51 protein-coding genes and 1 tRNA gene (2 of these 52 cut by a window edge) are annotated in these 57,671 nt (G+C 48.6%); 28 read left to right on the forward strand and 24 right to left on the reverse strand.

Annotation, left to right across the window (positions count from 1 at the left end; translation table 11 throughout):
- Together IEV19_RS03685 and IEV19_RS03690 are read left to right on the forward strand one after the other, a co-directional pair.
- On the forward strand, positions 1–1,261 hold the 3' portion of the coding sequence (locus tag IEV19_RS03685) for a M14 family metallopeptidase (RefSeq protein WP_188369343.1). It extends 1,256 nt beyond the left edge of the window; only the last 1,261 of its 2,517 coding nucleotides appear in the window; its start codon lies off the left edge, out of view; its stop codon occupies positions 1,259–1,261.
- Positions 1,262–1,266: 5 nt separating this feature from the next.
- Positions 1,267–2,829 carry an amidohydrolase family protein gene (locus IEV19_RS03690; protein ID WP_188369344.1) on the forward strand — a complete coding sequence of 521 codons (1,563 nt, stop codon included), beginning with the start codon at positions 1,267–1,269 and terminating at the stop codon, positions 2,827–2,829.
- A gap of 21 nt (positions 2,830–2,850) precedes the next feature.
- On the opposite strand, the gene IEV19_RS03695 is transcribed toward IEV19_RS03690, so the two are convergent.
- Positions 2,851–3,105, reverse strand: coding sequence for a hypothetical protein (locus tag IEV19_RS03695; RefSeq protein WP_188369345.1), 255 nt, complete (start codon positions 3,103–3,105; stop codon positions 2,851–2,853).
- Between the two features lie 480 nt (positions 3,106–3,585).
- Between IEV19_RS03695 and IEV19_RS03700 the strand changes: the two genes are divergently transcribed.
- From IEV19_RS03700 to IEV19_RS03715, 4 genes are all read left to right on the forward strand, one after another.
- The gene (locus tag IEV19_RS03700; protein WP_229732469.1) at positions 3,586–4,899 is read left to right on the forward strand and encodes a carboxypeptidase-like regulatory domain-containing protein; all 1,314 of its coding nucleotides are present in this window, start codon (positions 3,586–3,588) and stop codon (positions 4,897–4,899) included.
- Between the two features lie 707 nt (positions 4,900–5,606).
- A complete protein-coding gene (locus tag IEV19_RS03705) occupies positions 5,607–7,829 on the forward strand; it encodes an NADP-dependent isocitrate dehydrogenase (RefSeq protein ID WP_188369346.1) in 2,223 nt (740 codons plus the stop codon).
- A 78-nt stretch (positions 7,830–7,907) separates the two neighbouring features.
- On the forward strand, positions 7,908–10,316 hold the full coding sequence (locus IEV19_RS03710; protein WP_188369347.1) for a TonB-dependent receptor: 2,409 nt from the start codon (positions 7,908–7,910) through the stop codon (positions 10,314–10,316).
- 8 nt (positions 10,317–10,324) lie between these two features.
- Positions 10,325–11,218 (forward strand): DUF4249 family protein, encoded by an 894-nt coding sequence (locus tag IEV19_RS03715; protein WP_188369348.1) that lies wholly within the window; start codon positions 10,325–10,327, stop codon positions 11,216–11,218.
- 9 nt (positions 11,219–11,227) lie between these two features.
- On the opposite strand, the gene IEV19_RS03720 is transcribed toward IEV19_RS03715, so the two are convergent.
- Positions 11,228–12,367 carry a glycerate kinase gene (locus IEV19_RS03720; protein WP_188369349.1) on the reverse strand — a complete coding sequence of 380 codons (1,140 nt, stop codon included), beginning with the start codon at positions 12,365–12,367 and terminating at the stop codon, positions 11,228–11,230.
- Between the two features lie 74 nt (positions 12,368–12,441).
- Here IEV19_RS03720 and IEV19_RS03725 point away from each other — a divergent pair, with 74 nt between their 5' ends.
- From IEV19_RS03725 to rplT, 5 genes are all read left to right on the forward strand, one after another.
- On the forward strand, positions 12,442–12,699 hold the full coding sequence (locus IEV19_RS03725) for a DUF6095 family protein (RefSeq protein WP_188369350.1): 258 nt from the start codon (positions 12,442–12,444) through the stop codon (positions 12,697–12,699).
- Between the two features lie 69 nt (positions 12,700–12,768).
- Positions 12,769–14,709 carry a threonine--tRNA ligase gene (gene thrS / locus IEV19_RS03730; protein ID WP_188369351.1) on the forward strand — a complete coding sequence of 647 codons (1,941 nt, stop codon included), beginning with the start codon at positions 12,769–12,771 and terminating at the stop codon, positions 14,707–14,709.
- Between the two features lie 41 nt (positions 14,710–14,750).
- Positions 14,751–15,299: a translation initiation factor IF-3 gene (gene infC, locus IEV19_RS03735; RefSeq protein ID WP_262890088.1), complete on the forward strand. Its 549-nt coding sequence runs from the start codon at positions 14,751–14,753 to the stop codon at positions 15,297–15,299.
- 38 nt (positions 15,300–15,337) lie between these two features.
- Positions 15,338–15,535: a 50S ribosomal protein L35 gene (rpmI, locus tag IEV19_RS03740; RefSeq protein WP_188369352.1), complete on the forward strand. Its 198-nt coding sequence runs from the start codon at positions 15,338–15,340 to the stop codon at positions 15,533–15,535.
- An 85-nt stretch (positions 15,536–15,620) separates the two neighbouring features.
- Positions 15,621–15,965: a 50S ribosomal protein L20 gene (rplT, locus tag IEV19_RS03745; protein ID WP_188369353.1), complete on the forward strand. Its 345-nt coding sequence runs from the start codon at positions 15,621–15,623 to the stop codon at positions 15,963–15,965.
- A 70-nt stretch (positions 15,966–16,035) separates the two neighbouring features.
- Here rplT and IEV19_RS03750 read toward each other — a convergent pair whose 3' ends face one another.
- Positions 16,036–16,458 (reverse strand): secondary thiamine-phosphate synthase enzyme YjbQ, encoded by a 423-nt coding sequence (locus IEV19_RS03750; RefSeq protein ID WP_188370718.1) that lies wholly within the window; start codon positions 16,456–16,458, stop codon positions 16,036–16,038.
- A 70-nt stretch (positions 16,459–16,528) separates the two neighbouring features.
- Between IEV19_RS03750 and IEV19_RS03755 the strand changes: the two genes are divergently transcribed.
- Complete coding sequence (locus IEV19_RS03755; protein WP_188369354.1) at positions 16,529–17,344, forward strand: HAD family hydrolase; 816 nt, start codon at positions 16,529–16,531, stop codon at positions 17,342–17,344.
- Here IEV19_RS03755 and IEV19_RS03760 read toward each other — a convergent pair.
- The 6 genes from IEV19_RS03760 to tgt form a co-directional block, all read right to left on the reverse strand.
- Positions 17,341–18,543, reverse strand: coding sequence for an asparagine synthetase B (locus IEV19_RS03760; RefSeq protein WP_229732470.1), 1,203 nt, complete (start codon positions 18,541–18,543; stop codon positions 17,341–17,343). The genes IEV19_RS03755 and IEV19_RS03760 overlap by 4 nt on opposite strands.
- A gap of 133 nt (positions 18,544–18,676) precedes the next feature.
- Positions 18,677–20,230, reverse strand: coding sequence for a replicative DNA helicase (dnaB, locus tag IEV19_RS03765; RefSeq protein WP_188369355.1), 1,554 nt, complete (start codon positions 20,228–20,230; stop codon positions 18,677–18,679).
- Between the two features lie 168 nt (positions 20,231–20,398).
- Positions 20,399–21,352, reverse strand: a complete 954-nt coding sequence (locus tag IEV19_RS03770) for an acetyl-CoA carboxylase carboxyltransferase subunit alpha (RefSeq protein WP_188369356.1) — start codon at positions 21,350–21,352, stop codon at positions 20,399–20,401.
- A 61-nt stretch (positions 21,353–21,413) separates the two neighbouring features.
- Positions 21,414–22,304, reverse strand: a complete 891-nt coding sequence (locus IEV19_RS03775) for a DMT family transporter (protein ID WP_188369357.1) — start codon at positions 22,302–22,304, stop codon at positions 21,414–21,416.
- On the reverse strand, positions 22,291–23,373 hold the full coding sequence (locus IEV19_RS03780; protein WP_188369358.1) for an LptF/LptG family permease: 1,083 nt from the start codon (positions 23,371–23,373) through the stop codon (positions 22,291–22,293). The genes IEV19_RS03775 and IEV19_RS03780 overlap by 14 nt, the downstream gene beginning before the upstream one ends.
- Positions 23,373–24,503 (reverse strand): tRNA guanosine(34) transglycosylase Tgt, encoded by a 1,131-nt coding sequence (gene tgt, locus IEV19_RS03785; RefSeq protein ID WP_188370720.1) that lies wholly within the window; start codon positions 24,501–24,503, stop codon positions 23,373–23,375. The genes IEV19_RS03780 and tgt overlap by 1 nt, the downstream gene beginning before the upstream one ends.
- A gap of 159 nt (positions 24,504–24,662) precedes the next feature.
- On the opposite strand from tgt, the gene IEV19_RS03790 reads away from it, so the two are divergent.
- From IEV19_RS03790 to IEV19_RS03800, 3 genes are read left to right on the forward strand one after another with little or no spacing between them, the layout of a single operon-like run.
- A complete protein-coding gene (locus tag IEV19_RS03790; protein ID WP_188369359.1) occupies positions 24,663–25,508 on the forward strand; it encodes a transketolase in 846 nt (281 codons plus the stop codon).
- Positions 25,509–25,530: 22 nt separating this feature from the next.
- The gene (locus IEV19_RS03795; RefSeq protein WP_188369360.1) at positions 25,531–26,487 is read left to right on the forward strand and encodes a transketolase family protein; all 957 of its coding nucleotides are present in this window, start codon (positions 25,531–25,533) and stop codon (positions 26,485–26,487) included.
- Positions 26,488–26,541: 54 nt separating this feature from the next.
- Positions 26,542–27,129, forward strand: coding sequence for an outer membrane beta-barrel protein (locus tag IEV19_RS03800; RefSeq protein WP_188369361.1), 588 nt, complete (start codon positions 26,542–26,544; stop codon positions 27,127–27,129).
- 33 nt (positions 27,130–27,162) lie between these two features.
- On the opposite strand, the gene IEV19_RS03805 is transcribed toward IEV19_RS03800, so the two are convergent.
- A complete protein-coding gene (locus IEV19_RS03805; RefSeq protein ID WP_188369362.1) occupies positions 27,163–28,107 on the reverse strand; it encodes an FKBP-type peptidyl-prolyl cis-trans isomerase in 945 nt (314 codons plus the stop codon).
- Between the two features lie 78 nt (positions 28,108–28,185).
- Here IEV19_RS03805 and IEV19_RS03810 point away from each other — a divergent pair, with 78 nt between their 5' ends.
- Genes IEV19_RS03810 through IEV19_RS03820 form a run of 3 tightly spaced genes read left to right on the forward strand, consistent with a single transcriptional unit; the run spans position 28,186 to position 29,635 of the window.
- The gene (locus tag IEV19_RS03810) at positions 28,186–28,557 is read left to right on the forward strand and encodes an RNA-binding S4 domain-containing protein (RefSeq protein ID WP_188369363.1); all 372 of its coding nucleotides are present in this window, start codon (positions 28,186–28,188) and stop codon (positions 28,555–28,557) included.
- On the forward strand, positions 28,532–29,134 hold the full coding sequence (locus IEV19_RS03815; RefSeq protein ID WP_229732471.1) for a methyltransferase: 603 nt from the start codon (positions 28,532–28,534) through the stop codon (positions 29,132–29,134). The genes IEV19_RS03810 and IEV19_RS03815 overlap by 26 nt, the downstream gene beginning before the upstream one ends.
- Positions 29,135–29,137: 3 nt before the next feature.
- Positions 29,138–29,635: a phosphoribosyltransferase family protein gene (locus IEV19_RS03820; protein ID WP_188369364.1), complete on the forward strand. Its 498-nt coding sequence runs from the start codon at positions 29,138–29,140 to the stop codon at positions 29,633–29,635.
- On the opposite strand, the gene IEV19_RS03825 is transcribed toward IEV19_RS03820, so the two are convergent.
- Positions 29,627–30,142 (reverse strand): shikimate kinase, encoded by a 516-nt coding sequence (locus IEV19_RS03825; RefSeq protein ID WP_188369365.1) that lies wholly within the window; start codon positions 30,140–30,142, stop codon positions 29,627–29,629. The two genes, IEV19_RS03820 and IEV19_RS03825, sit on opposite strands and share 9 nt — an antisense overlap.
- A 159-nt stretch (positions 30,143–30,301) precedes the next feature.
- Here IEV19_RS03825 and IEV19_RS03830 point away from each other — a divergent pair.
- From IEV19_RS03830 to IEV19_RS03840, 3 genes are all read left to right on the forward strand, one after another.
- A tRNA-Lys gene (locus IEV19_RS03830) sits at positions 30,302–30,374 on the forward strand.
- 509 nt (positions 30,375–30,883) lie between these two features.
- The gene (locus tag IEV19_RS03835; protein WP_188369366.1) at positions 30,884–31,399 is read left to right on the forward strand and encodes a hypothetical protein; all 516 of its coding nucleotides are present in this window, start codon (positions 30,884–30,886) and stop codon (positions 31,397–31,399) included.
- 10 nt (positions 31,400–31,409) lie between these two features.
- Complete coding sequence (locus tag IEV19_RS03840) at positions 31,410–31,784, forward strand: GerW family sporulation protein (RefSeq protein WP_188369367.1); 375 nt, start codon at positions 31,410–31,412, stop codon at positions 31,782–31,784.
- Between the two features lie 71 nt (positions 31,785–31,855).
- Here IEV19_RS03840 and IEV19_RS03845 read toward each other — a convergent pair whose 3' ends face one another.
- Positions 31,856–32,419, reverse strand: coding sequence for a hypothetical protein (locus IEV19_RS03845; RefSeq protein ID WP_188369368.1), 564 nt, complete (start codon positions 32,417–32,419; stop codon positions 31,856–31,858).
- A 241-nt stretch (positions 32,420–32,660) separates the two neighbouring features.
- Between IEV19_RS03845 and galK the strand changes: the two genes are divergently transcribed.
- Entirely contained in the window at positions 32,661–33,815 is a 1,155-nt protein-coding gene (galK, locus tag IEV19_RS03850; protein ID WP_188369369.1) for a galactokinase, read from the forward strand.
- Between the two features lie 40 nt (positions 33,816–33,855).
- Here the strand turns inward: galK and IEV19_RS03855 are convergent, their stop codons facing one another.
- Complete coding sequence (locus IEV19_RS03855) at positions 33,856–35,127, reverse strand: NAD(P)/FAD-dependent oxidoreductase (RefSeq protein ID WP_188369370.1); 1,272 nt, start codon at positions 35,125–35,127, stop codon at positions 33,856–33,858.
- 249 nt (positions 35,128–35,376) lie between these two features.
- Here IEV19_RS03855 and IEV19_RS03860 point away from each other — a divergent pair, with 249 nt between their 5' ends.
- The 3 genes from IEV19_RS03860 to IEV19_RS03870 are packed head-to-tail and all read left to right on the forward strand — an operon-like array spanning position 35,377 to position 38,188.
- Entirely contained in the window at positions 35,377–36,459 is a 1,083-nt protein-coding gene (locus IEV19_RS03860; protein ID WP_188369371.1) for an NAD(P) transhydrogenase subunit alpha, read from the forward strand.
- Between the two features lie 10 nt (positions 36,460–36,469).
- The gene (locus IEV19_RS03865) at positions 36,470–36,781 is read left to right on the forward strand and encodes an NAD(P) transhydrogenase subunit alpha part 2 (RefSeq protein ID WP_188369372.1); all 312 of its coding nucleotides are present in this window, start codon (positions 36,470–36,472) and stop codon (positions 36,779–36,781) included.
- Positions 36,782–38,188, forward strand: a complete 1,407-nt coding sequence (locus tag IEV19_RS03870) for an NAD(P)(+) transhydrogenase (Re/Si-specific) subunit beta (RefSeq protein ID WP_188369373.1) — start codon at positions 36,782–36,784, stop codon at positions 38,186–38,188.
- A gap of 5 nt (positions 38,189–38,193) precedes the next feature.
- Here IEV19_RS03870 and IEV19_RS03875 read toward each other — a convergent pair whose 3' ends face one another.
- From IEV19_RS03875 to IEV19_RS03890, 4 genes are read right to left on the reverse strand one after another with little or no spacing between them, the layout of a single operon-like run.
- The gene (locus IEV19_RS03875) at positions 38,194–39,726 is read right to left on the reverse strand and encodes a carbon-nitrogen hydrolase family protein (protein WP_229732546.1); all 1,533 of its coding nucleotides are present in this window, start codon (positions 39,724–39,726) and stop codon (positions 38,194–38,196) included.
- A 55-nt stretch (positions 39,727–39,781) separates the two neighbouring features.
- On the reverse strand, positions 39,782–40,840 hold the full coding sequence (locus tag IEV19_RS03880; protein ID WP_188369374.1) for a mandelate racemase/muconate lactonizing enzyme family protein: 1,059 nt from the start codon (positions 40,838–40,840) through the stop codon (positions 39,782–39,784).
- Entirely contained in the window at positions 40,840–41,640 is an 801-nt protein-coding gene (locus IEV19_RS03885) for a creatininase family protein (RefSeq protein ID WP_188369375.1), read from the reverse strand. The genes IEV19_RS03880 and IEV19_RS03885 overlap by 1 nt, the downstream gene beginning before the upstream one ends.
- Positions 41,621–43,147: a hypothetical protein gene (locus IEV19_RS03890; protein ID WP_188369376.1), complete on the reverse strand. Its 1,527-nt coding sequence runs from the start codon at positions 43,145–43,147 to the stop codon at positions 41,621–41,623. The genes IEV19_RS03885 and IEV19_RS03890 overlap by 20 nt, the downstream gene beginning before the upstream one ends.
- 227 nt (positions 43,148–43,374) lie before the next feature.
- Here IEV19_RS03890 and IEV19_RS03895 point away from each other — a divergent pair, with 227 nt between their 5' ends.
- Both IEV19_RS03895 and IEV19_RS03900 read left to right on the forward strand, forming a co-directional pair.
- Positions 43,375–44,292, forward strand: a complete 918-nt coding sequence (locus IEV19_RS03895) for a serine hydrolase (RefSeq protein WP_188369377.1) — start codon at positions 43,375–43,377, stop codon at positions 44,290–44,292.
- Positions 44,293–44,310: 18 nt separating this feature from the next.
- The gene (locus tag IEV19_RS03900) at positions 44,311–47,130 is read left to right on the forward strand and encodes an Npt1/Npt2 family nucleotide transporter (protein ID WP_188369378.1); all 2,820 of its coding nucleotides are present in this window, start codon (positions 44,311–44,313) and stop codon (positions 47,128–47,130) included.
- Here IEV19_RS03900 and IEV19_RS03905 read toward each other — a convergent pair.
- Genes IEV19_RS03905 through IEV19_RS03920 form a run of 4 tightly spaced genes read right to left on the reverse strand, consistent with a single transcriptional unit; the run spans position 47,127 to position 53,515 of the window.
- Positions 47,127–48,389 (reverse strand): serine hydrolase, encoded by a 1,263-nt coding sequence (locus IEV19_RS03905; RefSeq protein ID WP_188369379.1) that lies wholly within the window; start codon positions 48,387–48,389, stop codon positions 47,127–47,129. The genes IEV19_RS03900 and IEV19_RS03905 overlap by 4 nt on opposite strands.
- Before the next feature lies 1 nt (position 48,390).
- Positions 48,391–51,342, reverse strand: coding sequence for a PEP/pyruvate-binding domain-containing protein (locus IEV19_RS03910; protein WP_229732472.1), 2,952 nt, complete (start codon positions 51,340–51,342; stop codon positions 48,391–48,393).
- A 27-nt stretch (positions 51,343–51,369) separates the two neighbouring features.
- Complete coding sequence (locus IEV19_RS03915) at positions 51,370–52,443, reverse strand: N-acetyltransferase DgcN family protein (RefSeq protein WP_188369380.1); 1,074 nt, start codon at positions 52,441–52,443, stop codon at positions 51,370–51,372.
- 10 nt (positions 52,444–52,453) lie between these two features.
- Positions 52,454–53,515, reverse strand: a complete 1,062-nt coding sequence (locus IEV19_RS03920) for a pyridoxal-phosphate dependent enzyme (RefSeq protein ID WP_188369381.1) — start codon at positions 53,513–53,515, stop codon at positions 52,454–52,456.
- A 217-nt stretch (positions 53,516–53,732) separates the two neighbouring features.
- Between IEV19_RS03920 and cls the strand changes: the two genes are divergently transcribed.
- Positions 53,733–55,139 (forward strand): cardiolipin synthase, encoded by a 1,407-nt coding sequence (gene cls / locus IEV19_RS03925; protein ID WP_188369382.1) that lies wholly within the window; start codon positions 53,733–53,735, stop codon positions 55,137–55,139.
- Between the two features lie 45 nt (positions 55,140–55,184).
- On the opposite strand, the gene IEV19_RS03930 is transcribed toward cls, so the two are convergent.
- The 3 genes from IEV19_RS03930 to IEV19_RS03940 all read right to left on the reverse strand — a co-directional run.
- Complete coding sequence (locus IEV19_RS03930) at positions 55,185–55,823, reverse strand: hypothetical protein (protein WP_188369383.1); 639 nt, start codon at positions 55,821–55,823, stop codon at positions 55,185–55,187.
- A gap of 159 nt (positions 55,824–55,982) precedes the next feature.
- Positions 55,983–56,405 carry a hypothetical protein gene (locus IEV19_RS03935; protein ID WP_188369384.1) on the reverse strand — a complete coding sequence of 141 codons (423 nt, stop codon included), beginning with the start codon at positions 56,403–56,405 and terminating at the stop codon, positions 55,983–55,985.
- A gap of 59 nt (positions 56,406–56,464) precedes the next feature.
- Positions 56,465–57,671, reverse strand: partial view of an MBL fold metallo-hydrolase RNA specificity domain-containing protein gene (locus tag IEV19_RS03940; protein ID WP_308418523.1) — the 3' portion only. It continues 155 nt past the right edge of the window; only the last 1,207 of its 1,362 coding nucleotides appear in the window; the start codon falls outside the window, past its right edge; its stop codon occupies positions 56,465–56,467.

Genomic DNA, 57,671 nt, shown 5'->3' on the forward strand with positions numbered 1-57,671 from the left:
CAACGACGGATCGTACTTTGTGCCTACCAGGCAACCCCAGTACCGAATGGTGCAAACGGTCTTCGAGACCTATACACGATACAGGGACAGCGTTTTTTACGATGCATCTGCCTGGTCTCTTGCCAATTTTTACAATATTTCATACACCGCCCAGAACAGGGAAGTGAGTGGCGCTCCGGTAACCTCTCTTGAAGACTTCGTGAAATTTACACCTGCCCAGCGTTCTGATTACGCCTACCTGATAGACTGGGACGATTACAATGCTCCTGCGGCCTTGCACTTTCTTCAATCCAAAGGCCTGGTCCTGTCTTCTTCTTTCCGGCCCTTTACCTCCCAGACCAAAAGAGGAAACAAAAACTTTCACTTCGGCACCTTGCTCCTCCCGGTAAAGCTCCAAAAAAAGAATGCAGAAGAGGTGTTTGCTATTTTGAGGGAAACGCAGGAAAAATTCCAGGTGCCTGTATATGCTGTTGAATCGGGTCTCAATCTGTCCGGAGTAGATCTCGGAAGCAGGTTCGTAAGGCCCGTAGAACCGCCGAAAGCAGCCATGATCATAGGAGAAGGTGTCCGTTCCTATGAGGCCGGTGAGGTTTGGCACCTCCTGGATACACGCGTACACATGCCGATCACCAAGATTCCCATACGAAGCCTGAAAGGCGCCGATCTGGACAAATACAACACCCTCGTCATGGTGTCGGGAAATTATTCATTTGACGATAAACTCTTCGGAAAGATCAAGTCCTGGGCCGAAAAAGGGAATACCCTGATCACCATCGGAACCGCCTCTAAATGGGCGATTGACAAGAAGCTGGTCAAGGAAGATCTGATCGAGGAAAAGAAGGATACCACAGCAGTTGTCGAACGCAAACCCTATGCAGATGCGGGTGACAACCTCGGGAAGGAAAGTGTAGGGGGAATCATCGTGGAGGCTGAGCTCGACCTCACCCATCCGCTTGCCTTCGGCTATCAAAAGGAACGCATTCCCGTATACAAGAACAATACGGTCTGGCTGGCTCCCAGCAAGAACGCCTACGCCACGGTATCAAAATATACTCAAAATCCTGTGATCGATGGATTTATCACGGACAAGAACCGCGATGAATTCCTCCGGAAGTCAGCCTCCCTTATGGTCAGCCCGATAGGCAACGGCAGGGTGGTCATGTTCGCCGACAACCCCAATTTCAGGGGTTCCTGGTATGGGACGAACCGACTCTTTCTCAATGCCTTATTCCTTGGAAATCACATAAACGTACCTAAATAAGAATTATGAAGAATTTATTTCTCACGCTCACAGGGATCCTGATAAGCCTTGCAACCTTTGCCCAATCGCCGGAAGGAGACGGGCCATTTTCCCAGCTGATCATAAGGGGGGTAACCCTGATCAATGGCAATGGGGCGCCCCCTGTAGGACCCGTCGATATCGTTGTGGAAAATAATATCATCAGAGAGATCGACGTGGTTGGTTATCCCGGAGTGGAGATCGATCCTTCCCGCAGACCACAACTCACTCCCGGAGGGAAAGAGCTGGATTGTACCGGTATGTATCTCATGCCCGGATTCGTGGACATGCACGGTCATATAGGCGGCAGAGCTCAGGGAGCAGAACCTGATTACGTCTTTAAACTCTGGATGGCCCACGGGATCACGACCATCAGAGAGCCCAGCGGAAGAGGGGTCGACTTTGCGATGGACCTGAAACGGAAAAGCGCCAGGAATGAGATCATAGCCCCCAGGATCTTTGTTTATACCGGATTCGGGCAGGGCAGTAAAGAGGAGATCAGCACCCCTGAAATGGCCCGGGCATGGGTCAGGAGCAATGCTCAGAAAGGGGCAGATGGGATCAAGTTTTTCGGAGCTCCCCCGGAGATCATGAGTGCAGCTCTGGAAGAGAACAAAAAACTGGGCCTGCGGTCTGCCTGTCATCATGCCCAGATGGATGTTGCCCGATGGAATGTGCTGAATTCGGCCCGTGCCGGACTCACCTCCATGGAGCACTGGTACGGCCTGCCGGAGGCATTGTTTACAGACCGGACAGTTCAGGACTATCCCCTGGATTACAACTACAATAACGAACAACACCGTTTTCAGGAAGCAGGCCGGCTTTGGGAGCAGGCGGCACCTCCTTATTCAGAACACTGGAATGCCGTAATGGATGAGCTGCTGGAGCTCGATTTTACCCTGGATCCCACCTTTAATATCTACGAGGCCAGCCGGGATCTCCAAAGGGCCAGGAGGGCCGAATGGCACGAAGACTACACCCTCCCCTCCCTATGGGAATTTTACCAGCCCAGCAAGATCTCGCACGGCTCGTACTGGCATTACTGGGGGACCGAACAGGAAGTGGCCTGGAAAAAGAATTACGCCCTGTGGATGACCTTTGTGAATGAGTACAAAAATCGAGGAGGCCGGGTGACCACCGGATCGGATTCCGGCTTTATCTTCCAGCTCTATGGTTTCGCCTATGTGAGGGAACTAGAATTACTTCGAGAGGCGGGTTTTCACCCATTGGAGATTATCAGGAGCGCAACCCTGAACGGGGCAGAAGCCCTGGGGGTCAGTGATAAAATAGGGACCGTGACCGTGGGGAAATTAGCAGATTTTGTGATCGTTGGGGAAAATCCCCTCGAAAACTTAAAAGTGTTGTATGGCACGGGAGCCATCAAGCTCACCGAAGACAATGAAGTAGTCCGTGTAGGCGGCGTGCACTACACGATCAAGGACGGTATCGTCTACGACGCGAAAGCACTCTTACGGGACGTAAAGAGGATGGTCGAAGAGAAAAAACGAGAAACAGACTACAAAATAAGGCAACCGGGAATAAAAGAATAAATAAGGTCATTATGTACTTTATTAAACGGTTAGATTTTTCTTTTGGGTCCTGAATGAGAGTTCAGCCTTGATACGGGCATTCTTGAACCGGTAGAGGCGGGCTATTTTTTCGGCACCAGCCTTCTCAACTTGTTTACGATGTACAGGAAGAACAGGCCTACCATCCAGAACAAGATCCATTTTATGATGTTCAGTTTCAGCATGGTTTTGTGCTTTTTGGGCAAAGGCGCCGGCACTCATCAGAAGGGCCAGGCAAAGGGTTAAAATAGCTTTCACGATTTGGGTGTTTCGTCTAATAAAGTAACCCCGTATTTGTCAAAGGTTTGTTCGTAAATCGCTGAAGGTCAATGTATTTTCGGCAAGTGTAAAATTGTCGGACCAACAGACAAATTTCCCCGTCAACAGGATCGACAAGGCTTAACTCCTCAACCCTGAAAGCGGTATTTCATCGGCAAAAAAGTGGGCATCACAGAAATCAGGTCGCTCTGTTTGAGCGGTGTAACTCGGACTTCAAGAAGGGTAAAAGTTGACCGGTCAACCGGAATTTGCATCGCCCAATTTCGTATCTTTATGATCCCATGTAATTCAGCAGAAGAGGGTCAGTCAAAACTGCAATCCAAAATAAGCGAACCTTGCAATTCCTGTCTATTCCTCCTGCCGTTTTGATTGGGTTAATAGCCGGCCTGATGACAGACACTTTGACCGAATGGAAGAAGTGATTAACCGTGAAGATTTTCCAGAATTAAATTTACAGCTATGAAAAAGAAATGGATCAACAAACATGAAGTAACAGGAATGAAGGCAATCCCTATATGGATTTTTGTATTACTGTTAAGCCTGGTTTTCTCAGCTCCTACCTATGCCTTCCAGGATATGGGGGAACAGGATGTATCCTACGCTTCTTACAAGGGAGAAGTGGTGGATAGTGAAACAAACAAACCCCTGATCTTTGCTACACTAACGGTATCGGGGTCTAATATCAGCACTGTGACCAATACAGAGGGTGCCTTTTTACTTAAGGTACCTACTGATATGGAAAGCACTTCGGTAGAAGTGAGTTTCCTGGGCTACAGGTCGAAAACCGTACCTCTTTCTACATTAAAGACGGAGGATAATACTATTTCCCTGGACGTACTGGTCACGGAATTGCCTGAGGTAAATGTAACCGTACCCAAGGATGCTGTTACCCTTGTCAAGGAAACCCTTAGGAGGAAAGGAGAAAACTACGTCAATGATCCGAGTGTCATGACCGCCTTTTACAGGGAGACCATCAAGAGAAGGCGCAGGAATGTTTCCCTTTCCGAGGCTGTGGTCTCCATCTTTAAGACACCTTATACCTCACCCCGCAGAGACGCAGTACAGATGTATAAGTCGCGTAAAAGTACGGACTACAGTAAGCTCGATACCCTGGTGCTGAAACTTCAGGGTGGGCCTTTCAATGCCCTCTACGTGGATGTGATGAAATACCCCGAGTACATCTTTGGGGAGGAGAGTATCGATAACTACAATTTCAGGTTCGACAGGTCGACCCGCATCAATGACAGGCTGATTTATGTCATCAGCTTCAACCAAAGGGAAGATGTCCTGGAACCTCTTTACAGGGGCGAGCTCTATATCGATGTGCAAAATAAGGTGCTGACCAGTGCGATCTATTCCCTGAATATCACAGACCGGGACCTCGCCAGCAGGCTCTTTGTCCGAAAAAAGCCATGGAATGCAAGGGTATATCCTGAGGAGGTTGCCTACCGGGTGGATTACAGGGAGAAGAACGGAAAATGGTATTACGGCTACAGCAATGCTGTGCTGGAATTCAAGATCGACTGGGACAAGAAGCTGTTTAACTCAATTTACAGCATGACCTGTGAAATGGCGGTTACCGACTGGGAGCAGAATCCGGAACTTTCGGAACCCAGATTCAGGGACCGACTTAAGTCGACCATGATCCTCAGTGATGAAGCCTCCGGATTTTCTGATCCGGACTTCTGGGGAGAATACAATATTATAGAACCTGAAAAGTCGATCGAATCAGCCATAAGAAAAATACAACGGCAGTTAAGAAAGCAGGGATAATCACCTAACCCGCGTGAGGCAAAGCAAAACCGGCTCCTGCAGAGGGCCGGTTTTATTTTTTAACATACCGCTGACTCAGACAAAAGAGGAGGTAGGTGTACTTATAAACAATTGTTCATAAGTCAGGTTTATAACTTGTTGATTTTAAATTCCTTACATCGTTTGCACAATCCGATCTTTCGACTATATTTACTTTGTGGTTAAGCGGGAGAAGCTTCCTGTTTCACACCGAAAGCCACTATAAAGTTGACGTTCTTTATATTGTTGCAATGGGCATTTTCACGACCGGGAACTTCGGTTTTCGGAAAAGAAAAACATACCGGTCGAAAGGGGCTCCGGTCCCGGAACACCGGAAAAGTATGACAGACCCCCGTACGCAACCTCAGGGTTAAGTATGAATTGACGTCATGCGGAAGCAACAAGAAGAAACACCAATCGGGTCGCAGTTGAAAAATTGAGAACGTAGATGTTTCAAACGTCGAGACAGCCATGCTGCCAGCCTTCGGGTTGGGTTCCGGACCGCAAGGAAAGGAAAGCAAGCTGTTTCTAGAAAGCCATATCAGTGTACCCGTTACAATGATATGGCTTTTGTTTTTCTACCTCCCATAGGTCCCTCCGCTAGTCGAGTTACACCTGCACATTTCACCTTTGCAGCCTCCTTTAAAATTGTATATTTGCACGCCTGAGAGCGCATTAAAAAACCTGCCATGTCAAAAATCATGTACACGCTGACGGACGAGGCCCCTGCTTTGGCCACCCAGTCATTGTTGCCTATTATAAAATCATTTGCCGGGACGGCGAATATCGAAATTGCCACAAAGGACATTTCCCTCTCGGGCCGGATCCTGGCAAATTTTCCGGAATTTTTACGAGAAGACCAGCGAATCCCTGACGACCTGGCCGTTCTGGGAGAACTTGCCAAAACCCCCGAAGCCAATATCATCAAGCTTCCCAATATCAGTGCGTCTATCCCACAGCTCGAAGAGGCCATTGAAGAATTGAGGAAAAAGGGATATCCCGTACCCAAATATCCCGATAAACCTAAGACAGAACAGGAAAGGAATATCAAGGCCAGATACGACAAGGTAAAGGGAAGCGCGGTAAACCCCGTACTTCGGGAAGGAAATTCTGACCGCAGGGCCCCGAAACCCATTAAAAATTACGCCAAGATGCACCCTCATAGCATGGGTGCCTGGTCATCGACATCCAAAACCCATGTGGCCACAATGAGCCAGGGGGATTTCAGGAACAATGAGAAGTCCGTCACCATGGAGAAAAACACGGTACTGGCCGTGGAATTTGAGAATACTAAAGGCGAAAAGAGCCTGCTTAAGGGGGACATCCTTGTGAAAGAAGGAGAAATAGTTGACGCAACCTTGCTGAGCAAAGAAGCCCTGCTGGAATTTCTCAGGAAACAAGTTGCGGAGGCCAGGGAACAGGGAGTACTGTTTTCCGTGCACCTGAAAGCCACTATGATGAAGGTCTCAGACCCCATTATTTTTGGCCATGTACTAAAGGTTTATTTCTCCGAAGTCTTCAGTAAATACGGCGAAGTCTTCGAAAAATTAAGAATCAAGGCGAATGACGGCCTGGAAAGCCTTCTTGAAAAGATCCAGCAACTCCCTGAAAAGGAAAGACAGCAGATAGAACAAAGCGTTCAGGAATCCCTCGAAAATGGCCCCCAGCTGGCCATGGTCAACTCTGATAAAGGCATTACCAACCTCCATGTACCCAGTGATGTGATCATTGATGCATCCATGCCCGCGATGATCAGGACCTCTGGTAAAATGTACAATCAGGAGGGAAAATTACAGGACACTAAGGCCGTGATCCCAGACAGCAGCTATGCCGGGATCTACCAGGCCACTATTGATTTCTGCAAGGAACACGGGGCGTTTGACCCCCGCACTATGGGTACTGTTCCCAACGTGGGACTCATGGCACAAAAAGCCGAAGAATACGGTTCACACGACAAAACCTTCGAGATCAGAGAAAAAGGTGTGGTCCGGGTTACTGATACCTACACCGGTCAAACCCTTATGCAGCACGATGTCTCTGAAGGTGATATCTGGAGGATGTGTCAGGTTAAGGACCAACCCGTAAGAAACTGGATCAGTCTGGCCGTATCAAGGGCGAGAGCCACCCAGACCCCTGCTATTTTCTGGCTGGATCGGGAAAGGGCGCACGACCGCGAACTCATCAGAAAGGTTGAGAAATACCTGCCGGAAGAAAATGCCCAGGGCCTGGACCTTCAGATCATGTCGCCTGTGGAGGCCACCAAAGCAACCCTTAAAAGACTGAAAGAAGGAAAGGATACCATATCCGTTTCGGGTAATGTGCTCAGAGATTATCTCACAGACCTTTTCCCGATCCTGGAAGTAGGCACAAGTGCCAAGATGCTTTCCATAGTACCCCTGATGGAAGGGGGCGGCCTATTTGAAACCGGAGCGGGTGGTTCTGCCCCGAAACACGTAGAACAATTCCTTGAAGAAGGTCATTTGAGGTGGGATTCTCTTGGTGAATTCCTTGCCCTGGCGGTGTCTCTGGAGTTTTACAGTGAAAAAAATTCGAATCCGGCAGCCAGCATTTTGGCTGAGTGTCTGGACACTGCCACTGAGGATTTTCTCAGCGATAACCGTTCCCCTTCGAGGAAGGTCGGGGAGTTAGATACCCGGGGCAGCCATTTCTATTTGGCCTGGTACTGGGCTAAGGCCCTCGCCGGGCAGAACAAGGATTTGAAGCTGAAACAAATCTTTGAACCCGTTGCACAATTATTCGATTCCAAAGCTGAAACGATCCTTCAGGAATTGCTCGATGCACAGGGAAAAAAACAGGATATTGGCGGATATTACAAGCCGGATCCTTCCTTGATTTCCAAGGCGATGCGTCCCAGTAAAACCTTGAATGACATCCTCGAAAGCATCGGATAATTTCCGGATATTTCAATAATTTTCAGGATTTTCTATCCTGCTGCCTTGTTATGCGCAATTCTTTTCTATTTTTAAAGAATGTATTCTTCTCGGCCCTTACAGCGCTTGCTGCCGATTGTCTTAACCCTTCTGTTTTACGGGATTTCTGCCCAGGAGCGATTTACGCTGAGCGGGACGGTAAGTGAAGTATCCAGCAATGAAGCCCTGATCGGTGTCAGCATTGTCATCCCCTCCCTGAAAACAGGGGTCTCCACAAACGAATACGGCTTCTTTTCCCTTACCCTGCCCAGGGGTACCTATGAACTGCAGATCACCTACCTGGGGTTCGAGGAAATTTCGGAGACCGTAGTGTTTGACAGGGATAAAAAAATGAATTTTCAGCTGACAGAAAAGGCCGAGGTCCTCGACGAAGTGGTTGTCACAGAAAACGTGGAACAGCTCAACATCAGGAAGCCCCAGATGAGCGTGAATACCCTATCGGTACAAACCATAAAGGATATCCCGGTAGTTCTCGGTGAGGCGGATATCATCAAATCCCTCATCCTGCTTCCCGGGGTAAGCAACGCAGGAGAAGGAGCCTCAGGATTCAACGTTAGAGGAGGCGCAGCAGATCAGAACCTCATCCTCCTCGACGAAGCTACTATCTTTAACAGCTCTCACCTATTTGGATTTTTCTCAGTGTTCAATCCCGATGCCATCAAGGATGTTAAGTTGTTTAAAGGGGCTATTCCCTCCCGATACGGAGGCAGGGTCTCCTCTGTCCTGGAGATTTTCCAGAAGGAGGGGAACAGCAAGGAGTTCAAAATGAACGGGGGGATCGGGGCCGTGGCGAGCAGGCTGCTGGCAGAGGGTCCGATCGCAAAGGATAAATCGGCCTTCCTGATCGGGGGGCGAGCCTCCTATGCCCATCTTTTTCTCCCCTTGTTCGACCTTGACAATACGGCTTATTTCTACGATCTCAACACCAAGATCAACTTTAAACTGAACGAGAACAACAACCTTTTCCTTTCCGGATATTTTGGCCGGGATGTATTTTCCATCTCTAATAATTTCGAGAATATTTACGGGAACAGCGTCCTGAACCTCCGGTGGAACCACCTCTTCTCAGACAGGCTGTTCAGCAACCTCTCCCTGATCTATTCCGACTTCTACTATGGGCTGGAACTGGACTTTGTCGGTTTTAAATGGAACTCTGGAATCAGGAACTTCAACATTAAATACGACCTGAAGAATTATATCAGTGATACCTTCCAGATCAATTACGGCCTCAACAATATCTACTACATCTTTAATCCCGGGAAGATCGTCCCCAACAGTCCTGAATCCGGCATCGTGGAGGAGCAGCTGATCAAAAAATACGCTGACGAATTCGCGGCCTACGTGGACGTTGAGCATACCATTTCCTCTTCCCTGAGTCTTCAATACGGCCTGCGCCTCAGCCATTTTATCCGTTTTGGACAGGAAGAACTGAACGTTTATGAGAATAACAACCCTGTGACCTTTGATCCTTTTTTGTTGATCTACCAGGAAGCACAACCCATTGGCACGGTTGCTTCTTCCAGGAGTGAGCAGCTGGCGAGTTTCACCAACCTGGAACCCCGGCTGGCTATTGCCTATACATTGAATGATGAACAGTCACTCAAGGCCAGCTACACCCGCATGGCACAATATCTGCACTTGCTTTCCAATACCAGCTCCCCTACTCCCCTTGATGTCTGGACCCCCAGTGGACCGTTTGTGGAACCACAATTACTGGATCAATACGCCCTGGGATATTTTCGTTCCATATCGGATGGAGCATACAGCCTGGAAACTGAGGTTTTTTACAAGGATATTCAGAACAGGATCGATTACATCGATGGGGCCAACCTGATCGCCAACAATGCCATAGAGCAGGTTATCCTGAACGGAGAGGCAAGAGCCTACGGACTGGAAGTCCTCCTGAGAAAGAATGAAGGTAGGTTTAAAGGCTGGCTTGCCTATACACTCTCGAGATCGGAACAGCGAACCCCGGGAAGGAACCTCTCATTCGACAACGGGAGATCTAATCGGGAAACAGGGATCAACTTCTCCAGGTGGTATAGTACGCCTTATGACAAAACCCATGATATCTCCCTATTTGGCAGTTATGACCTGAATAAAAAGTGGAGTTTTAACAGCAATTTTGTTTATCAGACCGGTCAACCGACGAACTACCCCGTGGGGCAGTTTCAATTCCAGGGGCTCACGGTTCCCTTCTATGGGCTGAGGAACCAGGAACGCCTGCCGGCTTACCACCGCCTCGACCTGTCGGCCACGCTGACCCCAAAAAAGAATGAAAACAGGAATTGGCAGGCCGAATGGGTATTCAGTATCTATAACGTGTACAGTCGGATGAATGCAGCAGCTATAAATTTCCGCAGGAATCAGGACACGGGGGTGAATGAAGCCATTCGCACCTCCATTTTCGGGATCGTGCCGGCGGTAACCTATAACTTTAAATTTTGATCCACGCCATGAAAAGGATATTGTTCTTAACCCTCATTTCCTTCTTCCTGTTTACAGGATGCGAAGACGTTATTGAGGTAGATCTGCCCGAGCAGGACACACGCCTCGTCGTGGATGGCCTTATCCGCGTGGATATAAATGAGACCTATATCCCGGTGGAGATCAGGCTCTCTCTCTCCAGCAGTTTCTTCGATAACAACCTTCCGACATCCGCTGAAAGCGTTTTGATCATCTATGAAGAGTATGAAGACGATATCGTGGTCGATCAAGGTTCTTCCAGCCTGGCAGAGACCAGTCCTGGTTCAGGTGTTTATGTCCCGGATCCGAATTTCAGCTCAGACCAGAGAATCTCGACTTCCATTCTTGATGGAGATTTTCTATTCACTCTCCTGATCCGACACCAGGGTCGACTTTACCTGGCGCAAACCCGTTATGTTCCCGTGGTTCCCATCAATTCTATAAGGCAAGGGACAGGTACTTTGTTCGGGGATGATGAGACCGAAGTGATCGTCAATTTTACAGACCAGCCCGATGTGGATAATTTTTACTTGTTCGACTTTGGATTTGGGGAATTCCTTGTCACGGAGGACGAATTCTACAAAGGGCAGGAATTCGAATTTTCCTTCTTTTACGATCAGCAATTCGAATCGGGTACGGTGCTGGATATCAGTATTCTGGGGGCCGACCAGACCTTCTACAACTACATGGATCAGCTGATCGAACAGAGCGGCGATCTGCAGGGTCCTTTTCAGACCCCTGTGAACACGGTCCGGGGCAATGTTTTTGATGTGACCGATCTGGACAACATCGATGTCATTGACAATGTCGACCAACCCGAGGTATTTCCGTTGGGATATTTTGCCATAGTACAGGAAGAAAAGGGACAGTTGATCGTGGATTGAAATATCGGCCTACCGGTTGGTTTTTCGATTTTTCAAATAAGTCGATATGCATTGCTGAAGCAGAGTAGCCGCATTTTCCATGCTGTATTGGATGGATTTTGACGGATCCCTGATCTCCAGGATAACTTCCAGGCCAAATTTCCCTGCATCTTCTCCTTCCATGTCGAGCTTGCCGCAAACAGCCATAACCGGTACACCGTATTTTTTTCCGAGTCCTGAAACTCCCTGGATAAGCTTCCCATGAAGGGTTTGTACGTCGATGGCACCTTCTCCTGTGATAAGTAAATCCGTTTTTCGACCTTCGAATAAAGCCTCGGCTTGTGTGAGTTGCAACATGAATTCCACCCCCTTTACAAACCGGGCGTTAAGGAAGGTATGCAGCCCGAAGGCCGCCCCTCCGGCCGCTCCTGCCCCTGGCAGGTCGGCTGCAGACTTGCCAAACGACTCGAGGACGACCTGATCGAGGTTCTTTAAACCCGCCTCCAAAAAACCGATCTGCTCCAGTGAGGACCCTTTCTGGGAAGCGTACACAGCGGCTGCGCCCTGCGGGCCCAGCAAAGGGTTCTGCACGTCATTGATAGCGATCACCTCTGCCTGCTGCAGTGCTTCGATCACACCTCCCATCTCAACGCTTCTGATCTTTCCTAAGTTCCCCCCGGTGGGATCTAATACCGCATCCGAATCATCTTTAAATCGAAAGCCTAGGCCATGGGCGATCCCAAGACCCCCGTCATTGGTGGCGCTGCCTCCCAGGCCGACATAGATTCGCTTTGCCCCATTTTCCAAAGCGTGTCGAATCTGCAAACCCGTCCCCAGAGTAGAAGTGCGGGTTGGGTCACGCTCAGTGGGATCGAGCAATACAAGTCCGCTGCATTCTGCCAGTTCTATATAGGCCGTTTGTTCCTTCTTGGCCCACAAATACTGAGACTGAAGAGCCCTCCCAAGGGGATCCACAGAGGCAACACTTATCTCCTCAACAGGAATAGCACGGGCCACTGCTTTGAGGAATCCGTCTCCGCCATCTGAGGCGATCACCGAAGCGATCTCCGCATCTGGATAGACCCCTCTGATCCCGGTTGAAAGAGAATTGATCACCTCCTCTGCGCTCAGTGAGCCTTTGAACTTATCGGGAATCAAAACAAATCGCATACCCACAAGGTACAAAACAGATCCTTAGTCCCGGACTGCATTTTATCTGTTTCATTCTTTGTAATTTTGGGGCCATGAAGCAAAGCACAGGCTCCCGGACCAATAAAGAATTGCTGATCAAAGGGTTGAAGTATCTGGCTTACACAGTGGCCCTTATGTTTACAGCTCCGGTAGTACTGTACCAGGCCTTCAAGAACCAGGACCATCCCTGGTTTATCCCCGTATTGGTGGTCGGCGGCGTCCTTGCTCTGGGTGCCATAGGAATGGGTTTTTTCAGCATCAAGACCGTGGTTGATGCACTCTTCGGCAAACCTACCCCCCGGAAGGATTAAGTAGGAAAGCGCTATTGCCCGCTTGGGATCAACACCCTATCTTTGCGTCGGCATTAAAAGGCCTATCCTATGATTGATATTACGCTTCCCGATGGTTCTGTAAAAACCTTTGAAAATGGGGTTACCCCCATGGATGTCGCCAAAGACATCAGTGAAGGTCTGGCCAGAAATGTCATTTCGGCCAAATTCAATGACACCATTGTAGAAACCGTAACCCCCCTAGAGGAAAATGGGGATCTGGTCCTGTATACATGGAATGACGATGAAGGGAAGAAGGCCTTTTGGCACTCGTCTTCCCACGTGGTAGCCCAGGCGATAGAGGAGCTGTATCCCGGTGTAAAACTGACTATCGGACCGGCCATCGAAAATGGTTTCTATTACGACATCGACTTCGGTGATCACAGCATTTCCGAGAAGGATTTTCCAAAGATTGAAAAACGAGCAATGGAGATCGCCAGGGGAAAACACCCCTATAAAATGCGGGAGGTCTCCAAAAAGGATGCCCTGAACTACTATCAAAAGCAGGGAAATGAATACAAGGTGGAACTTATCTCCGCCCTGGAAGACGGAACGATCACTTTTTGTGACCACGACTCTTTTACAGACCTCTGCCGCGGCGGCCACATCCCGAATACGGGCTACATCAAGGCCCTGAAACTGCTGAGCGTAGCCGGAGCATACTGGAGGGGTGATGAGAATAATCCCCAGCTGACCAGGGTATATGGGATCTCATTTCCGAAACAAAAAGAACTTACCGAATACCTGGAACTTCTGGAAGAAGCCAAGAAAAGGGACCACAGGAAACTCGGCAGGGAACTGGAATTATTCACATTTTCCCAGAAAGTGGGCCAGGGACTTCCTTTATGGCTACCCAAAGGAGCTGCCCTGAGGGACAGACTGGAGCAGTTCCTAAAAAAAGCGCAGAAAAAAGCTGGGTACGAAATGGTGATCTCCCCCCATATCGGGCAGAAGGAGCTCTATGTTACCTCCGGGCATTACGCCAAATACGGGGAGGACAGCTTTCAACCCATTCATACCCCTAAGGAAGACGAGGAATTCCTATTAAAACCCATGAACTGTCCTCACCACTGCGAAATATACAATGCCAAACCTTTCAGCTACCGTGAATTGCCCAAGCGTTATGCGGAATTCGGAACGGTATACAGGTATGAACAAAGCGGGGAGTTGCACGGTCTTACCAGGGTAAGGGGCTTTACCCAGGACGATGCCCATATTTTCTGCACCCAGGACCAGCTGGATCAAGAATTCAAGAATGTGATCGACCTGTCACTCTATGTGCTCGGGTCACTCGGTTTCGAAAATTTCACTGCCCAGGTCTCGGTGCGCGACCTCGACAAGCCGGAAAAATACATTGGTTCCGTAGACAATTGGGAAAAGGCTGAACAGGCCATCATCAACGCCGCTGAAGAGAAAGGCCTGAAATATTCCGTTGTCCCGGGAGAAGCTGCCTTCTACGGTCCAAAGCTCGACTTTATGGTGAAGGATGCCTTGGGAAGGAACTGGCAATTAGGGACCATACAGGTAGATTACAACCTGCCCGAACGATTCGACCTCACCTACAAGGGAAGCGACAACGAACTCCACCGTCCTGTCATGATCCACCGGGCTCCCTTCGGAAGTATGGAAAGATTTGTGGCTTTGCTGCTGGAACACTCCGGAGGTAATTTCCCTTTGTGGCTGACACCGGAGCAGGCTATCGTACTGCCAGTCAGCGAGAAACACGAAAAATATGCGGAAAAAGTTTTAAAATCGTTAGAAAATCACGAAATTCGCGCGCTCGTTGACGACAGAAATGAAACTGTTGGCAAGAAGATACGTGAGGCAGAAATGAGTAAGATCCCTTTCATGCTGATCGTCGGTGATAGTGAAGAGGCCGAAGGGACACTGTCCGTTAGAAGACATGGAGGAGAGGACCTGGGGGCCATATCTCCGGAGCGCTTTGCGGACTTGGTTCAAAAAGAAATAAATAGTACATTAAAGTCGTTCTGAGACGAATAATTAAGTTTAATTAAAAAGTAGTAGCCATAGCAATAAGAAGACGATTTAGACCCCAACCCAGGAGGGAAAACAAGAACCCTCACAATATCAATGACAAGATTACAGCCCCTGAGGTACGCCTTGTAGGTGACAATGTGGAAATGGGGATTTACCCGATCAGGCAAGCCCTGAGCAAAGCAGAAGAAATGGGATTGGATCTCGTGGAGATCTCCCCGAATGCAGAGCCACCGGTTTGTAAGATCATAGATTACAAAAAATTCCTTTACGAGCAGAAAAAGCGCGAAAAGGTAATGAAGGCCAAGGCTACCAAGGTCATCGTCAAGGAGATCAGGTTCGGACCCAATACAGATGACCACGATTACGATTTTAAGAAGAAGCACGCAGAGAAGTTCCTCAAAGAAGGGGCAAAATTAAAGGCCTATGTCTTTTTCAAAGGAAGGTCAATCGTGTACAAGGACAAGGGTGAGATCCTCCTGTTGAGGCTGGCCCAGGACCTTGAGGAGTTTGGGAAGGTAGAACAGATGCCGAGACTGGAAGGAAAAAGAATGACCATGTTCATCGCCCCCAAAACCAAAAAGTAAGAGTACAAAAGCGAGATAAATCATAAGATAAAGGAACAATGCCCAAGATGAAAACAAAATCCAGTGCTAAGAAGCGATTCAAGCTTACCGGTTCTGGAAAGATCAAAAGACAGCACGCTTACAAGAGTCACATTCTGACAAAAAAATCGAAGAAGCGTAAGCTCAAGCTGACACATTCAACATTGGTACACCCTGCCGATGAGGATAGTATCAAGCAACAATTGCGTTTGAAATAAAACGACAAGTAGGTAGAAGTATTAACCGTGGAGTCAGGCTTAAAGAGCTAATCATTAGCCGCCTGCTACAAAAAACTAAAGAAAAATGCCAAGATCAGTAAATTCAGTTGCTTCCCGAGCCAGAAGGAAAAAAGTGCTCAAGCAAGCCAAAGGCTACTTTGGAAGACGTAAAAATGTTTGGACCGTTGCCAAAAACGCCGTGGAGAAAGCCATGGTGTACGCTTACAGGGACCGCAGAAACAAAAAGAGGAATTTCCGCTCCCTCTGGATCGCCCGTATTAATGCAGGAGCCAGAATGCACGGAATGTCCTATTCTCAGTTCATGGGGAAAGTAAAGGCCAATAACATAGAGCTAAACAGGAAAGTTCTGGCCGACCTGGCTATGAATCATCCAGAGGCTTTTAAGGCCGTTGTTGAGAAAGTAAAATAGACCATCATAATCTCGCTGAAAACCCTCCCTTCCCGGAGGGTTTTTTTTTACTTGCAAACAGGGCCGTACCCTAGGTTCCAAATAGGGTCAAAACCAGATTTCTTCCCGGTGCCCTGTCTCTGTGCTCACAGAGATAGATCCCCTGCCAGGTTCCCAGATTCAGAGACCCACCAGTGATGGGTACCTGCACGCTCGAACCCAAAAGGGAGGACTTGATATGGGCAGGCATGTCGTCGGGTCCCTCATAGGTATGCCTGTAATATGGAGCGTTTTCAGGAACCATCACATTGAGATGCCTTTCAAAATCATCCCGTACCGAAGGATCCGCATTCTCGTTGATCGTAAGGCTGGCGGAAGTGTGTTTGACAAAGACATGCAACATTCCTATACTGATGTTTTTTATCTCGGGCATCTCCTGCAGCACTCTGCGAGTGATCAGGTGCATACCCCTCGGATAAGGAGCCAGCGCTATTTCTTTTTGAAAAACCACCATTGTCATCTGGAAAATACTTTGCCTTAAAGTAACACAGAAATAAAAGAAACCAAATACATTTGCAGTCGAAATGAAGCTACCAACTCATTTTAAGGGCATTCGTCTGGTGGTGACTGACATGGACGGTACGCTGCTCAACCCGGATCACGAGGTGAGTGGGCGCTTCTTTGAATTATTCGACGCGCTAAGCGAGAAAGGGGTGATCTTTGCAGCTGCCAGTGGCAGGCAATACAACAGCATTGTCTCCAAACTGCAACCCATCCGTGACCGCATTTATGTGATCGCAGAAAACGGGGGCCTGGCGATGTTCGGGAAAAGGGAAATTGTCTCAACGCCTCTCGATGCGCTGACTAAGAATACCATCCTCGATTCACTGAGTGCGTCCCGCGATATACATCCTGTGCTTTGTGCCCGGAACAATGCTTATGTTACTGGTCATTCCCCGGATTTCCTGAGAATTCTCAAGGAGTACTACACGGAATTCGAGGTGATCGAAAACCTCCATCACTTTGAGGACGAGGTCATGAAAATAGCGGCCTATCATTTTGAAAGCTCTGAGAAATATATTTATCCCCTGGTAACCGACTTTGAACAGTCGCTGATGGTAAAGATCTCGGGCAGGCACTGGGTGGATATCTCCCATCCTTTGGCCCACAAGGGGTTTGCACTGGAAAAGATCCAGCAGGAACTGGGCATCGGTCCTGAACATACCATGGTCTTCGGGGATTACAACAACGATCTCGAAATGATGTCCTTATCCCATTACAGCTTCGCGATGGCCAATGCACATCCGAATGTGGCAAAGGCAGCCAGGTATTCGACCCTGAGCAATCAGGAGAAGGGTGTGGAAATTATCCTGGAAAGACTGCTGCAGAGTCTCGATTAGGTCTTTTGTTTTTTCTTCCTCGCGGCCGGGAATAGCACATTGTTCAGAATTAACCGGTACCCGGGTGAATTGGGATGGAGTTCCAGTTCTGTCTTGGGATCCCCTACCCTGTGCTGGTAATCCTCCGGATCGTGGCCCCCGTAGAAGGTAAAGAAGCCTTTTCCCTTGATCCCGTGGATGTATCTCGCCTCCCCATTGAGTTTGTTCTCTCCCAAGACAAGAACGGTGGGTTTGACTTCGGAGCGTTCGAAGGCCGTGGTCTGCCCCATGAACCCTTTGACCAGAGAGGTGTGATTCTGACAGAGCATTGTAGGCACCGGATCCCATTTGGCAGAGAAATCCATCAAGGTAAAATAATCCGATTCCCGGGGAACGCCCCGCCTTTTATTCGTCATATCAATGGATGAGAATTCGTACCTCAACGGGTTGCGTTCCAGGGTAAAATTTTCGAAAGCAAAGGTATTGTCGAAGTTCAGTTTCGACTGGTAATTGGGTTCCGAAGGATCACCGTCGAACATGGGTTCGCAAATATCTACCCCCTGTGCGGCCAAGGCGATATCAAAGCTGTCTGTGGCAGAACACATGGCGAACATAAATCCGCCTCCGATGACGTAATTTCTTATTTTCCACGCAACTGCTCCCTTTTCTTCCGAAACCTTGGAATACCCGAGTTTGGAAGCCAGGGCTTCTGCGTTGAGTTTCCCCTCGATATACCAGGGCTGTGATCGGTAAGCCTGATAGAATTTACCGTACTGCCCGGTAAAATCCTCGTGATGGAGATGCAGCCAGTCATAAAGGGCCAGTTGATCATCCAGGACCTCTTCGTCGTAAACCGTCACATAGGGAATCTCCGCGTAGGTAAGCACCATGGTGACGGCATCGTCCCAGGGTTGATTTTCCTTCGGGCTGTACACTGCTATCTTGGGAGCTTTTTCGAGAATGACCGCTTCCTGGTTCTGAGAGGGACTGCTGATGGCGTCCAGAATGGCTTCGGCTTTCTCATCTGAGATCACCTCGAAAGAAACCCCACGGATCCGGCACTCTTTCCGGATAGCTTCCCCGTCAGGCAACAGGAAGGACCCACCCCTGTAGTTAAGCAGCCACTGCACCTTCTGTTCTTTCGTCAGGACCCAATAGGTGATCCCATAGGCCTTGAGGTGGTTCTCCTGGCTATCCGCATCCATGGGTAGGAGTATCATAGTGGACCATCCCGATGACCAGCTTGATATGATGAGAATCAGGGTCCAAAAAAATCTAGACAGCGGAAAAAAGGAGGTAAATACCTTCTTATTCGCAGTGATCTTAAAAAAACTGAGAGTCGCGGTCAGGGCCTTAAAACGGGACTTCGTTATCATCAGGGTCCAGGTCAGGATTATCGTTCATCGAACTACCAAAGGCATCGTCTGCACTGGGCAGGTTTTTGGTGATGAACGGATTTTCCCCATCGGCATTCATCTTGGATTGGAACTCAAATGGAGAATCAAAGTCATCCAAGTTATCAAATTTACCGAGTTGTCCAATGAACTTTAACCTAATATTATCGAGTCCCCCATTCCGGTGTTTGGCTACGATGAATTCGGCCTGGCCTTGAGTAGGAGTGCGTTCCTCGTCGTCCCACTCGTCTATTTTGTAGTATTCAGGACGGTAGATAAAGGACACGATATCGGCGTCCTGTTCAATGGCTCCTGATTCCCTGAGGTCTGACAGGATGGGGCGTTTGCTCCCTCCCCTAGTTTCAACCGCCCTCGAGAGCTGCGAGAGGGCGATCACTGGAACGTTCAGTTCCTTGGCCAGTGCCTTGAGGTTTCGGGAAATAGTAGAGATCTCCTGTTCCCTGTTGCCCCCTTTCTGGCTTCCTCCTGCCGTCATAAGCTGAAGGTAATCCAGGACAATGAGTTTGATCTTGTGCTGGGATGCCAGCCTTCTGGCCTTCGCGCGCAGGTCGAATATGGAAAGGGAGGGGGTATCGTCAATAAAAAGCGGGGCGTTTTCCAATGCCTTTACCTTGACGTTCAACTGTTCCCATTCGTGTTTCTCCAACCTTCCCGTACGCAGCTTTTCAGAAGACAGGCCTGTCTCAGAAGAGATCAGCCTGGTGATCAACTGTACTGAGGACATTTCCAGAGAGAAGAAAGCTACGGGAATATTGGAATTCACCGCCATATTCCGGGCCATGGAGAGGGTCAGGGCCGTTTTTCCCATCCCAGGTCTCGCAGCGATAATGATCAGGTCACTGGGCTGCCAGCCTGAGGTGAGTTTATCTACCTTATCGAACCCGGAAGGTATCCCGCTCAGGCCTTCCTTATTGGATATCTCCTCTATCTTTTTCTTGGCCTGAATAACGAGATTTTGAGCAGTTTCCGCAGATCTTTTCAGATTTCCCTGGGTGACCTCGTAGAGTTTCGCCTCTGCATTGTCGAGTAGGTCGAACACATCCGTGCCCTCATTGTAGGCCTCTTCAATGATCTCGCTGGAGATCTTGATCAAACTGCGCTGAATATACTTTTGAAGTATGATCCTGGCATGGAACTCGATATGCGCTGAACTGGCTACTTTCTGGGTGAGTTTGATCAGGTAGAAGTCGCCTCCGACCAGATCCAGCTTCCCTTCCTTCCGCAACTGGGCTGAAACGGTTAATAAATCAACAGGTTCCGAACTTTCGAAGAGTTTGTAGATGGCTTCGTAAATAGACCTGTGGGCGTCCTTGTAAAAAACATCCGGATGCAGGATATCGATGACTTCATCGACTCCTTTTTTGTCAATCATCATGGCTCCAAGCACAACTTCCTCTAAATCAACTGCTTGAGGGGGTATTTTACCCTTCTCAAGGCTGATCAGGGAAGCCTTGCCTATATTATGCCCAATGACCGGACTCGTTTTTTCCATAGGATACAAAAGTATACATTAACCTTAGTTTAACATTCGATCTCCAGACTCGGATATCAACCATTCATTAACAATAGGTCTGTTGATAAGTTACGAATTTGTGTTCATAACAGAAAAAAACCGGAGATGAAGTTCTCCGGTTTTCCGTAATGCTTTTAACACAGTGTTTTAACCGCTAAAAACTCCCATGTTGGAATATTTATCCATCCGCATTTCTACGAGTTTTTCTGGTGATAACTTTTTGAGTTCCTCGTAGTGTTTGCTGATTTTGTTTTTGACGATCTCAAAGGCCTTTTCCCGGTTTGCATGGGCACCTCCTTCGGGTTCCTTGACGATCTCATCGATCAGCTTGAGCTTTTTCATATCTGAGGCGGTCAGCTTCAGGGCCTCAGCTGCCACTTCCTTGTATTCCCAGCTACGCCATAGAATAGATGAACAGGATTCAGGAGAGATCACAGAATACCATGTATTCTCGAGCATGAGTACCTTGTCTCCCACCCCTATTCCCAGGGCACCTCCGGAAGCTCCTTCCCCTATGATCACTACGATAATAGGTACTTTGAGTCGGGTCATTTCCAGGATGTTCCTCGCAATGGCCTCTCCCTGTCCCCTTTCTTCCGCTTCTATGCCGGGGTAGGCTCCGGGGGTATCGATAAAACTTACCACGGGAATTCCGAATTTTTCAGCTGATTTCATCAGACGAAGGGCCTTGCGGTATCCTTCCGGATTGGCCATTCCAAAATTTCGCAATTGCCGGGTCTTGGTATTGTATCCTTTTTGCTGCCCGATGAACATATAGCTTTGGTCACCGATCTTCCCAAGGCCTCCAATCATGGCCTTGTCATCCTTAACTCCGCGGTCGCCGTGAAGCTCAAGCCAGGTCTCTCCGCAGATCGCCCTGATGTAGTCCAGGGTATAAGGCCGGTTCGGGTGCCTTGAAAGTTGTACTCTCTGCCAGGCCGTAAGATTTTTATAGATCTCTTTCCGGGTTTCGGAGAGTTTCTTTTCTATCTGTTTACAGGTTTCAGTAACGTCTACATCACTCTCCTTACCAATGATCTGGCACTTCTCCAGCTGCTCTTCAAGTTCCTTGATAGGGAGTTCAAAATCCAGGTATTCCATCTCGAGTTAGTTTCAGTTGATTCAGCCCACAAATATAAACTTTATACGGAAACCTGTCCTTTCACCCCATCCTTTTTGCCGATTTCCTGTTCTTGAGAATTCCGTTGGCCACCACAGTCAGAAGAATGATCAATCCTCCTATATAGAACTGCGAATTCATTCTTTCGCTGTCCCCGAAAATGGCGAAGGCCAGAAGTATCCCGTAGACAGGTTCCAGGTTGACCGTCAGCAGGACGGTATAAGGGCTTACATGGCGCATCACCTTTACGGAGGCAATAAATGCAAAGGCCGTACAGATTGAGGCCAGGATGAAAATGTACAGCCAATCGGATGTATTCAAATCAAAGAATTCCGCAGTATATCCCGAGCTCAGTCCGAGATACACCGTAATGAACAGGGCCCCACTCAGCAGTTCGTAAAATCCGATCAACGAAGGTTTGTGGTGTTTGATCAATCTGCCGTTGATCAGGGTGAAGACAGCGCCCAGGAAGGCAGATGCCAGAGCGAGCAAAATGCCTTCTGTGTACTCTGTTCCTACATTGAAGATAAAATACAGGCCCAGGATGACTACAAGTCCGAAGACCACCTCATATGCAATCACCTTCCTCCCGTACCAAATCGGTTCCAGAAGGGAGCCGAAAAAAGCCCCTGTAGCCATGGTGGCAAGGGCCACGGAGACATTGGCCACTTTAATTGCTCCAAAAAATGTGATCCAGTGTAGAGCGATAACCACCCCGGCCATAAAGAGAATCCCAAGCGTCTTACCATTCACAGATAAGGGTATTCTCCGTATGAACATATACATCAGGATACAAAGGGCTGCCAGGGCCATCCTGTACCAGACCAAAGGCAGGGCATCAATGGAAATCAATTTTCCCAAAACCGCGGTAAAGCCCCAGATAAAGACGATCAGGTGAAGGAGGAAGTAGTTCCGCAGCTTATCGCTTTGCATGTTGCAGGAGGTAAAGCCCCAGGGCCCCGAAAGCCAGGTTCGGTATGATCACAGCCAGGAGGGGAGAAAATCCGGATTGTTCAGCCAGTGTCCCAAAGACCTTGTCGAAGAAAATATAGATAAATGCCACCCCGATCCCGAAGGCCAGGTTGACTCCCATACCTCCCCTTCGTTTTACCGAGGATACGGCCACCCCGATAATAGTGAGGATAAAGGCCGTAATTGGCAGGGCCCATCGCTTGTATTTTACCAGGATGTAGGTGTTGATATTGGATGCCCCTTTTTTTCTCTGGGTGTCGATGAATTTGTTCAATTCAAACAGGTTCTTGGTCTCGGCTACATAAGATACCGGGGTAAGGTCGTCTATCTTGAAGTTAAAAATGGTATCGAGCCGTCTTTTGGTGACCACGATCTCCTCCGAGCCTACCAGCTTTCGGTGTGTATAGCTCGTCAGGCGGTACAAGCTGTCCTTGGAAACCCACCGGATGTTCCCGGCACTGATCTTCTCCTGCAACTGATTGTCCTCCCCGAAATGTTCAAAGGTGAAATTATACCCGATCTGACGATCGGGATCGAAACTGCTCACATAGATAAAATCATTCTCGTTGAGCTGGTTGAAGATATTACTGGTAACCCGGTCCTGCTTTCCTTTTTTAAGGTATTTGAATTTGAACTCATGATACCCCACACTGGCATTGGGTACTATGAACATGCTCATAAAGAACATGAGGACCGCGATTACAGAAGCACCTAAAAAATATGGCCTTAGAAAACGGCTATATGAAACTCCGGAGCTCAGAATAGCCACAATCTCTGTATTATTGGCCAACTTGGAGGTAAAGAAGATAATAGAGAGAAACAGGAAAACTGGAAAGAGGAGGTTACCGATATAAATGGTAAAATTCATGTAGTACACGAGTATCTCGTTGAGCGGAGCCTCGTTGTCTATCATCTTCCCGATCTGTTCGGCCAGGTTCAGCATGATCCCGATAGGGACGAATAACAGCAGCATCATCCCAAAGGTGAGCAGGTATCGCTTCAGAATATATCTGTCGAGAATTGTCAGCATCAGAGTCGATTGTCCATTTGTTTCACCATCCTGTTCTTCCAGGTTGCAAAATCACCTGCTAAAATATGATTTCTGGCCTCTCTGACCAACCATAGGTAGAACCCGAGGTTGTGTATGGTTGCGATCTGTTTACCAAGGAATTCGTTGGCCGCAAATAAATGCCTGAGATAGGCTTTGGAATATTCCCGGTCCACAAAGGTAGGGCCGTGCTCATCGATAGGGGAAAAATCGCTTTCCCACTTCTTGTTTTTGATATTGATGGTGCCATGGGATGTGAAGAGCATACCATTGCGCCCGTTGCGGGTCGGCATCACACAGTCGAACATATCTATCCCCAGGGCAATATTCTCGAGCAGGTTGATGGGTGTTCCCACTCCCATTAAGTATCTGGGCTTGTCCTCCGGCAGGATATCACAGACCACTTCGGTCATTGCGTACATTTCTTCCGCAGGCTCACCCACAGACAACCCTCCTATGGCATTGCCCTCAGCCCCTACTCCGGCAATGTACTCCGCTGATCTTTTCCGGAGATCTGTATAGGTCGACCCCTGGACGATAGGAAAAAAAGTCTGGGAATACCCGTATTCATATGGGAGTTTTTCCAGGTGTGCCATACAGCGATCCAGCCATCGGTGGGTAAGATGCATAGACCTTTCCGCGTACTGGTAATCACATGGATAAGGTGTGCATTCGTCAAAGGCCATGATGATGTCGGCCCCAATGATCCGTTGTATCTCCATCACGTTTTCCGGGGTGAACATATGGGATGACCCGTCGATATGCGATTTGAATTTCACCCCTTCCTCCCGTATCTTTCGGTTACCCGAGAGTGAATACACCTGGTAGCCGCCGCTGTCTGTCAGGATGTTCCTGTCCCACCCCATAAAAGCGTGTAGTCCGCCCGCCTTCCTGAGGATCTCAATCCCGGGACGGAGGTAGAGATGATAGGTATTTCCGAGGATGATATCAGGGTCGATCTCCTCCCGCAACTCCTTCTGGTGTACCCCTTTTACAGAGGCCACCGTTCCTACCGGCATGAAAATAGGGGTCCTGATGCTGCCGTGATCCGTAATCATCTCCCCAGCCCGTGCCTTTGATGCCGGATCCGTATGTTGTAGCTTGAATTGCAATACCTTGATTGAGAAGGCAAAGATAGGTAACGCATCAAAGAATTTCCCTAACAAAAAAATAAAGTTCTGGTCCCCGATATTCGTTGATAAAATGTAATAACTCCCTTTGTACAAGCAAAAGTTTGCCGTTACTTTTAGGCCCGAAAACTAAAAGGTCTTATGGCATCACTACAAGATTTGGCAAAGATCGCCACCCAGGTTCGACGGGATATCGTACGCATGGTCCACAAGGTAAATTCGGGCCATCCGGGAGGATCTCTGGGCTGTACCGAATTCTTTGTCGCCCTCTATTATGAAATCATGAAACTCCATGACACGTTTACAATGGACGGAATAGGCGAAGATATCTTCTTCCTCTCCAACGGGCACATCTCCCCAGTCTATTACAGTGTCCTGGCACGGAAGGGATATTTCCCCCTGGAGGAACTCAATACTTTCCGTATGCTGGATTCCCGCCTGCAGGGCCATCCCACCACTCATGAGGGGCTGCCCGGGGTGAGGATCGCTTCGGGATCCCTCGGACAGGGTATGTCTGTTGCCATCGGTGCCGCCCTTGCCAAAAAGCTGAACAAGGATGAGCATATCGTTTACAGCCTTCACGGGGATGGAGAATTGCAGGAAGGACAGAACTGGGAGGCTATCATGTTCGCCGGCAGTAAAAAAGTAGACAACCTAATCGCCACCATCGACCGGAACAGCCAGCAGATAGACGGAAATACAGAAGATGTAATGGCGCTTGGCGATGTAGGTGAAAAATTCAGGGTCTTTGGCTGGGATGTACTGGAACTCAAAGAAGGAAATGACCTCAAGGCCATCATAGACACCCTGAAAGATGCCAAAAAGAGAAGCGGAAAAGGTAAACCGGTTTGTGTGATCATGCATACGGTGATGGGCAATGGGGTCGATTTCATGATGCATACACACGCCTGGCACGGAAAGGCTCCCAACGATGAACAATTGGCAATTGCACTCGACCAGAATGAAGAAACCCTGGGGGATTATTAATCATTAACAGCAAGTTTACGTCATGAAGAAGTATACAGATCAGGGAAAAAAGGATACCCGCAGCGGATTTGGAGCCGGGATGACCGAATTGGGCAGGAAAAACCCACAAGTGGTTTCTCTATGCGCCGACCTAGTGGGATCTTTGAAACTGGATGAGTTTATAGAGGAAAACCCGGACCGGTTTTTTCAGGTTGGCATCGCCGAAGCGAATATGATGGGCATCGCAGCCGGTCTCACCATAGGCGGCTATATCCCCTTTACCGGTACTTTTGCCAACTTTTCTACCGGGAGGGTGTACGACCAGATCCGGCAGTCCATAGCCTACTCCGGGAAAAATGTAAAGATCTGTGCCTCCCACGCCGGACTCACATTGGGGGAGGATGGCGCCACTCACCAGATCCTGGAGGATATCGGACTCATGAAAATGCTGCCGGGAATGACGGTGATCAATACCTGCGATTTTAACCAGACCAAAGCCGCAACCCTGGCGATTGCAGATCATGAAGGCCCCGTTTATTTGAGGTTCGGCCGACCTAAAGTTCCCAATTTCACAGATCCGGAGCAGGAATTCCATATCGGCAAGGCTGTCATGCTCAACGAAGGGAAGGATGTTACCGTGATCGCCACAGGCCATCTTGTCTGGGAAGCCCTGCAGGCTGCAGAAGCCCTGGAGCAGGAAGGGATCTCTGCTGAGGTCATCAATATCCATACGATCAAACCCCTGGATGAAGAAACCATCCTGGCCTCGGTGCGGAAAACAGGATGCGTGGTGACCTGTGAGGAACACAATTACCTGGGCGGACTCGGAGAAAGCGTAGCCCGAACCCTCACCGTCCACCACCCTGTCCCACAAGAGTTTGTAGCCACCCGTGATACCTTCGGGGAAAGTGGTACTTCAGACCAGTTGATGGAAAAATACGGACTGGACAATAAAGCTATAAAGGAGGCCGTTTTACAGGTGTTAAAAAGGAAGGCATAGATTTTCGGTATCATTCTTGATACCCTTTCCATGTCTAATTAAAATGAACACCTTATGAAGAAATCACTTCTAGTGGTGGCTATGGCCGCCCTCTCTGCCGTTTCTTATGCGCAGGTCGACTCAAAGTTCGGGATCAAGGCCGGACTCAACTACAACGCCAATGGAGATTACTTTGAATCTACCGGGGAGGCTGCCCGAAATCCCGACAGGAATGTTGGTTATCACATCGGTTTCTTCGGTCAGCTGGGATCCCGAGTGTATTTCAGGCCTGAATTGGTCTACACCAGTATCTCCTCAGACTATGACAACGACGATTTTAAAATGCAGAAACTGGATGTTCCGATGCTGATCGGTGCCAAGATCATCGGCCCTCTTCATGTATTCGGAGGTCCCGCCTTCCAGTACATCCTGGATACGGAATACGACGGCATCACCATCAATGATGTCAGCAACGACTTTACGGTAGGCGTAAATCTCGGTGCAGGGATCAATCTGGGGATGCTAGGCATCGACCTGAGGTACGAGCGCGGTTTCAGCGACAACGAGGCTACGTTTATCAACCGGAATGTGACCACAGTGCCTACGAGCCGGATAGATACCAGACCCGATCAGCTCATCCTGAGCTTTTCTCTCAAGCTTTAAAAAAAAAGGCCCTGAAATTCAGGGCCTAATTTTTTAACTGTCGATGTCGAGATAATCTGGTATACCATCGTTATCTGAATCGGGAAAAGTAATATTTCCCTGTGCATCTATGATTATCTCATCCCTGGTCGGAATACCGTCACCGTCATCATCCGGATCGATGTGATTGGGCAGTCGCGGCACCCTGAGCCTTCGCTCCTCGCTCTCATCCGTATTGTCATTCGTAACATCTCCATCCCCATTAAGGTCCTCAAGGATCGAGGGAATTCCATCATTATCGTAATCGGTCTCTTCCACATATAGGCCCAAGGACACCTTGAAGATCAGGGGAGAATACGCCGGAATACCGGATGGGGTGCCATTGAAATAGGCCAATCCGGACGGCAGAAACATCACTCCTATTCCTGAATCTGTAATTTCGGTCGTACCATCAGGGTTCACCTGTATATCGCTTCCTGCCTTGAATTTTGTGATCGCCTGCCCGTATCCCCTCAGGAAGAAGGGTAGGTATTGCCAGTTATAATCTCCTGTGCCGTCGAACAAAACGCCTGTCAGAAGGGAACCTTCATATCGAATATAGGTGGAGTCTGCAGCCGTGGGAGTATTTCCCGTCCCCTCCCTGGCTATCAGATAATACAGTGTATGGGTCACGGTCTCATTATCCTCGAGTTCAAAATCCTCAGAACTCACCTCGATCGAAATAGACTGTACGTCGTCGATCAGGGGGCGTTTCCCGCTGTTGTCACCTGCGATTGTGTCCAGTTTTATGCGGAAATCGAAATCGGCAGGGGGATTTTCAAACTCCTCGTAATTGTAGAAATGGGTTTGGAGGTATTCCTGAATGGCCGCTTCATCCTCTATCACGACCTCACTCAGAGCTCTGGGCGGGATCACCTCAAATCCGGGACCGTCATCGTTGCCACAGGAAAGGATCAAAAAGGAAACAAACGCCGCCAGAACGGCCTTTTTTATGGGCATAGCATTCTTTTTAACGGCCGCAAGATACAATTTTCCCCTATTTTTGCTGAAGACCTTAACAAAGAATTTATCCTTAGTATGCGTATTGATAAGTACCTGTGGTGCACACGGTATTACAAGACCCGAAACCAGGCCACCGAGGCCTGCAAGAAGGGTCAGGTACAGGTCAACGGGCAGATTGCCAAACCTTCCAGGGAAGTGTTCCCGTCAGACGAGGTACGTCTGAGAAAAAATCAGATCGACTACCAACTAAGCGTTTTGGAAATACCTCCAGGCCGTGTGGGTGCCAAGATCGTCGGGCTCTACCGAAATGACACCACACCTCAGGAAGCCCTGCAGCATCAGGAAATACAACGCCTGGCCCAGTCATATTACAGAAAAAAAGGAACCGGAAGGCCCACGAAGAAGGACAGAAGGAACATTGATGACTACATGGATGGAGGGGACTAAGCAATATTGGGACGAGCGGTATCTCAACCGCCACTTGGGTTGGGATATAGGGGAAGTCTCCACCCCGATGAAGGCTTACATAGATCAGTTGAGAGACAGGGAGGTCGATATTCTGGTTCCCGGTGCAGGTAACGGCTATGAGGTCGGATATCTCTTTGAGAATGGATTTAAAAATGTGTATGCCCTGGATATCAGTGAGGTTCCCTTTGCGGCCTTCAAAAAGACCTATCCCGACTTTCCTGAAGACCAGCTGCTACTCTGTGATTTCTTTAAACTGCAGGGGATGAAATTTGACCTTATTCTGGAACAGACCTTCTTTTGTGCCCTGAAACCTGAAATGAGGGAAAACTACGCCGAAAAAATGCACTCCCTTCTCAAAGATGGTGGGATAATTGCCGGTGTGCTGTTTGATTTTCCACTAAAGGAAGATGGACCCCCTTACGGAGGGGACAAAGAAGCCTATCGGGATTTGTTCTCGAAGTATTTCCAGATTAAGAAGCTGGAAAGGGCCTACAATTCAATTTTGCCGAGGCAGGGAAGTGAACTCTTTTTTATCTTTGAGAAGAAATCGATCTGAAAAATGGAGAACAGCATCCTGAAACACGAGCAAATCCAGCATATCATCCGGCGGATCGCCTACCAGATCTACGAGGTCAATGTGGATGAGAAACGTATCATTATAGCCGGGATCACCGGGGGCGGTCTCTCCTTTGCCAAAAAATTGCAGCGGGTGCTGAATAAGATCACGGATGCAGAGATTGTCTTGTGCCAGGTTACCATGGACAAGTCGGATCCCCTGAAAAGCGGGGTTACCACTTCCCTTGAACCCTCTGAATACAAGAATTCATCCATTGTTCTTGTGGACGATGTACTGAATTCAGGCTCCACCCTTATCTACGGGGTGCACCATTTCCTCAAAACGCCTCTAAAGAGATTGAAAACGGCTGTGCTGGTGAACCGCAACCACAAAAGGTATCCCGTAAAAGCCGATTTTAAGGGAATCTCACTCTCGACCTCTTTACAGGAACACGTCCATGTGCACTTTGAGGCCAAAAAGGACGTGGTATATCTAGACTAGTTTAGCGGCTATCTCGGCTGCGATCTCATCTACCGACTTCCCCTCACAGGATATGGTGTGATTTGCCCTGGAATAGTAAGGTCGCCTTTCGAACAAATGCTTTCCGATGTATTCCTGCAGTTCTTCGGGCTTGAGGTGACTGATCATGGGGCGGTGGTCCTTTTCATCGGCGAGTCGGGCCGTAAGGGAAGCTACCGACAGCTGCAGGTAGAAAACATTCGGGGTCTTATCGAGGAGCAGGTCTGTATTCCCGGAGTAGCAGGGGGTTCCCCCTCCGGTCGATAATACCACTTTATCTTTGGAAAGCAAGATCTCCTTGAGGTATTCATGTTCTTTTTTCCTGAAGAAGATCTCGCCTTTCTTCCGGAAAATATCTGGTATACTCATCCCGAGTTCCTCTTCGATATGGTCATCGAGATCCAGGAACGGCAATTCCAGTCGATCAGCGAGGGCTTTTCCAACAACCGACTTACCGCTGCCCATATATCCTATCAAAACGATCTGCAAAGCTGCTTTTTTTGCAAAAATGGAGCAATTCAAACCGAATTCAAAGAATTCATAAAATTATCCTTAAATCGACTTGAAAAATGGATTATTGATATTATATTTGCACCCTCTTAAAGGGCTCCCCTCAGGGATTCCTTCGAGATAAAAAATTGACATTCTGACCTGGTAGCTCAGTTGGTAGAGCATCTCCCTTTTAAGGAGAGGGTCCTGGGTTCGAGCCCCAGCCAGGTCACGATCAAGCGCAAAATCCTCGCCAGCAAGGCGGGGATTTTTGTTTTCGAAGAAAGGCCAAGCTTGCTTGGGCATATCGAAGGAAACAAAAATCAGGCAAACCCTCGCTAACGCCAGTCTTCAGACTGGTGGTAGCACCATTCACATCGCCGGGTCCAACGAGCGAAGCGAAGCCTGCCTGCCGGCAGGCAGGTTAACCCCAGCCTCTTTTTTAAAATCTCAAATCCCAAAAATAACGCGAGCTCGCTCGAGGATTTCGAACGAAATAAGCTGCTGTTGGGATGTGAAATTTGTAGTTGCGGCTCATCTTGAAAAGATAATCCTATTACCCGCAAAGTGATTACACTTTGATTAGGTTCACCACAAGTCAAAGACATGCGGTAGCGGAGCCACAAGTCGCAGACTTGCGGCAGCGGTGTCAAATAAGGAAATATCTTTAAAAAATATCAGAGGTATGACTAATATCATTGTATTCGGATATCCTATGGTTGACCTTTGCAAAAAAGAGTCATGGGCCTTATCATCACTATTGTCGTTCTGGTCCTAATCCTGGTTCTTATCAGTTTATTGTACATTCCGCTCGATATCTGCATAGACACCAGAGGCAACAGGTATTACGCAGAACTCAAGGGCCTGGTAAAGGCAGATGTGGAGCCCGATGAAAGGGAGATCCTCAGGATCAGGGTCAAGGCACCCTTTAAGGAATTCTATTTCTTTCCGTTGAAACCCAAAAGAAAGAAACCCGATAAAATCGACGAGAAAAAACGCGACAAAAAAGGACGTAAATACTGGAATAGGTTTACTCCAAACACTATATGGAGGGTAGTAAAATCCTTCGAGATCAAAAAATGGGAACTCGACCTGGATACAGGTGACTGCATCACCAATGCGAAATTGTATCCGCTGTTCGCCTTACTGAATTATCGCACGGGAGGGTTTCACATAAATTTTGAAGGAAGAAATCATGCCCTGCTCATGGTGCGGAACAGACCTATTGGCCTCATAAAATCATTTTTTAACCTCTAAATTCTACACCATGGAATTACATTTTGAAGAATTACTGGCAAAGATCACTGAATTTATCAAGACAGAAGCCAAGACTGAAACCGTTGTCGGTGAGCAGTTTAAACTGGGCGAATTTACCTGTGTCCCCGTGATCAAAGTAGGAATGGGATTTGGTTCCGGAGGCGCTGAAGGCGCTGGCGCCAAAAAAGGCAAAGGCCAGGGAATGGGAGCCGGAGCCGGAATGGGTATTGAACCCATCGGATTCCTCGTCACCAAGGGAGATGAGATCAGCTTTTTGGAAGCAGTGAAGTCGCACGGACTCGCCGCGGCCTTTGAAAAAGTTCCCGATCTGATCGAACATCTGGCAGAAAACCGCCGCAAAGAAAGAGAAGCGGAATTGGTCTAGACTTCCCGATTTGACCAACCAAAAGAAAAGGCACCCGCAGGGGTGCCTTTTTTATTAAAATTATACAATAATTATTGTGCGAAACTATTGACCAGTTTCCCTACGGTTCTTTTTTGCTTTTTGAAAAGGTTCGTCAGAGGCTTAAAGATGCTGGCCAGGGTATAAGGCTCAAAATCGAATCTCAGGATCAGCGGTTTTTTGTTTTCCGCGGAAATCTCAAGACCCTTCCAGATCTCGAAATCCAGGTATCTCCTGCCGACTAAACTCTGCTGAGATTTGTCCTTCAGTATCAGGGTATTTCCAGATGTTCCCAGGTAGAACCTCAACGTGGTATACCGTCCGGGTTTCAGGTTTACCTCACCCTGCGTTTTAAGGAAAAGACCGGTATGGGAACCTTTCAGATTAACCCTGCTGGTGTCCTCAAAGTCCTTGATGATGTGCTCTTGTCCGGCCTCATCAATGGCGGCAAACCTGGTAATATCCAGGATCATTTCTGACACCCCTTTTTCGGTAGCCATTAAATTGTTCAGTAAAATATCATATGTATTGTATTCCGTGAGCGCCCAAATATCACTCATCTTATAAGCAACAGGGTTCGTATGGAATACGGTCGGATAAAATGTCGTCGTTTTCATAGTTGTAATACTTTAAAATTACGATGCAAATGTCCGGCGATCTTCCGGTAGGGAAAACCAGTATATTTTCCAATATATATGCTATTTTAACCTATAAGCATACATATAATGTTAATTTGTGTTAATATACCTTAGATGAGGGTCAATTGATCCCATAAAATTCACTGGGATATGCCTTCTCCCCTGATTCAACTATGGTATCTCGATGATTTTATGCATTTTTGGGTCTGACCCCCCTACCATGGACCAAGGCCTCATAAATAGCGTGCGATCCTCCTTCCGCTCACAATTCGGGACAAACCCGGTCCTGATCTGGTCCCCGGGCCGCATCAACATCATTGGGGAACATACTGATTACAATCGGGGTTTTGTAATGCCTGCTGCCATTGACAGGGGAATTGTGATGGCTATGGGAAAAGCCGCCGAGGGAAATGGAAAATGGATCGCAACGTATGTAAAAGAGGTGTTTTCACCGGGTAGCCTTCCGTCACATCCCGAAAATAGGAAGGGCTGGCAAGCCTACCTTATGGGTATCCACTCAGAACTCGGGAAAAAAGGAATATTTCCTGACCCTGTGGATCTGGTTTTCAGTGGCAATATACCTCCCGGGGCCGGACTCTCCTCCTCTGCCGCCCTCGAGAATGCCTTTGTCTATGGATTGAATGAGATTTATGAGCTTGGGCTAAGTCCTACAGACATGGTCAGTATCTCCCACGCTGCAGAATGGGATTACGTGGGGGTAAAATGCGGGATCATGGACCAGTACGCGAGCATGTTTGGGCAGGAAGGCAAGGCGATATTCCTGGATTGCCGGTCCATGGTCTCAGAAATGATTCCTGCGAATCTGGAAGGATACCAATGGTTACTGCTCGATACCGGGGTCAAACACAACCTGGCCGACAGTGCCTACAATCAAAGGCGTGAGGTATGTGAAGCTATCGCAACCCGGCTTGGTGCGAATTCCCTCAGGGAGCTTAGCGTTGAACAACTCGAACAAATCCGATCAGCAATTCCGGCGGCAGATTATCAGAAAGCTCTTTATGTGCTCGAAGAAAATGAGCGCGTACTCAGAGCCCGTGAGGCAATTAAAAGAAATGACCTGAAAAAATTGGGAGAACTGATGTACCTGTCGCACAAGGGGCTGGCTGAACAGTATGCTGTGAGCTGTGAAGAACTCGATTTTCTAGTCGACCTAGCCAAAGAAACCGAAGGAGTGCTCGGTGCCCGGATGATGGGAGGAGGATTTGGAGGCTGCACCCTGAACCTGGTCCATGAGAACGAGGTACAAACCCTGCTAAAAAAAGCGCTTAATAGCTACAGAGAACGATTTGATCTGACCCTGAAGGATTATCCCGTCAGATTCGCATCAGGATGCTGTCTGGTGAAATCAATTTAGAATAGACCCTGATCCCGCTCTTGCATGGCCGGGGCGATTATCATCCATTACCGTTTCTCTTGTAAGGCCGAATAATGAGGCCAAGCGGTCTGTCATAGGTGAAATAATTAACCATCCAGTCCAGAAAGGCGACGATTTTATTGCGGAAACCCACCAGAGACATGATGTGAACAAACATCCAGACCAGCCAGGCAAAGGTCCCCTGAAATTTCAATACCTTGAGATCGACCACTGCCTTACGCCTGCCGATAGTGGCCATCACACCTTTATCGAGGTATTCAAAAGGCAACATGGATTTTCCTTTAACCACCCTTTTGATATTTTTTGCCAAATGCCTTCCCTGTTGCTGGGCAACCGGGGCGAGCATGGGTAGTCCTTTGGGATTGTCCATAGATATATGTGCAGCAACGTCCCCAATGGCGAAGATATTCCCGGTTCCCGCAACCTGGTTGTATTCATTGACCGCTATGCGGTTCCCTCCCACAATGGATTCTCCGGGTAACCCCTCCAGAGGCGCTCCCTTGACCCCTGCCGTCCAGATGACCGTATCAGTCCTGAAGGAAGATCCGTCTTCCAGGGTGATCAGGGATCCGTCGTATTCCCGAACCCGAGTATTCAGAAAAACGTTCACACCTAATTGCTTCAAGTATTCCAGGGATTTTTCAGAGGCTTCCTCGGACATGGCCGAAAGTAGAACCGGGGCCGCCTCGTACAGATTAATGCTCATCATGGACAGATCCAGTTCAGGGAAATCTTTTGGCAGGACGTATCGTTTCATCTCTGAGATTGCACCGGCGAGTTCGATCCCGGCGGGGCCTCCCCCGACTATGGCAATGTTCATGATCTCCTCCAGGGGTTCATCATCTACATTGGCCAGGGCTTTTTCCATATTCTGGAAGATGAAACTTCTCATGTTCAAGGCCTCCGGAATGGATTTCAGGGCGAGCAGGCGGTCCTTTACAGGTTCAAAATTGAAAAAATTATTCTGGCTCCCAGTAGCAATAATGAGGTAGTCAAAGGGGATATCGCCTATGTTGGTCTTCAGCAGGTTTTCCGAGGGAACTACCTCCCTGACTTTTCCCATCCTGAAGGTAATATTCTTGTTGTAACGGAAGATCCGCCTCACCGGATAGGCGATGCTACCCGGTTCGAGTCCACCTGTGGCTACCTGGTACATCAGGGGCTGGAAGTTGTGGTAGTTGTGCTGGTCGATCAGCAACACATCTACCGGACTTCTCCTCAAGGCCCTGGCCATGGCGATCCCGCCAAATCCTGCGCCGACAATAACTACCTTCACCTTCTTCTCTTCCATGACCCTACCTTTGAAAATTGTCTATTTGTGTTGTTTTACGACAGGTCAGACTTTTTGACCACGGATTGCCGCTACTTAATATTGCTTTTCAGGAGACCTAAAGATATCAATATAAATGAGGTTCTTCTTTATTAATGCGGATGACTCATGAATCTACGAGGATTTTGGCCACTTAATGATATGGTCACATTCTATATTTCTGATTTCCGAATTTTCTTTATAAATTGACCGTACTGTTTACCTAACCGCATGATCATAGGCATCCTCAAGGAACCCAACGACAAACGCGTATCCCTGGTTCCAAGTACCCTGAAAAAGTTTAAAGTAGAAGGCGTGGAATTCCGAATCCAGAAAGGAGCCGGAACCCAGGCGAGCTATGTAGATACCAAGTATGAGAAATACGGCAAGGTTACCGATCGTTCGGAAATACTAAAAAGTGCGGATATCCTGGTAAGCATTAACCCACTACCCGTTGAAGAACTGCCCCTGATAAAAAAAGGAGCCCTTCTCGTCGCAGTGTTCTCCCCCTTTCAAAATCAGGAACTCATAGCACGAATAGAGGAATTGGGACTCAAGGCAGCCAGCCTGGATATGATCCCCAGGACGACTATAGCCCAGACCATGGATATACTTTCCTCCATGGCCTCGATTGCCGGTTATCGGGCTGTGCTCCTGGCGGCCACGGAACTCCCCGGGTTCTTTCCGATGATGATCACGGCCGCCGGCAGCATAAAACCTTGTAAAGTCCTGGTTCTCGGGGCCGGTGTCGCGGGATTGCAGGCCATAGCCACGGCAAGGAGACTGGGAGCTATTGTAGAAGCCTCTGATGTCCGTGCGGCAGCCAAAGAAGAGGTGGAAAGCCTGGGCGCAAAATTCGTCGAGGTTCCCGGGGCTATAGACAAAAGAGATGCGGGGGGATATGCCGTGGAACAGACAGCAGAATTTATGGTGAGGCAGCAGGAGGAGGTACAAAAACGCGCTGCGTCTTCCGATGTGGTGATCACCACTGCACAGATCCTCGGAAAAAAAGCACCCGTCTTGCTCACAGCTGAAACGGTGAGCAAAATGAAGCCCGGATCTATCGTGATAGATCTCGCGGCCTCCTCAGGAGGGAACTGTGAACTGAGCCAGGCAGATACCACAGTGATTCACAATGGTGTGAAGATCATAGGCAATTCTAACTTGCCCTCGGAAATGCCCAGGGATGCCAGTTTCTTTTTCAGCAATAATGCCGCCAATTACCTGAAGTTGATCATCAAGGACGGTGCACTCAACCTGGATCGCAACAATGAGATTATCGATAAAACACTGCTTACAAAAGACCAGACCTAACGCCCTGAATATGGAAAGTATCTTTCTCTTCTTAGACGAAAACCTCCTCCTGATCTACTTGCTGATCTTTACGATCATCCTCGGGTTCGAACTTATTTCCAATGTGCCAACCATCCTGCACACTCCCCTGATGTCAGGGGCCAATGCCATCAGCGGGGTCGTCATCATCGGTGCCATCCTCCTGATACGCAACGCAGATCCGACTGATTACCTTACCCTGAGCCTGGGGGCCCTGGGAGTGGTCCTGGGGATGATCAATGTAGTTGGTGGTTTTGCCGTGACCAACCGCATGTTAAAAATGTTCAATAAAAAGAAGAAGTAGATGCTCATCACCACCGTTAATATCACCTATCTACTCGGCGCTGTTGCTTTTGCGATCGGGCTGCGGCAGATGAGCACACCGGCTACCGCTCGAAAGGGAAACCTGCTGGCCACCATAGGGATGTCTGTAGCTATCCTGGCAACCCTTTTCCTGCCGATCGAAGGAGCTGATAACAATTACATCTGGATCATGGGCGCCATGATCCTGGGCGGGATCATAGGGTATATCAGCGCGATCAAGATCGAGATGACCGCCATGCCTCAAATGGTCTCTGTATTCAACGGCCTGGGCGGTGCCTGCGCTGTGGTCCTCGCATACACGGAACTCTCCCACGTTTCCATAGGAAGGATCGCGGCCTCTCAGGCCCAGTTGCTGATCCTGCTGCTTACCCTGCTTATAGGGGCGGTAGCTTTTACCGGAAGTATGCTAGCCTATGGTAAACTACAGGGTCTGGTAGATGACCGCAAGGTAACCCTGCCCAGTCACAACCTCATCAATGTAGTAATTCTGGCCTTTCTGCTCGGACTTGCCACCTTTATTTTTTTATCGGGAACCCAACCCGGATTAGTCTGGATCTCAACGCTCCTGGCTGTTTCCCTTTTGTATGGCTTGTCTTTTGTCGCTCCGATAGGAGGGGCTGATATGCCTGTTGTGATCTCACTTTTAAACGCCTTTACGGGATTGTCTGCCGCGGCGGCCGGACTCATTTACGACAACAACATCATGATGGTAGGCGGGATCCTGGTAGGCTCCGCAGGTATCATCCTTACCGTCGTTATGTGCAGGGCCATGAATCGTTCCCTTGCCAATGTACTGATCGGAGGTTTTGGAGAGAATAATAAAAAGAAAAAGGAAAAGGGAGAGAAACAGGTGGCCAAGGAAATTACCTGTGCAGACTTGGCGGTGCAGCTATACTATTCCAGCACTGTTATGGTAGTTCCCGGTTACGGCCTGGCTGTAGCTCAGGCCCAGAAAGTCGTCAAGCGCATGGACAACCTCCTCTCTGCCAACGGGGTAGACGTCACCTACGCCATCCACCCGGTGGCGGGTCGTATGCCCGGGCATATGAATGTGCTACTGGCCGAAGCAGACGTGCCTTACCCCAAACTATTAGACATGGAAGATGCCAATGAGGCCATGGCCAATACGGATATGGTCATTGTTATCGGGGCTAATGATGTGGTCAATCCTGCGGCCTACGACGACCCGGCCAGTCCTGTATACGGCATGCCTGTCATCAACGTTTGGGAAGCTAAAAATGTAGTCGTACTAAAGCGGAGTATGAATCCGGGATATGCCGGAATACAGAACCAGCTGTTCTTCCACCACAAGACTCGTATGCTATTCGGGGACGCCAAGAACACCCTTGAAGAGCTCAATGACGAGATCAAAACCCTTGAAGGCTAAATCTATTATCCCTTTGGCGTCCTTCGCAGGTCGAAGATATCTTTCCTCCGATCCCTCAAATTACGTACTGCCCCGAACTGGTTGAGTTCCCGAAGCAAATCGATATCCACATCTGCAATGAGGATCATCTCAGTATTAGGCGTAGCTTCCGCCTTGATCCCATTGGTAGGGAAGGAAAAGTCGCAGGGGGTGAATACCATGGACTGGGCAAACTGAATATCCATATTATGAACGTTCGGCAGGTTCCCCACACTTCCCGCAATGGCCACATAACACTCGTTTTCGATGGCTCTTGCCTGTGCACAGTGCCGTACCCTGGAAAATCCGTTCTGTGTATCCGTAAGGAAGGGAATAAAGAGGATATCCATACCCTCATCGGCCAGAAGCCTGCTTAATTCCGGGAATTCGGAGTCGTAACAGATCAGCACCCCGATCTTCCCACAGTCGGTATCGAAAGTCTTTAGGTCCTTTCCGCCCTGCATCCCCCATACCTTGGATTCGTCAGGGGTGACATGTATCTTTTCATACCGTTCCATACTCCCGTCCCTTCGACAGAGATAGCCTGCATTAACTAACTTGCCGTCCTTCATTTCGGGCATACTTCCCGTGATGATATTGATGTTGTAGGAGATAGAGAACTCGGAGAATTTCTTGACGATGTCCTCGGTGTGCTTGGCCAACTCCCTGATCGCCTGGGATTCACCCAGGTGGTTGTTCTCCGCCATCAGAGGGGCGTTAAAGAATTCAGGAAAGAGGGCAAAATCAGAACGATAACCGGAGACGGCATCGATGAAGTATTCAGCCTGTTGCAACAGGTCATCCAGATCCTTGTAAGGCCTCATCTGCCATTGAATCAGGCCCAGCCTGATGGTCTTTTTTACGGTAGCCACCTTTTTCGTCGGCTTTTCGTAGTAGATATTCTTCCATTCCATCAGCACCGCAAACTCGTTGGAGGCTTCATCCCCTTCCAGGTATCCCTTGATGATCTTGGCCGGTTGGAAATCGTTGGAGATCTGGAAATTCAGGACGGGATCTGATATCTCCTTATTTCTCACCTTTTGAATGTACTCCTTGGGTGAAAGGGAGTCGGCGTATTTATAGTAATTGGGAATGCGGCCTCCAAAGGCCACGCCCTTGAGATTCAGCCGCTCGCTGAGATCCTTTCTGTAGTCATAGAGCCTCCTTCCCAGTCGAAGCCCCCTGAATTCGGGCTTTATAAACACATCGATCCCGTAGAGCATATCCCCTTCGGGGGTATGGGTTCTAAAAGTGTAATTCCCGGTGACCTCCTTATAGGTGTGATTTACATCGTACTGACTGTAATCCACGATCAGGGAAAGGGCACATCCGGCCAGTTCTCCGTTGATCTTGATAACTACCTGTCCTTCAGGAAAGAGGTCGATGAGTTTCTCTATATGGTGTTCCCTCCAATACGCGTTGGGCATGGAAGTGTAGGCTGAGATCATGGCGTCCTTCAGCTCCTGGTAGTCGTCCATGCTCAGGTAAGCCAATTCAATATTTTCAATTTCTATCACGATCTGCTTGTTTTGAGATACAAAAATAAGGGATAATTCCTGTAATGATTATCCGGAGCTAACCACGGTAGCCGAGTCCGGGTGCGTCAGACGGGTACAGGATCCCATCTTTCAGTTCAAAAAGTCCCTGGAATGGATCATTAACCAGATCGAGATGTCCATCGAGGTCGGCAAAATGCACATTGGGCCTTGAGAGCGCAAAATGGAGCCCGGCTGAGATCCCCAAAGCACATTCGTCCAAACAGCCCACCATGGCTTCAAGTCCGGCCGACTTGGCAACAGAATTGATATGCATCCCTTCCAGGATCCCCCCTACCTTCATCAGCTTAATGTTGACCATATCGATCAGGTCGTGTTGGGCCAGCCGGAAGGCGTCATCCAGTGTTTTCAGGCTTTCGTCGGCCATGACTGGGATACCCACGGCATGGGTCACTTCTCCAAGGGTATGGTCGGTCTTCGTTTTTGTGGGCTGTTCAAAGATCTGTATTCCCACATGCTGTGTGGCCCTGACAAAGGCAATGGAATCTTTTACACTATATCCCTGGTTACCGTCAAATCTCAGGACCGTATGAGGAAATTCTTCCCGTAATCGTATCATCCTATCAATATCTTCCTCGAGGTTGATCCCCCCCTTGATCTTCAGGATCCTGAAGCCTCTTTTGGCATAGTCCTTTGCCATGGCCAGCGTATCCTCCATTCCGAGGATGCCGATAGTAATGCTGGTTTCAATAGAGTCCTGAAAACCACCTAAATACTGATAGAGAGGGACGCCGGCATTCTTCGAGACCAGGTCCAGCAAAGCCATGTCTACCATGGCAAGTACGGATGGATTATCGGGACAAAGTGATTTCAGTTCTTCGAGGATCCGGGTGTAGGTAAAAGGAGAATGGCCTTTTAAAAATGGTAAGATCACTTGTTCAATTACCTCTTGTGTCTTTTCCGCTGTCTCACCCGTCACTTCCAGGTCGGGAGCTGCACATCCAAACCCAGCATGAAGGCTATCCGTTTCGAGTTTTAAAATGAAATTACTCGTTTGGGATACCGTCTCGTAGGCAATGGTGTAGGGAACGGAAAGGGTTAGATCCAACCGTTCATAAGAGACCCGGGTTATTTTCATCAATATCTTTTTTGATAGAGATCGCTCAGGGGAGAATTTTTAATGGATTCCACAAATTCCACCATATGACTGATCATGAGCTCCCACATTTTTTTTCCTTTTTCTGCCGTAGCCTTGGTGGCATCTCCCATTACCCCGCTCTCTGAGATCTTGTTGGTCCTGACATACCAGTTCACCCCATGATCACTGTCAAAATCGAGGTATTTGCTTCCAAACTGCAGGGTTTGGTTCACGGCTTTGTCCATTTGAACCATTTCCGGACGAATAGCCAGGGTAGTACTTGTCTCGAGCTCACCTGCGTGGATATCATTGGGCGTCTCAACCATGTTGTAGAGGGCCACATCGCTGGTTTCCCCTGTATCGACGCACACAAAGATCTTCGCATCCCGATTGATCATCTGGGCCGCGTAGTGCAGGGTTGGGGCATTGTCACCGTGCCCGTTCAGGATCACGATCTTTTTGATTCCATTTTTGGCCAGGCTCATTCCGAGATCATAAACAAAGCGGGACAGGGCATCATTGGTCACACTCAGGGTGCCTTTGAAATCCTCGTGGTGGTATGAAACGCCAAAAGGAATTGGAGGCAGGACCAGAGGTTTGGGATCCTCACAGGCCTCGGCCACTTTAGCCGCCATGTATTTGGCGTCAAAATAATCTATGTCGACGGGTAAATGAGGTCCGTGTTGTTCTATGGCTCCGCAGGGCAGGATGGCCGTATCTACGATCTTGAGGTACTCCTCCAGCTCTGGCCAGGTCATTTCTTCCCACATGAAAGTGGACTTAGTTTGTTTTGTGCTCATCGCTCTTCATTAAAAAATAAGGCTGGTTCAGGAAGGCCTTATCGGGTGTAAAAGTATGCCATTTCCGGTCATCCAGTCGCACACAGCCTTCAGAATATTTTTGGTAGATCTCCAGGAGGGGTTTCCTGATTTGGACAGGGATATCCTGCAGATTACTCCGCTCCCTGTCGAATCGCAGGGAAACGATCTCATGGTGTTCACGGACCAGTTTTCTGGTGTGTTCATTGTCTGTGATCAGGCCTTGGGAGTGCAGCAGGAAATACAAATGAGCAGCATCACTGCCGAGCTGCTTCACCCCTTGTTTCTCCAGGGCCAAAAGTCCCTTCCTGATCTGTTCATCCGTGTACCCACATCGACGGGGGTCTTCGTCAAGCGCCTTGAGCATTCCGATGATCCTCCTGCACTTCTCGCAGTTCCCGCAAGGCAGCATCCTGCCATCTTTTTCGTGTGCGGCATGGCAGGACACCTGGTGTGCCTGGAGTTCCGGGTATCTTTTTACAAGGATCTTGAGGATGAGCAATTCTGATAGGGATCTGAGCACAGAATACTGTCTGATATTCCATCCTTTTTTCGCGTAAAACCGTGTCAGAGCGTTGTCGAAATATTTACTCTGGTCGTATAGTCCGTTGTAATGAGATATCCCGTGATGATTTCCCTTCACTGTGGTGTCGTATTCATTGCCGATCAAAACATTACCTGCATTCCGCTTGAGGGCCACCGGCAGGGTACCAAAGAGGAAAACGGCCACCGTCCAGAGCCTGATGGGGTAGATATCGGCCCTGATGTTCTGAAAATTCTCTTTGATAAAGGGCATTTGCCTGACCATCCAGTTAAAGATTCGGTCACTGTTGCACCAGGGCTTTGCCGTGTTGGGTTCATTCTCCCGGTAGTAGTCATAAGCATTGACGGCTGTAAACCAGTGACGTCCGGATTCGTTGATAAAAACAGGATGAGCCACCCCTATCTCCCTGATAAGGCCGTAGGTGAGCAAACTGTCTTTTCCCCCACTGCTCAGGATGACGTATTCGTTTTCCTTTGATTCTCTTTCCCTCCGCTTAAAGGTGAGGCCCGGAAATGAATCTCCCTTAAAAACCAGGGATGCTGCTGTGTACCTGGTTAGGTTCTCCAGCGGCAGCTTATCATAAGGAGGCTTCAGAAACTCGTTTTTGCTGTAGAACTTCATCACGAGGATTTCCCGGGAGGTGTTCTCCATCATATCGGTCAAAAAACGCCTGTCAGCCTCATCGAAAAGCCCATCGAACACGATCTCTTCAAAAAACAGCCCGTAGTTCAAGGCGACCTGGGCCACCATAAGGGATGCGAGGTTTACATCCTCTGCATTCTTCCTGTCAAAATAAGATGCATTATAGGAATAGATCAGTTGATTGGATACCTCTTCACCATCTTTTTTTACGATGGTATAGGTGGCTTTTACCCTTTTGGGTTCAATAGTGAGTTCGTGGACCAGCAGTTTCCGGAAAACCACCAGAGATCGAATACCTGTCATTTTTTAAACTTCTGTTATTTAAGGATCGGAATGATGGAATTTACCAACTTCAGGGGCCAATTCCGCAGAATATCAAATTAAAAATACCACAATTTTAACAGTGATGGTATACTATTTCCCGAAATGCCTTATTTTATTGATAATACCAGAGCTTGACGATCTAAAATATTAACACATATCGTATATGAAATTGAAATAATTTTACCTCGTCAAATAACGGATTAAACATGAACCTGAAATATTCACTTACTGCAATTTTCTTTACTATCTGCAGCCTCTTGCCTGCCCAGAGGGAATTGCCTTTGAAAGTACCCAATGAAAATATACGGCCCCTGAGGTCACTACTGGATACGTCCCTCCAGCGAAGCCTTGAAAATCAGATCTACAAGAACCCGGAGTGGAAAAGGCTCATCGAGTCAAAACGCATGGCTGTCGGACTCGTAGACCTGCGGGATCCTGAAAACGTGAGATTCGCGAGGATCAACGGTAACCACATGATGTATGCGGCCAGCCTGCCCAAGATCGCCATCCTTCTTGCAGCCATGGATGCCATAGACAAGGGGGAACTCAGGGAAACCTCAGACGTAAAGAGGGATATGCGACTGATGATCAGCAAGTCTGACAACCATGCATCTACCCGAATGATAGACCGTGTGGGCTATGCCAAGATTGAAGAGGTCATGACCAACCCCAAATACGAATTCTACGACGAGGCTACAGGGGGTGGTTTATGGGTTGGAAAGCGCTATGGCGGAGGAGGTGATACCCATCGGGAACCGATCAAAAATCTGAGTCATGCTGCCTCTGTAACCCAGGTGTGTCGGTTTTATTACCTTTTGGCCAATGGAAAACTGGTAAACCAGGATAAATCGGCCCAAATGCTCGACATACTTGAAAATCCTGAACTCCACCACAAATTTGTCAATACCCTGAATATCCTGGCCCCGGATGCCCGGATCTTCAGGAAATCCGGTTCCTGGAGGAATTACCACTCCGATTCAGCCCTGGTTTGGGGAGTTGACAAGAACAGGAGGTACATCCTGGTAGCCCTAATCGAAGATCCAAACGGGGAACAAATCATACGGAATCTGGTCAGACCCGTAGAAACCACCCTGAAAAATTTCAAAAATTACAGAAAAGGGTAATTTCGGGTAAATTTCTTTATGAAACTGCAGGAAATCCTAAAGAAATCGTTCAACATTCAGGAAGGTGAATTCAGGATCGCCTTCCTGATGCAGTTGTACGTCTTTATGATCATCACCAGCCTGCTGATCATAAAACCTACCGTCAATTCCCTCTTCCTTTCCGAACTCGGGGTGGAGAGCCTGCCTATCGCCTTCCTTTGGGTGGCCCTGATCGCCTACCTGAGTTCTTATTTGTACTCACGGGCCCTGAACCGGTTTTCCCTACAGAGCGTGGTGAAGACCACCCTTTCCATCACCATCGTTATCCTGTCACTGCTGGTCTTGTTGCTCAAGTTTGAGTTACTGAACGCATGGATGCTCTTTTTCTTTTACGTCTGGGTAGCCATTCATGCAGTCCTCTCAGCTTCCCAGTTCTGGGTGCTAGCCAACCTGGTCTTTAATCCCAGGGAAGCCAAAAGGCTATTCGGCTTTATTGGCTCCGGGGCCATCCTGGGTGGAATCTTCGGAGGATACCTCACATCCATCCTCGCTCCCATTATCGGCAACAACAATGTTTTTATCCTCGCCATCGTCATACTCTTTCTCTGTATACCCCTATTGGGGACCATATGGCGCCTCAGGGTAGAGAAACTCAACCTGTTCAAGGTGAAAAAGAGAACAGGGCTGGATTCAGACCGGCCCTTGAGATTGATCCGAAATTCAAAGCACCTGACATACCTGGCCAGTATCCTTGGGATCAGCGTGATCGTGGCCAAGCTGGTCGACTATCAATTCAGTGATTTTGCATCCGCAGCCATTCCTGATCCCGATGATCTGACCTCCTTTTTTGCCTTCTGGTTCTCCACTTTCAATCTCCTTTCCCTTGGGATACAGCTATTTGTCACTCACAGGGTTGTCGGCGTTTGGGGCGTTGGATCTTCCATATTGATCCTGCCTATGGGGATATTGGTTGGTTCGGTACTTTTCTTTTTCTTTCCCGAACTCGCCCTGATCGTATTCGTCAAGGCGGTGGATGGTTCCTTTAAGCAATCTATCAACAAAAGCGCCATGGAACTCCTGGCACTTCCACTTCCCTTCGAACTTAAGAACAAGACCAAGACCTATATCGATGTGGTCGTAGACAGTGTGGCAACGGGAATCGCAGGATTTATCCTGATATTTTTTGTGAGGGGTCTTTCTGCCCCTTCCGTATATATTACAGGGATCATCATTCTTCTGCTCGTCCTTTGGGTGTACTTTGTATTTAAAGTAAGACAGGAATATTTCCAGACTTTCAGGGACAACCTGGCCATGGTCCTCGAGACGAAAGCCCCGACAAAAAAACTGAACCTGAAACGGAATTCGGTGGTCGATGGGATGAAAAAAGTGTTCGAAAAGGGCTCGGAATCCCAGATCCTGTTCATGCTTGGCAAACTCAGGGAAATCAATGATACGAGATTCTTCCCACAGGTGCAGAAATTGCTCTCCCATCCTTCGGTAAAGGTCCGAACCGCAGCCGTACAAAGCCTGTATTTTCTCAATGTACATACGATGGTCACGGAGATCCCACAGTTATTGGATTCCGGAGACGAAGATCTGATCACCGCTACCCTCGAATATGTCTTACTGCATTCCAGCTCTGAAAAATCACACGTATTCGATCAGTTCCTTGATCACGAGGATCCCAAGATCGCCAGATCAGCCTTGTTTTGCCTGGCGAGGGAATCCAGGGACAACCATTCCTTGCGAACGCATTACCGAGTTGCAGAAAGGATTGAACAGTTGATTAAAAAAGCGGAATATCAAAAAGAAGATCTTGAACTGACCCATGCCGCCCTGAAGATTGCAGGGGTGGCCAACATCCCGGAGTTTTACCCCTATCTTTCCGAGGCGTTGAAGAGCCCGGATAAAGGCATCCAAAAAGAGGCTATTGAGGCGACAGGGCTCAGCCTGTACCCTCCTTTCATCAAAGAAGTATTACCCTTCCTTTCTGAAAAGAACATGCGGCCATCGGTCATTGAGGCTTTTCTCGGCTATGGACAATACCTCGCTCCCTACCTGATCCGGATTATCCAGGACAGGGAGGCCCCTGTTGAGCAGTGTCGACTTATCCCCCTGGTCCTGAAACGCATGCCGTCCCAGCAAACGGTAAGTACGCTTATGCTTTTATTGGACGATCAGGACGTGACCATCAGGCAGGAGGCGATCAGGGCCCTGAGCGATCTCAAGAGGGATTATCCCCAGTACACCTTTGATCACCTCAAAGTAGTCCGTAATATACTCGAAGAGTGCAGGATGTACCACCAATCCCTTTCCGCCCTGCATACGCAGATAATCATTTCATACCGCAACCGAACAAAATCGAGGCAGTTGGTCTCGGATGATGAAAGGAATGCCCGGTCAAGCCTGTTGGAGCTACTGGAAAGAAGGCTGGATGCCGGACTCGAAAGGATCTTCAAACTCTTGGGCCTGCGTTTTGGTACACGCGATATAGACATCGCCTACGAAGGCATTCTGAGTGAAAAACAAGACGCCCAGTCGCGGGCCATTGAATACCTCGATAACCTCCTCTATGGAGATCTCAGGAGGAAACTCATGCCTATCATAGAGAATACCATCCTGGACGTGAGCTCAGAGGAAGTACAGCAAACCCTGCTGTCTAAAGTTCCTACGGAATACGAATGCTTTAATACGCTTTTGCATGCCAACGACCACAAGATCAAACTCGCCGTACTTTACCTCATCGGGGAGCAAAATAACCCCAAGTACAGACCTCTGGTAGAACTGATGCTCGAGAACAAGGATGATCGGATCCGGGATTTTGCCGCACAGGTCCTGAAAAAATACGAGGATACCTAGTATATCTTCCGGATGGCCTTGTCAATGGCAGAGGCCAGGTACAAATGGTCCGAGGCTGAATTTTTCCTCAGTACATTGGACATCAGCACGACCATATACCGGCAATTGTCAGGATGTTCTACGATAATAACGGAGTTCATGTAATTCTGCACATTTCCCTCGTATTTCCCACAGGGTTCTCCGGTAGAACGGTCGCATTTGTACAAACTGCCTGATTTAAAATACACCGCCGCATCTTTTAGAGCAGGCGACTGTGCGTAGCGGATCCTGCGGTCTGTCATATACATGAGTCGCTTCATTTCCAGGGAAGAAGCCCCGTCAATGACCACGCCCTGCTCGAGCTTCACCAAAAATTTCATCAGGCCCAGGGGGGTGCCGATACTACCACCTTTGTCGCCCACATATAGATTCGCACCTCTGGTAAAGAAACTGCCCAGGCGCCACTCGTCTGCCGTGATGCCGAGTTCCCTGAGGGGTAAATTAACCACGTCATTGGCCAGATCTGTCAGTTCTTTTTTCGGAGTCTCCTTAAAATAAGCCGTCGCCTGCTCTTCGGTAAGCTGAGGATAGTCGGTTCCGAAGGCCGCCATCAGCAGCGCCTCCCGCCAGACTATACTGGCTGCGCCATTATTGCTCACAGACATCATGTGGTCTGCCCATTCGAATAGGGTGAAAACATCTGAGGCGATCACCTGTCGCTTAACCAGGGTCTTCTTTTCCAGGTCGAAGATCGGGATGGTATGCTCATCGGTCAGGCCCCATTGCCCTGCCTTTACCGATTTGTTTCTCAGCAGGGCCAGTCGGTCCTCAAAAGAGTCCGGATAGATCTTCCCAAGTTGATCGAACAGGGCCACAAGGACGGCTATTTTGCCCACGCTGCCGGGCTGGTACCCAAGGGTCTCATTCCTGTGGGCATATCGCAGCTGCTGAGGATCCGATATATCCAGTATACTAAGAGAATAGCTCCTGTCCATTCCCCGGAACAAGGTGTTGATGTCCTTTTGGAGTTGCTCGTCTTCGGTAAAAAACACGGAAACACTGTCTGCACTCCTCGTTTCCAGGTTGAGATGGATATCTTCCCACGACCTCATTGCGCCTGAGGGAAGAGGGGTAGTTGTTTTGAGTTCACCAGCCTGTATCAGTTCAAGTCTCTTCAGGCGTTTGATCCCCGTTCTTTCGTACCCGTCGATGGGATAAATAAAAAACATGACCAGGAGCGCGAAGAAGGGAATCCCGAATATTTTGATGAGTGTATTCATGCTAAAGTTTTGTTGAAAGTTGAATGACCTTATCTTTCCGAATCTTTGGGGTGATCGATTCGAGATAGGCCGAACCGAGAGCTCTTTTGTTCTCTACAAAGGGCCTGATCTGAAATAGCCAGAGTTTGTCATCCCTGAAGCCCAGCTCCACGTCGTACGCCCCTTTGTAGTCTGAATCTGTTTCTCTGGGTAGAATCTCCCGCAAGCTGGTTGCTAAGCTCCTGATATCAGCTTTATTCCGGTTATTCAGGATGGGTTCTTCAAAACTTGCTATCCTCCTTTCTGTACCCCCCGTTTCCGGTAACCTGTTGTAGTAGATCTCCCTGGCTGGTGCCAGCAGGAGGTCAGACTGCACGGTGATTAACCTGGTTTCTGCGGCCTGCCCGTCGACCGCTCCTCCGGCTCCACGACTGAAGGCGACCGTGAGGTCCTTTTCAGTGCCCACATTGATCCCTTTAGTGATCATCACCCCTGAATATTCTACATCCACACTGGGGATGACCAGGATAGAAGGAAATACGTTCTCAGGATTCAGCAGGTATTTCTGCCGCCACTTAAAGCTGCGTTCCGTATAGGGGGAAGCCCAAACGTCCTTGATCCCTTTGAGAATCTTTTCCCTGTCTACCGTATTGAAAATGGTCAGATTCAGTCCAGCTCCGGTGAAATCTTTTAAATCCTCCATATTCGTGTCACTTCTGAGGAAGACCGGGATTTTCCCAAGATCAGCTCCCAGTACCGAGGTAAATCCTGTCTCCAGGTCCCTGACAAAATCCGGATCCAAAGTCATGGACTGAATAGCCCCACGAAGGGTCTTGAGTTTTTCCAGCTGGAATTCCTCTACCTTGCCTTCGACTGTTCCTTCTTCCCGCATTTTATCTGCTTCACGGAACACAGCATTGAGGTAGTCCCAGTAACTGCCTCCGGTCTCAGGCATGGGACGGTCCATATGCATTTTGAAGACCCCAAAGGGGATGACCAGCCCTTCTACCACCTCATCCGGGAACATTTTTTTCAGCTGCCCGAGGTTTGCGGCCTTTGGTCCGCATAATTTTCCGGAATTAGAGGCATCCACAGACCTCATGTTCAGGACTTCCCTAACATCGAGCCTGATATCTTTTACAGGCACGGCAATCTTTTCCTGCTTTCGGGATTTGACCTCGAACAAGGCCTTTTCCTCTGAGGTCATCTGATCAGCTGGTTTCAAGATCACGTTCCCCTTGTTGGAGACCGCGTAAAAAATGGTGGTACCGGCGTATTTTTTAAGTCCCTCCAAATTGGAATCCGAAAGGGCTGCATTGGGGATCCCGAGGTTTCTGGCGAGAAGCTGTACATGAGACACCAGGTTACCCTCGGCTACCGTGGCAATACCCGCCACAGGCTTCAGGTCGGAAGGCGGCCTTTGAAAGACATAGATCTTGTCTGAAGAAACTTCCAATTCCTCCTTCAGCCCTTCGACCACCACGAGTTCCCCCATGGCATAACCCGGGTTGAGTCCCCTGACTGAACTCTGGTTTTTCAAATCCATGACCTTGTTGACGAGGTTGGATTCCCTGGCGATGTAATCTCCTAATTCCCCTACGGCCCGACCCAACTGAAGGACGAGAGACCCTCTGATCCTGTCATCCACAAAACCATGGGCAAGCGGTTCGAAACCCGCGTACAATTCTGAGACCTCCTCAAAATGAGCCTTGAACATGCTTGTACTCCACTCCACGGCGCTCCGGGACCTCTCCAACACAAAGGTTAGTTCCTCCAGGGTGAGAGACGGTTTTTCATAGGCAGTCAAAGCAGATACCAGCTGTTCCCATTCCCAGACCTCCAGATATCCCGAAGCGGCAGAGGCCAGGCCCAGGTTACAGATCTTTTTTAATTGGTCCCGAAGATTTTCAGGTTTCCAGTCCGATTCGTACCGGAAGATCACCTCTTCCAGTTTCAGGGAGATCTCCAGCATCACGAGCCGGTCTGATGGAGTAACTTCAGTAAGCAGGCCCTGCCTGATCTCCCACATGAATTCAGAACTTCCCTGAATCAATGCAGCTTTATCCTCAATCCCGGCATGAGCTTCCATAAATCCTGAGAGGGCTGTCCTGAACTTTTCATTTTTAAGTTTTTTCAGATATCCGGAGAGTGATTTTATGTCGAACGGGCGATGAAACTCCTTCATTACCTTTATAAGGTCGTCGAACTGTTTGGTAAGGTCAGGATTGAGGGTTTTCCTGTTCTGTGCGAGAAACCGTTCTACATCAGGTATATCTGCCGGCTTTGGAGCGCTGTGTATCTTTACCCTGAGGTCCATAAAGGAGGGCAAAAGATCAGAGATCACCTTAGATCTGCTGCGCATTTCCTGTCCCAGGTTTTCGTCTTCTGCATAGGGTATATCTTTCATGGAATTCCGGATCAGGAAAAAGTGCTTTCTCAAATTTTCTTCCTCGGAAAGAATGTTTTTGTAGAAAGTCTGTCCCCAGGCTGCTTCGTCTTCGGCCTGAACAGATCCCCTGTAGAACTGTCCTTTGCGATTGATCCAACCGTTATCCACGGTTCTCAGGTACTGGTCTATCTGGTATTGCTTTAACCTGGAGAAATTCTTTCCGGGATTCCAGAATTCCTCTGAGGTGTGATACGCCAGGATCTGTCCGAGATAGATCCCGTTTTTTTTCGCGATATCCGCCACCACGTCCTTGTATCTGGCATGCTGAACTCCCGGACCTATATCTTCCGGGCAGGGATCCTTAGGTGCCCTAATGCTTCCATCTGTGCAAAACCAGCGGATATCTTTGTAAGGACCGCGAATATCTTTTTTGAATTCCTCTATCCTTTCCGCCAGATCCGAAACTGAATATTGCTGTGCTCTTAGTCTCTGTGAGCCTGGCTGCAGTAGAAGGAGTCCGATCAGGACCTTGAATAACGTTACCTTAGAAATGGAACAAGCTTCCTTTCGACTTATCATTTTCATATCTCATTCAATACGTTGCAGAACTGTTTATTTGAGGTGTTTTTTTACAAGTTCTACCAGGGGTTCCGCGCTAAAGGCCAGCACATCAAAAGCCGGGATACCGGTCTCATCAGTAATGGCCCTGCAGGCGGGGGCAATCTCCTCTTCCTTCATATTCTCATGGTTCACGGTGATCGCGATAACCTTCTTACCCGAGATCACTTCCAGGGCATTGATCTGCTCAGGTAAAGAATGAAGACGATACCCCGGGAAACCGTCATATTCTTTACGCGTTGGAGCGTGCTGCAGAATAATATGGTCGGGCCTGCCGGCTGCCAGGATCTCAAAGCCTCCCGGATATGCCGGGTTCATCAGGCTCCCCTGCCCTTCTATCACGATCACGTCCGGATCTTCGTTTTTCCAGGCACTGACCACGGCATGTTCGATCTCCCCAGAAACAAAATCATTGATACAACTATCCATGACCATACTGTACTTAGCTCCCTGCATCCAGGCCGTCTGCCCGGTCCCGACCATTTCTGCCTTCAGGCCGGCATTCCTCAAGCCATGGACCAAAATCCATGCCGTTGTTCGTTTCCCGATGGCCGAATCCGTACCGAGGATCGCGAGCTTCAGACAATCCACTTTTTCTATCTCACCTGTAAAAAAATGGAGTTGATCCCGATCGGGGGTTTTACGAATATCCCTGATTCGGCATCCTTTCTTCTGTGCCAGATCTACCAGGTTTTTATCGTTGGTCAGAAAATCGTGTAATCCGCTGTCTACATTCCAACCCAGTTCCAGGGCGGCTGCAATCGTTTTTTTTGCAGCAGCAGGAAGTCGGCCGCCATCAGGTGCCAGGCCAATGACCAGGCTTTTCGGCATAGTGGGTTTTTCATTAAAATGTTCTAATGCAGCACTCAGGTCAGCAAAGAGAGGAATCCCATTTCGCTTTCCGTCAAGCACTTCCCCTGCATCCTTTCCTGCATAGCGGCTGTCGATCACACCCACCACGTTATATCTTTCTGTGAACCTGACCAAGCCGTGGGCTGTTTTCCCATTTGGGGTATTAAAGGCTCCCTCGCAAAACACCAGGGCATTTCCGTCTATTGATTCTTTCATAATAATAAAGTTAATTCTTTGCCGTGAGGATGGCAACATACCTGTCGGGTTCCATAGGCTCCGCCTCGTGCAACTCCAGCAGGGCGATAAGGCCGGCTGTGGAAGCCGGGAGTATCCTAAAGCCTTCTTTTTTCTGTAAAATACTGGCCATCTCCTTTAGTTTCCGGTCGCTTACATTGATGGCCGCCCCTCCTGACTCCCTCAGGGCATACAGGGCTTCTTCTCCGTCAAAACTGTGCCAGTTGATAAGGGGCTCATTGAATTTGGTCTCCTTGATATTTTCCGGGTTCAGATCCCTGCAATAATCCAGGCCTTTTTTGAAGGACTGTACAATGGGATTCTTGAAGGAAGAAGATGCAGCGATCATCCTGGGTACTCTGGAAGTCTTTCCCCTCTTGTACAGACTCACAAACCCCCGGTAGATCCCCGCCAGCAAAGTACCATTAGAGACGGGCACTGCGCAATACTTAGGCGCGTCCCCAAGGTCCTCATAGATCTCATGGGCGATCTGGGCGTAGGCCGTGATCTGCAGGGGTGTATTGGCCCCTCCGGGATTGGCATCATACCACTCGTTCTCCCGGGCCAGTTCACTGCTTCTGGAGACTACGTCTTCGTAGCTTCCGGGAAGCCGGATGATCTCAGCATTCAGGGAACGCATTTCCTCCACCCTTTCGGTATGGTATGATTCCGGGATATAGATCCGGCAATGCAACCCTGCAAGGTTGGCAGCCAGGGCCACAGCCACCCCGTAATTACCGCAGGTCGCCAGGCTCACCACATCAAAATCCCGTCTCAGGGCATCATACACCTGGGCAAAAGCGATCCGGTCTTTTTGGGTACCCGTGGGATTATCTCCTTCGTATTTGATATAGAGCTGCCGGATGTTGAACTCCCGCTCCAGGGCCTTGGCCCGGTTCAGGGCCGTGTCACCCACTTCCAGGTTGAGGATATCCTCAAAACTCTCGAGCCTGTCTGTGATCGACTTGCTCCTGTCAATGACAAATTCACTGAGTTTCCTCGTTTCGGAAGAAACCTTGTTCTCCGCAGTCTTTACGCCATCGCGTATATTCATAAGGCTATTTGTTCACAAACCATTATAATAAAATGATCGCATTTGATAAAGCAATATTACTATTTATTTCAATGGGGGATCACAGAATCTGTGGGCTATTCAACTCTTGAGAAAACCGTCAGCCGGATACGGAAAATACGGTCGCAGGCCACATTTGTCGTAAATCTGTCTTATTTTTAAATGCAGGGTAAACGACCTGAGCCAATTCTTTCCGTCTATGCTTGAAATCGCATTGATCATCCTCTATATACTCCTTGCTTTAACGCTAGTGATCGGGTTGCTGATCAATGGTGTAAAGCCTTCCAAGACTCTGGCATGGCTGCTGGCGATCTTCACCATCCCTGTCGGAGGTATTCTGCTATACATGATGGTTGGAAGGAACCGAAGGAAGAAAAAGCTCTCACGCATGAGGGAGGGAATCCTGGAAGTACCTCCCTATTCCATGTCTCCCGCTCTCGATAAGATGCACCGCAAATACAAGAAGTTAATGACCCTGGTTGATTCTGCGAGTCACTACCCACCGACTGACGAAAACATCGTAATCCTTCTTGAAGACGGAAGACAGACCTTTCACAGTATTTTCGAAGCTCTGGAAAACGCTCAACACTACATCTACCTGCAATATTATATCTTCGAAGAAGGCGAGCTCACCGATAAATTGCTTACCCTCTTTGAGGAGAAGAAGAAAAACGGGGTAGATATCAAGATGATATACGACGGCATAGGAAGCTACTCCCTGAGCAATTCCTATATCAAAAAGCTTAAGGCAATGGGAGTGAACGTATTCCCATTCCTTCCATTTCGCTTTGGTCGGTTCCTGTCATCTCTCAATTACCGGAACCACAGGAAGATCATCGTGGTAGACGGTGAGATAGCATTTACCGGAGGGATTAATATTTCGGATCGCTATTTCAAGGGGGATCCGAACCTGGGTCGATGGCACGACATGCACCTGGCCGTCAAAGGTCCGGCTGTAGCCCATATGGAACACGTGTTTATATCCGACTGGTTTATGGTCTCCGAACAGAAGATCGAAATGAGATGCTCCCCGGAAAACGTCCCCAGATACAAAGAAGATACCATTGTACAGGTAGTCCCCAATGGACCGGATGACGTCTTCCCCACCATAGAACAGTCCTACCTCTCCATCATCAATGAGGCCAGTGATTACCTTTATATTACCAATCCATACGTCATTCCCAGCGCTGAGCTTCTCAAAGCCCTGCAGATCGCCTCCCTGAGTGGGGTGGACGTGAGATTGCTGGTGTCTGAAAAAAGTGATTCGAGGCTGGTCGACTGGACGGTCCGGTCCTATTTTGATGAATTTCTCAAGTCAGGGATCCGGATCTACCAGTTCCCCCATGGTTTCCTGCATTCCAAGATCATTGTAAGCGATGATGAAGTTGCGTCTGTAGGGACCGCCAATATAGATGTGCGTAGTTTTGAGCACAACTACGAGATCAATGCCCTGCTATATGATCCTGAGATCGCAAAAAAACTGAAGGAGAATTTTATTGCAGACTGTAAGGAAAGTCGGGAAGTTCAATACGACACCATTGCGCAAAGACCTGTACATCAAAAACTCAAGGAAGGTCTGGCCCGTGTATTTGCACCCCTCCTTTGAAGGTCCTCAGGGAGTTAAGGCGGTAGCAAGCTGAATTTACAGGGTCTATGGGTTTTTGTCCCTGAAGATCAATTCCTGTTCTTTCATGGCCGATACTACCAGATCAATATATTCCTCAATGGTGCTTTCCGACTCTATGGGATCCGGGATCTCAAGCACGCCTCTCCAGATCAATTCCCTTTCCTTACCCACACAGATGCAGTACAGAGAGGATTCTACAAGGTATACCGTGTATTGGTCGTAGTAATCGTCTTCGTAATAGATATTCTGATGGCTGAGATAGTCGTCCTTAAACCTGCCATTCTGCCTGTCGATGTCTGATAATTTCTTGGCCAGGGTCTGACGGGTCTCAGAACCCAGGATCTTGGTAAACAGGATGGCATCAAAATCCTTATCGAGAAGGCTTTGTTCCACATCATCGAGCTCTGCTTCTGTTCTCGCACTAACCGTGAAATTCACATCAAAAAGGTCGATACTGCGCATGGCTTCAACCCCCTGCTCTTCGAATTTTTCCATCATCCTCGACTCAAATGCCTGCCTCGCCTCGGGATTGGGAGTCATCCCGACCACCAATACCTTGCTGGCGTCAAAGATCACGATATCCGGGTTTTTCCAGCTGCTGACCAATTCAGCATCAGAACAACCCAGCAAACCGAGTAAGATAATACCGGCAATCCTTTTCATGGTCCCTGCAATTAAGGTTCCTGCGTCCCAACGTTTATAGCGGGACTGTCACCTCGGGAATTTCAATGATCCTCAAGGTGCAAGTAAGATGACTTTATAGCATCAGGTTTCAAATTACACCTTCTTTCAGGTGATTCCTATGATAAAAGTCATGATACCTTACTTGTCCTTTCTGTGACGTTTCTTGAGGATCGTCTGTCCATAGCGGAACATCCCGTGCTTCAATCCCTGGAATTCGGCCAGACAAACTTCCATATCTTCCTTGAGGTACTGGTGTTTATCCTTATAGGCCGCATCCAGGGTAGTGTTTGCCAGATCCAGCAAGCCACTTAACTGGTTTTCGTGTTCCTGTACCTGCTTTTTAAGGGCTTTACATTTTTTTTCTGCCCGGGTGAGATTCTTCTGATGTTCCTGCAGATCTTCGAACAAGTCCGGTGTATCGGGTTCAAAGACGTAAGAATTCAACAACCTGTTAAAAAATGTGATCTCGTCCGCCAGAAATTCGAGTTCTGAGAGCCATCTTCTGGATTCATCGTGAAGGATTTCCAGGCTTGGCGCTGTGATTTTAACTTCTTTTTCCATACTATGTGATTTTACTTATTCCTATTGTTTTACTGCGATCTTTACCTATAATTCGAGTGCTATATCAATGTTACCGTTTCATCCTGGGATGGAATGGAAACGGACCAGCCATAACGGTCTTCTATTTTCGTTTTCAGGACTTCCATTGCCGGCTCTTCTCCATGGATCAGAAAAACCCTTTCAGGGATGTTTCTGATATCGCTCAGCCAATCCAGGAGTTCTGGCTGGTCGGCATGAGCCGACAGGCTTTCGAGGTGGACCACATCTGCTTCCACCCGGTAATCCTTCCCGAAGATCCTCAGGCTTTTCGCTCCTTCCAGCAGCTTCCGGCCACGGGTCCCTTCGGCCTGATATCCCACCAGCAAGACCGTAGTATTCGATTTATCAAGGGTCTTTGTCAAATAGGTCAGGATTCGCCCCCCGGTGATCATTCCGCTTCCGGCTACCACGATCTTTGGCCTGGGATCATCAATGGTCCTCCAGGTATCCCGATAACTGCTGACCAGGGTCATATGCCTGAACATCGCCCTGAAGTCGGCTTCGGGGATCTTATACCAGGAAGGAAATTCCCGGAATACCTGAAGTACATCAACCCCCATAGGACTGTCTACAAAGATGGGGATGCCCGGGATGCGGTTCTTATCGTACAATTTCCAAAGGATGAGCATCAACAACTGGAGTCGCTCTACTGCAAAAGAAGGGATCAGCAGCGTTCCCCTTTCTTCTATAGTTCTGTTTATAAGGGAAATAAGCAGGTTTTCAATATCTTCTTCCGGATGCATACGGTCTCCATATGTGCTTTCCAATAACAGATAATCGGCCCAACGCGGTTTTTCCGGGTCCCTCAACAACAGGTCATCCATCCTACCTAGATCTCCTGAGAACACAAAATGCTTGCCCCCTATCCTGATCGTGATATGGGTTGCCCCGATGATATGCCCGTTATAGGACCATTTTATAGAAATTTCTTTTCCGAGTTCCTGCCATTCGTCCAGGGGTACGGTCCTGAACAGCTTTACTACTGCTTCAGCCTCTTCCTGAGTGAAAAAAGGGAGGGCGGGGTGATGCTTGGAATATCCCTCCTTATTGGCTTTTTCTGCTTCTTCCTCATGTATTTCAGCACTGTCTCTGAGGATGATCTCCGCTATGGCCAGGGAAGGCGCCGTCCCTAGAATGCTCCCCTTAAAACCCTGCCTAAGCATGCGAGGCAGGTAACCGATATGATCGAGATGCCCGTGGGTCAGCAGGATATGCTTCAGTTTGGGA

Origin of the sequence: Muriicola marianensis (assembly GCF_014638095.1) — a bacterium.
Taxonomy (GTDB): domain Bacteria; phylum Bacteroidota; class Bacteroidia; order Flavobacteriales; family Flavobacteriaceae; genus Muriicola; species Muriicola marianensis.

What these genes read in the sequence shown, in the direction of transcription:
- IEV19_RS03690 (WP_188369344.1), top strand. Translation starts at nt 1,267, where the DNA reads ATGAAGAATTTATTTCTCACGCTCACAGGGATCCTGATAAGCCTTGCA.
- IEV19_RS03700 (WP_229732469.1), top strand. Translation starts at nt 3,586, where the DNA reads ATGAAAAAGAAATGGATCAACAAACATGAAGTAACAGGAATGAAGGCA.
- IEV19_RS03705 (WP_188369346.1), top strand. Translation starts at nt 5,607, where the DNA reads ATGTCAAAAATCATGTACACGCTGACGGACGAGGCCCCTGCTTTGGCC.
- IEV19_RS03710 (WP_188369347.1), top strand. Translation starts at nt 7,908, where the DNA reads ATGTATTCTTCTCGGCCCTTACAGCGCTTGCTGCCGATTGTCTTAACC.
- IEV19_RS03715 (WP_188369348.1), top strand. Translation starts at nt 10,325, where the DNA reads ATGAAAAGGATATTGTTCTTAACCCTCATTTCCTTCTTCCTGTTTACA.
- IEV19_RS03720 (WP_188369349.1), bottom strand. Translation starts at nt 12,367, where the DNA reads ATGCGATTTGTTTTGATTCCCGATAAGTTCAAAGGCTCACTGAGCGCA.
- IEV19_RS03725 (WP_188369350.1), top strand. Translation starts at nt 12,442, where the DNA reads ATGAAGCAAAGCACAGGCTCCCGGACCAATAAAGAATTGCTGATCAAA.
- thrS (WP_188369351.1), top strand. Translation starts at nt 12,769, where the DNA reads ATGATTGATATTACGCTTCCCGATGGTTCTGTAAAAACCTTTGAAAAT.
- rpmI (WP_188369352.1), top strand. Translation starts at nt 15,338, where the DNA reads ATGCCCAAGATGAAAACAAAATCCAGTGCTAAGAAGCGATTCAAGCTT.
- rplT (WP_188369353.1), top strand. Translation starts at nt 15,621, where the DNA reads ATGCCAAGATCAGTAAATTCAGTTGCTTCCCGAGCCAGAAGGAAAAAA.
- IEV19_RS03750 (WP_188370718.1), bottom strand. Translation starts at nt 16,458, where the DNA reads ATGGTGGTTTTTCAAAAAGAAATAGCGCTGGCTCCTTATCCGAGGGGT.
- IEV19_RS03755 (WP_188369354.1), top strand. Translation starts at nt 16,529, where the DNA reads ATGAAGCTACCAACTCATTTTAAGGGCATTCGTCTGGTGGTGACTGAC.
- IEV19_RS03760 (WP_229732470.1), bottom strand. Translation starts at nt 18,543, where the DNA reads ATGATACTCCTACCCATGGATGCGGATAGCCAGGAGAACCACCTCAAG.
- dnaB (WP_188369355.1), bottom strand. Translation starts at nt 20,230, where the DNA reads ATGGAAAAAACGAGTCCGGTCATTGGGCATAATATAGGCAAGGCTTCC.
- IEV19_RS03770 (WP_188369356.1), bottom strand. Translation starts at nt 21,352, where the DNA reads ATGGAATACCTGGATTTTGAACTCCCTATCAAGGAACTTGAAGAGCAG.
- IEV19_RS03775 (WP_188369357.1), bottom strand. Translation starts at nt 22,304, where the DNA reads ATGCAAAGCGATAAGCTGCGGAACTACTTCCTCCTTCACCTGATCGTC.
- IEV19_RS03780 (WP_188369358.1), bottom strand. Translation starts at nt 23,373, where the DNA reads ATGCTGACAATTCTCGACAGATATATTCTGAAGCGATACCTGCTCACC.
- IEV19_RS03790 (WP_188369359.1), top strand. Translation starts at nt 24,663, where the DNA reads ATGGCATCACTACAAGATTTGGCAAAGATCGCCACCCAGGTTCGACGG.
- IEV19_RS03795 (WP_188369360.1), top strand. Translation starts at nt 25,531, where the DNA reads ATGAAGAAGTATACAGATCAGGGAAAAAAGGATACCCGCAGCGGATTT.
- IEV19_RS03800 (WP_188369361.1), top strand. Translation starts at nt 26,542, where the DNA reads ATGAAGAAATCACTTCTAGTGGTGGCTATGGCCGCCCTCTCTGCCGTT.
- IEV19_RS03805 (WP_188369362.1), bottom strand. Translation starts at nt 28,107, where the DNA reads ATGCCCATAAAAAAGGCCGTTCTGGCGGCGTTTGTTTCCTTTTTGATC.
- IEV19_RS03810 (WP_188369363.1), top strand. Translation starts at nt 28,186, where the DNA reads ATGCGTATTGATAAGTACCTGTGGTGCACACGGTATTACAAGACCCGA.
- IEV19_RS03815 (WP_229732471.1), top strand. Translation starts at nt 28,532, where the DNA reads ATGACTACATGGATGGAGGGGACTAAGCAATATTGGGACGAGCGGTAT.
- IEV19_RS03820 (WP_188369364.1), top strand. Translation starts at nt 29,138, where the DNA reads ATGGAGAACAGCATCCTGAAACACGAGCAAATCCAGCATATCATCCGG.
- IEV19_RS03835 (WP_188369366.1), top strand. Translation starts at nt 30,884, where the DNA reads ATGGGCCTTATCATCACTATTGTCGTTCTGGTCCTAATCCTGGTTCTT.
- IEV19_RS03840 (WP_188369367.1), top strand. Translation starts at nt 31,410, where the DNA reads ATGGAATTACATTTTGAAGAATTACTGGCAAAGATCACTGAATTTATC.
- IEV19_RS03845 (WP_188369368.1), bottom strand. Translation starts at nt 32,419, where the DNA reads ATGAAAACGACGACATTTTATCCGACCGTATTCCATACGAACCCTGTT.
- galK (WP_188369369.1), top strand. Translation starts at nt 32,661, where the DNA reads ATGGACCAAGGCCTCATAAATAGCGTGCGATCCTCCTTCCGCTCACAA.
- IEV19_RS03855 (WP_188369370.1), bottom strand. Translation starts at nt 35,127, where the DNA reads ATGGAAGAGAAGAAGGTGAAGGTAGTTATTGTCGGCGCAGGATTTGGC.
- IEV19_RS03860 (WP_188369371.1), top strand. Translation starts at nt 35,377, where the DNA reads ATGATCATAGGCATCCTCAAGGAACCCAACGACAAACGCGTATCCCTG.
- IEV19_RS03865 (WP_188369372.1), top strand. Translation starts at nt 36,470, where the DNA reads ATGGAAAGTATCTTTCTCTTCTTAGACGAAAACCTCCTCCTGATCTAC.
- IEV19_RS03870 (WP_188369373.1), top strand. Translation starts at nt 36,782, where the DNA reads ATGCTCATCACCACCGTTAATATCACCTATCTACTCGGCGCTGTTGCT.
- IEV19_RS03880 (WP_188369374.1), bottom strand. Translation starts at nt 40,840, where the DNA reads ATGAAAATAACCCGGGTCTCTTATGAACGGTTGGATCTAACCCTTTCC.
- IEV19_RS03885 (WP_188369375.1), bottom strand. Translation starts at nt 41,640, where the DNA reads ATGAGCACAAAACAAACTAAGTCCACTTTCATGTGGGAAGAAATGACC.
- IEV19_RS03890 (WP_188369376.1), bottom strand. Translation starts at nt 43,147, where the DNA reads ATGACAGGTATTCGATCTCTGGTGGTTTTCCGGAAACTGCTGGTCCAC.
- IEV19_RS03895 (WP_188369377.1), top strand. Translation starts at nt 43,375, where the DNA reads ATGAACCTGAAATATTCACTTACTGCAATTTTCTTTACTATCTGCAGC.
- IEV19_RS03900 (WP_188369378.1), top strand. Translation starts at nt 44,311, where the DNA reads ATGAAACTGCAGGAAATCCTAAAGAAATCGTTCAACATTCAGGAAGGT.
- IEV19_RS03905 (WP_188369379.1), bottom strand. Translation starts at nt 48,389, where the DNA reads ATGAATACACTCATCAAAATATTCGGGATTCCCTTCTTCGCGCTCCTG.
- IEV19_RS03910 (WP_229732472.1), bottom strand. Translation starts at nt 51,342, where the DNA reads ATGAAAATGATAAGTCGAAAGGAAGCTTGTTCCATTTCTAAGGTAACG.
- IEV19_RS03915 (WP_188369380.1), bottom strand. Translation starts at nt 52,443, where the DNA reads ATGAAAGAATCAATAGACGGAAATGCCCTGGTGTTTTGCGAGGGAGCC.
- IEV19_RS03920 (WP_188369381.1), bottom strand. Translation starts at nt 53,515, where the DNA reads ATGAATATACGCGATGGCGTAAAGACTGCGGAGAACAAGGTTTCTTCC.
- cls (WP_188369382.1), top strand. Translation starts at nt 53,733, where the DNA reads ATGCTTGAAATCGCATTGATCATCCTCTATATACTCCTTGCTTTAACG.
- IEV19_RS03930 (WP_188369383.1), bottom strand. Translation starts at nt 55,823, where the DNA reads ATGAAAAGGATTGCCGGTATTATCTTACTCGGTTTGCTGGGTTGTTCT.
- IEV19_RS03935 (WP_188369384.1), bottom strand. Translation starts at nt 56,405, where the DNA reads ATGGAAAAAGAAGTTAAAATCACAGCGCCAAGCCTGGAAATCCTTCAC.